The sequence below is a fragment of the Desertibacillus haloalkaliphilus genome, assembly GCF_019039105.1.
GTDB lineage: Bacteria > Bacillota > Bacilli > Bacillales > KJ1-10-99 > Desertibacillus > Desertibacillus haloalkaliphilus.
In genome coordinates, this window is the sequence record NZ_JAHPIV010000001.1 from 236,287 (window position 1) to 279,381 (window position 43,095).

A 43,095-nucleotide genomic window follows, 5' to 3' on the forward strand; every position below is an offset into this window, starting at 1 on the left:
AAGACAAAATCGAGATATTCACTACCATTCGCAGCCACTTTTAGGACTCGATCTTTTATAATAAAAAATCCGACGACCCGCTCTCCCTCTTTCTTTTCATTGAGTGTAGTCAATCGAAACTCCCCCATTATCGGTTAATCTAATTAAATTGTATGCGAACGTCTAATGAAAAGCAAAAAACACCGCTTAAGGGTAAGCGATGTTTCCTGCGTGGTTATTTCGATAAACGAACGGTATCCCTTGCAATCATAACCTCTTCATTCGTTGGGATGATTAACACTTTTACTGGCGAATGCGGGTAATTAATAAAGGCTTCTTGACCACGGACTTTGTTTAATGCAGGATCCCAATACACGCCCATGAACTCTAATCCACGTAAGACACGCTCACGAATGACATCACTGTTTTCTCCAATTCCAGCAGTGAAGACAATAGCATCGACACCAGACATGCGAGCAGCATATGAACCAATGTACTTATGGATTCGAGACGTAAATACTTCTAATGCTAGTTCCGCACGCTCATTCCCATCGTTTGCTTCTTGTTCAATGTCACGTAAATCACTTGAAAATCCAGATACACCTAGTAGGCCACTTTTCTTATTTAGGGTGTCTAACACTTCGTTGGCATCTTGTCCCGTTTTCTCCATAATATAAGGAATTAACGCTGGGTCAATGTTCCCAGAGCGAGTCCCCATCGTGACACCAGCTAGTGGCGTAAAGCCCATTGACGTATCAATCGATTTTCCACCATCAATCGCCGCAATACTTGCGCCATTTCCTAAGTGACAAGATAAAATGCGAAGTTGCTCAATTGGGCGGCCTAATAGCTCAGCTGCGCGTTCTGATACATATTTATGTGATGTTCCATGGAAACCATATTTTCGAATACCAAACTTTTTATAGTAATCATAAGGAAGACTATATAAGTACGATTGTTCTGGCATTGTTTGATGGAAAGCAGTATCAAAGACAGCTACAGCTGGCACCGATGGTAGCACTTCTTTAAATGCCTTAATTCCGGTGATATTTGCTGGATTATGTAATGGTGCTAGCTCCGATACTTCTTCAATCCCTTTTAAGACTTCATCTGTAATTAAAACAGAGTCGTTAAACTTTTCGCCACCATGAACAACGCGGTGTCCAATCCCTTCAATTTCATCAAGTGATGAAATGATTCCAAAGTCAGTTAATTTATCTAGTAAATGCTTAACAGCAACAGAATGATCTGGGATATCGAAGGTTTCTGTTTTCTTTTCGCCGTCCACTTCAATTGTAAAAACCCCATCATTTAAACCGATTCTTTCAACGAGACCTTTTGTTACGACTGTCTCTTCTGGCATGTTTAATAATTGGAACTTTAACGAGGAACTACCTGCATTAATCGCGATAATTTTTGCCATTGTTTTACATCTCCTTTTAGCGAATGTATTGCTAATTAACATAGAAATAAACAAATAGATTGCTTTTTCTCATATCATTTTCCTAATATACCTTTTCATTTAAGCACCAAAATCTTCATTTTTCAAGAATTACACCCAATTTACTCTCAGATACTCCCAAATTCTTTATATTCAGACATGAATGCGCTTTATACTTATACTACCTTTACTTTGTCCGTTATTGTGTTCTTTTAATCACATCAACTTGGCGAGTACATCACCTTATCTTGGTGTCCTCTATCTTCCTTTTCGTATAAAAAGTAAGTCAAGGTATAAAAAAAGAACCAACATTTGTTGGTTCATTCACCTTTATTGACGTCAATGTGTAATTCTTGTTCAAACCAATCATCGATTCGTTTAATCATATCCGCTAAGGCTTGTTTATTAGAAAAAGAAGGGAGCTCAGCCATTAATGCTTGACGTGGTGTGATGACATTCTCACCTTTCTTTTGTAGCATGAAAATACTTTTTGCTTGCTGTTCAGATTTAAACATCGAAGGCGGTAACTGTAGAAGTCCGTGAATAACCGCATGCTCTTTAATAAAGTCATTAAGGGCAGGAGCTTCTTCACTTGAAAATAAAAAGTTAGGAATGATAAAGATAAGAAAGCCACCTTCTTTGACGCTATTTATCGATTGTTCAATGAGAAGATGATGACTGTAAGAATGACCTTGTTTTGCTTTGAGTTGATAGCCTTCAGCAATATCGTCATTCGGATAATAGCCAACTGGTAAATCTGAAACGACGAGATCCACTGGTGAAAGATGAATCGGGCGAATACTATCTTGATGGAAAAATCCAACTTCACGTGCTTGCAAGTTTGTGCTTACAAAAGCTAACTTCAATAATGTCTCATCAACCTCAAAGCCATAGCTTCGCACCTGACTTGGTGATTGATTAATGATCGCAGACAGCAAATTGGCTGTTCCAACAGCAGGATCTAAAAGCGAAATCCTCTCTTGACCGCTCATGACCTTATTAACGAGATAGCTTACAAATAAGGCAACGCCATCAGGAGTCATCGCGTGATGCGGTTGGGTTGCTTCTTTCATCCCTTTTAAAACTGCCAACTGGAACACTTTACGAACTGTTTCTGCTTCAAGCTCCACATCCTGCAATGGCGACAACAGTGATTTTACACGCTCATTAACGCCTTCGGATGTCTCAACGACGACCTCCCCCTGGAATAGACTCTCGCCGGCTTCTGCTAGAGCTTCTAAATAAGTAACTTGTAAATCCTCCTGAATGAGTGATGCCATATCATCGATGGCGGTAAATAACTTCTCAACATCTATCGCTGCTTCCACTAAAACCCTCTCCTTTTATGATTGAACTGTTCTAAATTGTAACAAAAAAATGTAATAAGTAAAGAAAAGCCCCCGGTGTCTTACACCGAAGGCTTTTCGTATCATCATTGCTTAGTTTGCTGCTTTTGCCGCCTCAACTGCTGCTTCGTAGTTTGGGTGGTCTGTTGCTTCAGGAACATACTCAACATATGTTACTTTATCATTGCTATCTACAACAAACACGGCACGAGTGAGCAGACGTAATTCCTCAATCGCTACACCATATGCTTTTCCGAATGAAAGCTCACGGTGATCAGAAAGTGTTTCAACGTTTTCAACGCCAGCTGCTCCACACCAACGCTTCTGTGCAAATGGTAAGTCTACACTTACCGTTAACACTTTTACGTTATCTAACTTCGCAGCCTCTTCATTAAAACGACGTGTCTGTGCATCACAAACACCAGTATCGACTGAAGGAACAACACTGATTAAACGAACTTGCCCTTTTGAATCAGCTAATGTTACCGGAGAAAGATCATTTGCTAACACAGTAAAATCAGGTGCTTGATTCCCTACGCTAACTTCATTCCCTAATAATGTGACCTGATTGCCTTTAAACGTTACATTTGCCATCGTGAATCCTCCCTGAATTTAATAATATATGTACAGTGTTAATACTAGACCTCTTTTCAGACTTTTTCAACAAAAATGCTTGGAAAAAGAAGAAAATGGGTTAATAGTTTTTACTTAACCCATTTTATAACCCTTCAAACCTTCTTTTTCCTTTTTAAGAAATTTTGTTAAACGGGAGGATTATCATCATCTTGCGTTGGATTTTGATTCATCGTTGATGTTGTCGTTGTTTGGGTGCTTGTTTGCTGATTTGATTGATTGTTTCCTACCATTTGTTGGATTTTCTCAATCACTTGTGGCGCAAAGTCTAATAACTTCTCATACAGGTGCGTATTGCCATCGATATGAATCATTTTAACACCTGATCCATTAACAACTAGAAATGCAATTGGTGTAATTGATACACCACCACCACTACCACCACCAAAAGGCGCTTCCGGTGGGTTTTGATTATCTTCTACCGTAAACTGACTTCCACCTGCTGCAAACCCGAATCCAACTTTCGATACAGGTAAGATTACACTACCGTCAGGTGTCTCAACAGGATCACCGACGATCGTATTTACGTCTACCATTTCCTTTAGGTTTTCCATGGCCGTCATCATTAGACCTTGAATTGGATGTTCAGACATCGTTATTCCTCCTTCTATACATTCGCATTTTTCTCAGCTGATTGGAATAGGGGTGGCCGCCTTCTCCAATGCCTAACGATCATAATCGTTGCGACAATAGCATGCCCGATTCGAAAAGAAATCATACATGTCATGTTCGTATAAGAAGCTTGTTGATTGTAGGTCGGATCAATACTAACCTTTGGGTTTTGCTTTAACCTCATATAATGTGAGAGAATCCCAACAATTGCCCCCTTCAAACTCCAGCCCATACCTACGATCATTCCTGTTTGCGCCGCATCCCCTAGCCCAAGTTGACTTCGCCATTCAAACTTATGAATAGAAATATGCCGCATAAACCGTTTGACGATTTGATGAAATCCAATTACATGCTGCAAAAAATTTTTTAAGTCTGATATGACATCAAGAATTTTTTGAGGCGTGATTTTTACATCCTTTTTCTGTTTCGTCGTCGCGATCTTTTGCTCTTCCTTGACGACGATCGAGGCTGAATCTTCATCGATTTTAATTAACGGTGCCTTAAAGGTATAAGAGATAAATTTCCATACCCTCACCGTAATTTTAAATTCGTCGTCATCTTTATTATGGAAGTATGAGATTGATATATGTAATTTTGTAACGAAAACGAGAAAAAACAAAATCAAAATAATGACTATTGTCCACATAATCCAATTCATTTTCCAAGCCCTTCCTTTCGATTACCATTATCACCACCTTCGCAAAAAAATAAACCTGTTAGCAAAAGCTAACAGGTTTATCGTTCATGAATCACATACGTATCAGCGATCATGTCATGAATGCCTTGTTTTTTCGTTGAAAAGGCTACTGTAAGGTAAAGAAGTGACATGAAGAAAAACACTTGATGAATAAATCGACCAATGACCTCCCGGAAAATGACCGCTGACCATGTCAACGTTTCGTTTTTAGCGACTACTCTCATTCCAAACACTGTTTTTCCTAATGTTTGCCCCCTAAGCTTTGTTAAAAGCACAAAATAAGCGAAGCCAACAATCGCTGTTAAGATCGCTTCAAGAGTAAAAAACCGTAAAACAGTCGTAGTCGTCAACTCTTGCCAGCGGATGAGCGGTGTCACAAGGATGCTATTCAAACTAAAAACAACGACCGCGTCAAATAGAAATGCCCATAAGCGCATCCAAAACCCAGCAAATTGATAACCTTCTTGTTTTTCTGCTTCCTCAATAATCTTTGTTTCGAGCTGTTCATCATTCATCGTATGGTCCATTGATAGCCTCCCCTCCCTAATTTGTATAGAGATACATGAGTGTTGGTGAATTTGATTCTTTTACTAATTGTTTTAATCCAAACAGCTCTTGGTTTGGTAAAAATTGTGCTGCTGACATCGTAAAGAGCTGCCCAAACCCAAGTGCACTTTCATATCGAACAACATCTAATTGGCCTAACCCAATATCTTCTCGTAACAATTCAATTGTGTCCTCTAAACTTCCTAATTCATCAATTAAACCTAACTCTTTCGCTTGAGAACCACTATAGATGCGCCCATCTGCAAGCTCACGAACCCGTTCTTCAGATAAATTGTCTCGACCATCTGCAATGACTTGAACAAACTGGTCTTGCATTTCATCAACCATCGCCTGGAGAAGTTGACGCTCTTCATCTCTCACTTCCCGTGTTGGTGACATAATATCTTTATAGGGACCACTTTTTATCGTTTCGATCTTAATTCCAAACTCCTCTGCCAGTTCCGCTACATTGACCGATTGCATAATCACACCTAAAGACCCGGTAATCGTTGCTGAGTTAGCAACAATTCTATCTGCCGGTGCAGAGATGTAATAGCCGCCAGAAGCTGCTTGGCTTCCCATGGAAACGTAAATCGGTTTATCATATTCTTCTTTTATTTCAACAATTTTGTTATGGATTTCATCACTCTCTACGACTCCACCACCAGGCGAGTTGATTCGAATAATCATGCCTTCCACACTCGAATCCTCTGCAGCATGATCAAGCTTTGCTAGAAAGGAACGGTGCCGATACGAAACAGGGTCTAGAATTGACGTACCAACCCCTTCTTGTATTATCCCGTTTACATCAAGCACAGCAATTTTCCCGCGGCCATTACCGCGATCAATCGTTGATTCAACAAATGTTTCACCTTCATCAACCGGATCAAAAATCCCTTCTAGGTTACCAAACGCAACCATTGTCACAGCATTAAAAGCCACTGATCCTACAAATAACACAAGTGCAATGAACAGTGCTATCCAACGTTTTCTACTCATCTGTTCCACTCCTTTTTATGAACATGCGATCTTCCTCTGCTTACCTACTGTTTTAATGTCATGCCTACCATTGAAACCAAGACCTTTAAAAATAAGCTACCTTCATAAATCATACACCATAACCAGTGGACTTCTAGAGGATGGCACTCAAATTGTTCGGAAAATCTTACATTTTCTTTAAATAATTGTATGATACCATAACAAATGATATCCATTCATCTGTTTTCTGAGCACAAGAATGAAATCGTTACCAACTAGGGAAACATAATCGTTAAGTACACAACAAAGGAGTTACATACTATGCAAAATCGAAAACAACTATACTTCTCTCACAAACAAACACCTGAACTAGCCAAAGTCGTCGAACCGTTAAAAGAACGCGCAGAAAAGGAAGGCTTTACGATTGTCTCTAACTATCGTCAAGCTGATATTATTGCAAGCATCGGTGGGGATAATGCGTTTTTGCAAGCCATCCAGAAAACAGAATTTAAAGAGGATAGTCTCTATGTTGGTATCAGCCTTGATAACCTTGGCTTTTATACCGATTTCCATATTAACGATACTGACCATTTAATGTCCTCAATTGCTAATGATGAAGTTGAAGTCCGTCGCTATCATACTCTCGAAGTAACCCTTGATAACGAATCACCATTTTATTGCTTAAATGAATGCTCATTGCGATCAAATGTGATCAAAACGTTCGTCATCGATGTCTATATTGATGATACATACTTCGAGACGTTTCGCGGTGACGGGATGATTGTTTCCACACCTAGTGGTAGCACGGGGTACAATAAATCGGTTCGTGGTGCAATAGTTGACCCTCGAATCCCTTCGATGCAAGTGAGTGAAATTGCATCTATCAACAACAATGACTATCGGACGCTAGGAACGTCATTTATCCTAAGTGAGGATCGTCAGTTAAAATTAAAAATTGTCCAAGATGGGAATGATCATCCGATTATTGGAACTGATAATGAAGCATTAAGTATTCGACACGCACACGAACTACGTATTCGTCTAGCTGATAAAAACATTAAAGTGCTTAAGTTAAAAAACAATTCATTTTGGGATAGCATTCAACGTAAATTTTTATAAAATCATAAAGAGGCTGGAACAAAAGGTTGGTTTACCTTTTGTCCCAGCCCTTTAATACTTAGGACAGAGTCATTTAGTTACGTTCATACATGATTGTATCATCAACAACTGTCATCTCTACCGTCGCATTTAAAATATCATCTTCTTGTACCGCAAATAAATCACGGTCTAAGGCTGTAAAATCAGCTACAAAGCCGGTCGCTATACACCCTCTCGTTTGCTCTTTTCCTATTGCGTACGCACTCCCTTGAGTGAAAAGCTTAACAGCTTCATACCGTGATAGCTTTTGTTCTGGCAAGTAGCCTTGATGGTGTTGACCAGGCTTTTTGCGCGTAATCGACGCATGGATGCCTAGAAGCGGGTCAACAGGTTCGATCGGTGCATCAGACCCACCCGCACAATGTAGACCTTGATCAAGTAACGTTTTCCATGCAAATGAAGACTGAAGCCGTTCCTCGCCAAGACGTTCCTCAACCCAAGGAAAATCTGAAACAACAAAACGCGGCTGAATATCTAAAATAACTGGTAAATCTCTCATCCGTTTGACTAGATCTTCACGGATCACTTGGGTATGTATGAGGCGATCGCGTTGATGATCAACCTTTAACGGATGCGCTTCAATCGCAGTTAATGCGTACTCAAGAGCCAAATCACCAATCGTATGGATGGCAACAGGCATATTGTAGTGTCGGGCTTTTTTCACAAGTTGTTTGAGTTCAGTGAGCGGATGAATGGCGACTCCTTGTGTCGTTGGATCGTCATCATATGGCTCACTTAATAATGCCGTACGTCCGCCGAGCGCCCCATCAGCAAAAATTTTCATCGCTCCTAACTCAATATAGTCGTTTACGTCCCGGTTATCCGGGTAGGCAGCAGCCATATCGTCGACAACCTCATGATGAACGAGTAAATGGGCTCGGAACTTTGTTCTTGTCCCATCAATGACTTTTTTAAAAGCAGCTAACGTCCTCTCAAAGCCGCCATAATAATGTAAATCTTCGGTATGACCACCGACAAGCCCTTTACGAACCATATCCTTGACTGCCGTTGATAGCGCTTTTTCTATGTATGCTTCACTGACGGTTGGCACAACGGCTTTGACTAACTCTTGAGCATGGTCTAATAAATAACCCGTTGGTTCCTGGTTTTCATTACGAACAATCACACCACCAGTTGGCTCATTTGTATGTTTATCGATTCCAGCAAGTGTTAGGGCAGCTGAATTAGCAAGAATCGCATGACGACAAACCCTTGTAAGCATCATCGGATTGTTTGGTGCAATTTCATCAAGTTCATACCGATTAAAAATTTTCTGATCAGCAAAATTATTTTCATTCCACCCCTCACCAATGATCCAATCATCACTGCTAGCCTCACTCACCTTTTTACAGAGCAACTCCTTCATTTCATCTGCGGAATGAACGTTCGATAGATCCAATTGAATCAATTTTTCCCCGTGCATGATCATATGGAGATGGCTATCAACAAAGCCTGGATAGATATAAGCCCCCTTTACATCAATTTGTTTATCTATATGATCTGCATACGTGCTTATAAGCTCGTCTCTCGAACCAATGGCTTCAATTATACCGTTATCAACAAAAACAGCATCAACTGTTTCTCTCTCATCTCGTAGTGTATAAAAAGTCCCACCGTACCATAACGTACCCATAACGATCACCCTTTGCCTGTCTAATTATGTACTTCTTTATCGTGACAAAATCCATTTTGTTTTGCAAGCGCTTCGGCCACAAGGGTTATGATCTACCACTCTCATCCTTCATTAAAGCTAGAAAAAAAACAGGCTTGTCCCATTGACAAACCTGTTCGAACGTTCTTTTTTAATTTGTTTAATTACGCACGCGCTTTTTCTTGCTGACGTAATTCAATACGACGAATCTTACCTGAAGATGTTTTCGGTAGATCACTAACAAATTCAATCTTACGCGGATATTTATATGGCGCCGTTAAGGTTTTTACATGATCCTGTAGATCCTGAATGATGTTTTCTTTGTTGACATCATCAGGGTTACGTAAGACGATAAATGCTTTGACAACATTCCCACGGACTTCATCTGGACTTGCAACGACGGCACACTCTTTTACATCCGCATGCTTCGTTAACGCATCCTCTACTTCAAATGGTCCAATCGTATAACCTGAGCTAATGATAATGTCATCACTTCGACCCTCAAACCAGAAGTAACCATCCTCATCCATGCTCGCTTGGTCACCTGTCACATAGTAATCACCACGATACGCTGCTGCTGTACGTTCTGGGTCTTTGTAGTATTCTTTAAATAATGCTGGCGCGTCCTTATGAATAGCGATATCACCAACTTCACCTGGTTTCACAGGTTGGCCATCCTCATTAATAATTTCAACTTGGTTTCCTGGGGTTGGTTTACCCATTGATCCAGGTTTGATGTCCATCCCAAGCAAAGTTCCAACAATTAGTGTATTTTCCGTTTGACCATAGCCATCACGGACATCAACACCAAATGCCTCCTTAAACGTCTCAATCACTTGACGGTTTAGTGGCTCACCCGCTGATACCGTACTTCTTAAGTTTGGTACTGAAAACTCCTTAATTTCTTCAACCTTTGACATTAAACGATACTCCGTTGGTGTACAACAAAGTACATCAATTTCTTGATCTTGAAGGAGCTGCAAATACGTCTTAGGTTCGAATTTGCCATGATAAACAAAAGCTGTTGCCCCAACTCCAATCGTTGATAAAAACGGACTCCAAATCCACTTTTGCCAGCCAGGTGCTGCCGTTGCCCAAACTTTATCTCCTTCTTTCACATCTAACCACATTTTTGAAGCAACTTGCAAGTGAGCATACGCCCAACCATGAGTGTGCACAACTGCTTTAGGGTTCCCTGTTGTCCCTGACGTATATGGAAGGAACGCTGTTTCATCACGTTTTGTTTTTGCACCTTCATAGTAACCGCTTTCATTTCTAGCCAGTTCATCTAATGCGACCCAGCCTTCTGCTGAATTGCCGATAATAAATTTATGTGTAAGTGAAGGTGTCTCTTCATTAATCGCATCAACCTCTCCAATAAATTGGTGAAACGATACGACCGCCTTAGCTTCAGAGTGATTAATACGATAGCTTAAATCTTTGGCACGTAGCATCTCTGAACAAGGAATAATAACAAGTCCAGCTTTCAAACAAGCCAAATACGTAAAATACGCTTCGGGCAAACGTGGAAGTGTTAATAATATACGATCTCCTTTTTTTAAGCCCTGACTTAATAAAGCATTTGCTATTTTATTGGTCTGTTCGACCAGTTCAGAGTATGTAACCTCAATGTTCTCACCTTCATCATTGAGCCACTTAATCGCTAGCTTGTCCTCTTGGTTTGCATACTTTTCAACTTCTTGTGATAAGTTGTAAAACTCTGGTGCAATTAAATCTTCGCGCTTCATACATTTTCCCCCTCAGCAATTGTAGTCTCCCTATATTATACAGAAAAAAATAATTTTTTTGAATAATTAATTATAAAAAAATAAAAAATTATTAAAAAATATTAACCAAGTGGGAAAATGAAAAAATACAGAAAATGCGCAAGGCGCCCGATTGTCGGCGACGAGACCGAAGTGACCTCGAGCCGATGGCGCCTGAAGCTAGACAAAAAGGGAGCGGTACATACCGCTCCCTTACAGCCATATATTAAGGTTTTAATTATTGTTGTTGGAAACCATTCATTTGCTGTTGTGCAGTTCGTACAAGACGCTTCGTAATTTCTCCACCAACTGAACCGTTTGCACGAGATGTAGAGTCTGCACCTAGTTGTACACCAAACTCTTGAGCGATCTCAACTTTCATTTGGTCTAGTGCTTGCTCAACACCAGGAACTAATAATTGGTTGCTGTTGCTGCTGTTGTTGTTTGCCATTTGTAATCACCTCCTTTGTTACCTATATAGTGTGTACTTCAGCGAAAAGACATACTGATTTTTGATTGGTAATTGTTTCATTTTAAACTGAAACGAGAAAAGCCTTGGACTAAAGACGGTTACCGTTGGTCCAAGGCTTTCTTAAGACGATATTTTATTAAAATAACTCTTCAAAACTTTTGTCCACCGTTTGATTCGCACTGATTTCAATGACTTCCGTTCCTGCTACGGCTTCATCAATGTATGAATCATAGTCAACATATTGCTCAAACTTATTTGCATGCTCGCGCTTTGGCTTTGTTTTTGAATCCGGCGGCAAAAAGATCGTACAACAGTCCTCAAAAGGAAGAATAGACGTCTCATAGGTCCCTATTTTATGAGCAATATCTATAACCTCAACCTTGTCCATTGTAATCAGTGGTCGTAAAATCGGCAAGGTGGTTACTTCATTGATCGTATGCATACTTTCGAGTGTCTGACTGGCAACTTGTCCTAGGCTTTCTCCATTAACAATCGCTAGCGCCTGTTCTTTCGTCGCAATCGCTTCACTAATACGATACATCATTCGACGCATAATCGTCATTTCAAAATTACTAGGTACTTTTTCGTGAATATGCTTTTGCAAGTTCGTAAATGGAACAACATGTAAACGAATTGTTCCACCAAACGTTGCTAAAATTTTTGTGAGATCTTCCACTTTTTGCTTCGCACGTTCATTTGTGTATGGAGGGCTATGAAAATGAATCGCTTCAAGCGCAGCTCCACGCTTCATGGCTAAATAGCCAGCGACAGGGCTATCGATCCCACCTGAAAGCATGAGCATGACTTTTCCACTTGTGCCAACCGGCAGACCGCCCGCTCCAGCAATCGTTCCACAACTGATATATGTGGCACCTTCGCGAACCTCAACCTTTACTTCTACATCTGGGTGATGTACATCAACTGATAAATGATTAAGGTTCTTTAAAATATGGCCACCAATAAGCGGATTCAATTCTTGTGAATTAATTGGGAACGGTTTGTAAGCACGACGCGCATTGACTTTAAATGTCTTTGCATCAGCACCAGATGCTTGGAGTGCCCAAAGCGCCCCTTCTTGAATTTGTTCAATTTCATTTTCTACTTTTAATGCAAGACTTAACGATTGAACACCAAAAACATCTTTGACACGATCAATAATTGGTTCATGTGGTTCATCATTTAATTCAATGAACATTCGTCCAAATGTTCGTCTTACTTTGCAATTTGGAAATGGCTTAATTACAGCTTTAATATTCTTTTGTAGCTTTCGTTCGAACTCCGACCGATTTTTCCCTTTTAAAGCAATTTCTCCATAACGGATTAAAATATGATCATACTTCATGCTATCTACCTCATTACGTCCAATAATTCTGGTGTTATTTTTTTCATAACATTTACAAATTCTACCAATTCAACTTCTTCGTTCTCAAAAGAAAAACTAACACGTATGGCACTACTCGCTCGCTCATGACCTAGACCAGCAGCGACTAATACACGACTCGGTTCAGCCAATTTTGATGAACAAGCGGACTTTGTCGAAACGTAAATCTGCTTTTTTGTTAAGGCTTGGATAACGACCTCTGGCTTCACCCCAACGATCGAAAAATTAACGATATGTGGAGCTGAATGTTCCTTTGATGTATTGACGACAATCCCATCAAGTGTCTCTAACTCATCGATTAGCATTCTTTTTAAGCCTTCTATTTTTTTTATTTCTTTCTGAGACTGCTCTACACTTAATCGCAATGCCTTAGCCAGTGCAATAATTCCAGCGGTATTTTCTGTTCCTGCACGGAATTGCAACTCTTGAACGCCACCATGCATCAATGGAAATAGTGTAACCCCTTCTCTTATATATAAAACACCTGTCCCTTTTAAGCCATGAAACTTATGTCCAGAGATCGTACATAAATCAATTCCCTTCATACTCAAGTTCAATGGTACTTTTGTTACCCCTTGAACATGATCAACATGGAAATGGATCTTTGGATGATCAGCTACAACCTTAGCAATCTCTTCAATTGGTTGTACCGATCCTAATTCATTATTGACATGAATCATCGAGATCAGAATGGTTTCTTTACGGATGGCTTTTTTTACATCCTCTACTGACACTAATCCGTGCTTATCAACAGGTACATACGTGATATCAAATCCCAGCTTCTCCAACTGTTGGAAAATCTCATAACTAGAAGCGTGCTCTACCTCAGTTGTGATCAAATGCTTTCCCCTGTTTTGATGCTGAAGGGCAATCCCTTTAATCGCTAAGTTATTTCCTTCAGTACCTCCTGATGTAAAGATCACTTCGCGCGGACGAACACTAAGGATGGAAGAGATCACTTCCCTGGCTTGTGTTAACAGCCGTTCAGCCTCTGCCCCTAAGCTGTGTAATGACGACGGATTACCAAAATAACGCTCTGAGACGCTCGTAAAGGTCTTTAACACTTCGGGGTAAGGTTTTGTCGTTGCACTATTATCAAAATAGATCATCACCTTATGACTCCTTTGTTACCTTTTCTGAAACGATTTGCATCACTATATGTTATCACAATTCGACTCATTAACAAACGATAATCACAAACTAATAACCAAACAACTTTATATGTTAGCGCTTCCATTATTGTGAATATTACGAAAAGGGGTGAAAATGGTGAATATCGTCGAAAATTAGTAGATAAAAAGACCTGTTCGAACAATCAAAACTCGCTAAATATTCCATCTTTTATTATTTCAATATATTTTCAAAAAAATTATGATAAGATACGTTTAGTTCAATATTCATCTATTCTTAACAATCAATAATGGAGGAAAAGATATGAAAACAAACATGTCTAATAAGGAAGTACTCGCGATTGGATTAATGATGTTTGCGCTATTTCTCGGCGCAGGAAACATGATTTTTCCACCAGCAATGGGACAAGAGTCTGGTACAAATGTCTGGATGGCTACCCTCGGATTTCTCATTACCGGTGTAGGCCTACCCGTTTTAGCTGTAATTGCGATTGCACGTACAGGTGGTAACCTGCAAAGCCTAGCAAACAGAATTAATCCGCTATTCGGAGTCATCTTTACGTTAACAATGTATTTAGCGATCGGTCCATTTTTCGGGATCCCACGTACAGCTACAGTTGCCTTTGAAATCGGTGGCATCCCATTTTTACCAGAATCGTTAAATCCAAATGGATTGCCACTTTTCATTTATTCAATCGTCTTTTTCGGGATTACGTTTTGGTTAGCGTTAAATCCATCAAAATTAGTCGGACGAATTGGGAAAGTGTTAACACCAATCCTATTATTACTAATTACGATTTTAACGATTCGTGGTATTGCATCACCTATGGGTTCATTTACTGAGCCAGGTGAAGCCTATCAAACCGCTTCGCTGGCAACAGGATTTCTTGAAGGCTACCTAACGATGGATACCATTGCAGCACTAGTCTTTGGAATTGTCGTCATTTCTCGGATTAAAGAACAAGGAATCACAGATCAAAAGATGATTGCTTCGACAACGATTAAAGCAGGCGTAATTGCAGGTATCGGTTTATCACTCGTTTATTTATCCCTCGCCTACCTTGGTGCATCTAGTGTTGAAACGATTGGCTCATTAGATAATGGCGGTGCGATTCTATCTGGTGTTGCAACAGCTTTGTTCGGAACAATTGGTACGATCATTTTAGCCCTTGTTATCACGTTTGCCTGCCTAACGACATCAGTAGGGTTAGTATCAGCTTGCGGTGAGTATTTTGTGAAAATTATGCCAAAAATACCTTATGCTGTCACTGTTGGTATCCTTTGCCTATTTAGCTTGACAATGGCTAATATGGGATTATCTCAGTTAATCAGTGTGTCATTGCCAGTTCTAGTAGCAATCTATCCAATCGCGATTGTTCTCATCGTACTATCTTTCCTTCATAAATCCTTTAACGGATATAGTCAAGTGTACACCGGCGGAGTTATTGGCGCCGCGATCGTCAGCATTACAGATGGTCTAAAAGCAACGGAACTAAACATCGAAGCGATTATATCTATCTATAACTTCATTCCACTCTATGCTGAAGGCATTGGCTGGTTAGTTCCTGCCATCCTCGGTTCAATTATTGGGTACTTTATTGGTAGAGGGAATAAAAATGACCCATCAGCCGAAATATCGGCTTCAAAAGCTTCATAGCAAAAAACAAAAGGGAGATTCGTCCAGCCTTTTCACTGGTACGACTCCCTTTTCTCATGCCGTTAAAAAGGTTGTGCCATTCCAAAGAATAGTCACACGACACGTTTTATTTACAACTGTACTCATCACGTATTTGTAACTGTACATCAACTAGAATGATCCGATTAAGCAAATACAGAGACGACTATAAAAAAGTCACTGAAAAAGGTAAAATCCATACCTTTTTCAGTGACTTTTATTGGACAGCCTCTTTTTTCTGCTCAGTATCAAGAGCTTCAATCACATTCGGATCAAAAGGCTCAATCGCCTGAAGGACAATATCAATGGCATCTTCATAGTAAAAATTACGAAAACACTCTTCTGCTTCAAGCAACTGTTCATGAATCGCCCTCGAACGACTACGATAACGATTTCCATATTGAATTAATCGCTCAGCATCTGCTGCTTGTTTCAGCGTCTCCATAATATATTCATTGGTCCCATTCACATGCACGAGCGCCTCATCAATCTTTTGGTTCACCTCAGTCATCTGTAACGGCACTTCCTCAAGCTTCTCGGCAGCTTCGATTAACTTCCGTTCACCACTTTCAATTTCATCAATCACGCCACTCGGCAAACCTGGAATGTTACTCTTTTGAACGAGACGTTTCCCATCTAGCATCTTTCTACGAAGTTCTCTTAATGTATCTCTTGCCCTTAACTCATCCTGACGTAATGTCGCTAGCATCTGCTTAGAATTGCTAATTTCCTCTTGAACCTGCTCTAGCGTTTCTTTAAATGTTGCGACCATCTCTTCAATCGTTGTATACGATTGACGCTTATTTGCCGTCACGTCATCAATCACGCCTAGTTGCTTTTGCAATTCCTTTAAGTGTTCACCAATGGTTTCATGCATTTTCAATTCTTCTTCTGCAATGAGATAGCTTCGCTGTACCGTTTCAGTTTCTACTCTCAATTCACTGAGCATGACCTTCAAATCATCGAGCTGGTTACCTAGGCCGTTCAATTCGGTTTCAACGACATGCTTTGCTTTGACCTCATGTTCTAGTGCATCATACATGTGTTCAAGAGAATGATTGACCTCTTCGATTCGCTCTTCAATGCCATCAAGTTCCAACGCCTCTACATCATTTAAAATTTCCTTGATACTTGTATTAGCTTTTTCAATTTCCTCATCAAATGAAAAATGATCTAGCACGTAGCCTTGATGTTCCATATCTTTTATCCCTTGTTTAAGATTCTCAACATCAAGAGGGAGATTTGATTGCAATTGAACAAATAGCTTAGGAACCTCCTCCATCTGCTTTTGTTCAACGACTAGCTGCTCTTGTATGGCTAACAATACTTCTCTAGCTTCAAAATAATTTCCCTCTTCTGTCGCTTCTTCAAACGTTTCAAAACCATTCTCAAGCTCCTCCAACCGCTCATTAAACAATCTAGCGGTTGACCCTAGTGAGCCACGATGAAGTGAGAAATAATCGTTCACTTCACTATAAAACTTTCGGACGCTCACAATGTCCTCACGGTTTTGCTCTTCGCTATGGATTAAATTATGTATATCAGCCAACATTGCATTAAGGTCAACTTCCACCTCATTTAACTGCTGTTCGACAATCGCTAGGATTTTCTTCGCTTTCGAAAACCGGTATTTATTGGCAACCTCTTCAACATCAAATAGTAGTTCTTCTAAATCAGGAAGCTTTTCACCAATAATGTCATCCCAGGCACTTCGCCAGCTTTCAAATTTTTCTTCAGTCTCACCAGACATCGTAAGCCCTTTTACTTTTGATATTTCATCTGTAATTGGGCGATTCATAATTTCTATTTTCCAATCCTCGAGACGATCAACCTGCGAGTATATTTTCTTCCTTGTTAATGCCCCGTAGATGATCACTAGTAAAAAGATTGCAATTAACACATACAAGTACATTTGAGGCCCCCTTCCACCGTTGTATACCACTAGAAGCTACACCAATTCGCCTCACGTCATTTCGGCGTTCGTCATTGCTCCTACATAAGTTGTTCGACAATAAATCTTACGTCGGCATCGTGTCGTATTACTCACTTCTCCATTTATCTCAAATATCCTGTCATTTTCTACATATTCTTTTATGATCTGCTAGATTTTTCTACACTATATGATACCATGTAAAATAGATTTTTAAATGATTTTTTTAAAGGAAGTGCAAAGAATGATTCTATATGACGGTCACGTCCATACCCCCTTTTGCCCACATGGCACAAAAGATACGATTGAAAGTTATATTGAACAAGCATTAGCACACGGTATCAAAGGGCTTACCTTTGCCGAACATGCCCCTTTACCTGAAGGGTTTATCGACCCGACGCCTCTCAGAGATAGCGCGATGAAAAAAGAGCATCTCTATGAGTATATCGAGCTTATTCAGCAGTATAAGAAGGACTATAAAGATAAGATTGATATTCGCGTTGGGTTGGAAGTAGACTATATTGTTGGCTTTGAGAAGGAGACAACCGCACTATTAAATGACGTTGGTCCACAACTCGATGATAGCCTTCTGTCTGTTCACTTTTTACGAAACGACGACCGCTATTACTGCCTTGACTACAGCCCAGAAGCATTTGCAGAGATGATCGATGTCTTTGGTTCTATTGATGGCGTGTATAAAAACTATTTTGATACCGTCAAACAATCAATCACGGCAAACCTCGGTTCATATAAACCGAAACGAATCGGGCATATCACGTTAGTCCGTAAATTCCAAAACAAATACCCGGCAACCCACGACTTCCGAGCGAATATTACGGATATTTTGGATACGATCTCTACACGACAACTTCAACTAGATTATAATGGCGCAGGCACTGCTAAGCCACTATGTCGCGAACCATACCCACCAGCATCTGTTGTTGAAGAGGCGATCCAACGAAAAATACCCCTCATCTATGGTTCCGACGCCCATAGCCATAAGGGGTTACTTCAGGGGAAAGATCAACTTGTCCAACATGCTCCGCTCGTAACGCCCGATTCCTAAACGGCGGCTTTTGATTACGGACGTATAAGTAGCATTTTTCGAGATGAATACAAGGATGAAGACTGCTCATTACAGATGTAGTCTTCTACCCACCTTGTTAAATAGTCCATATATTTTTCTAAAAAAAATCGTTCATGCGGTATTAAATGATATACTTCACGAATGTATTGCGGGTGGAGGTAAGGCATAATTAACATTCCTCGTAGCTGCATCACAATAAAATCGATCGGTTGACGATTGAACTCTTCTTCTGCCATTCCTTTTTCAATGATAACATGAAAAAGGTGCTTTTCTTTCATGAGATAGGTTGTCATTAGTTCACGAACCAACACCGTATCTAACGTAATTTCCCGATGGATAAACCTGGCTAAATTGTGGTTTTCTTGTTGATAGATGAGGATGTTCTCTATCGCATGTAGTAAACATTCTTTTGAAGAAAGTTGGTCGTGTTTGCTTCGCTCGATTGCTTGCTCAATCACATGAACATAGCCTTCTAAGAATTTTGTCATCAGTTGCTCTAACAACCCTTTTTTACTCCCAAAATAATAAGATACCAATGCCGCATTTACGTTTGCACGCTTTGCGATCTCACGTACAGATGTCCCAGTAAATCCTTGTACATTAAAAAGTGAAATCGCCGCTTCGATTACCTTTTGTTTTGTTTTTATCCGATCATCCACTATGTCCAACACCCCTTTTCCTCGTTAATCATGCATCATTGATTGTACAATCCGCCGGTTCACTGCATAAAATTGTAAGCTAAAACCGTTGCGAATAGGCTCGTTTCTTGGAAATCAATTGAAGTACTTTTCCGACCATCATCAGCTACTTCAATTTTTAGAAAAGTATATAGAATTGGGTTGATTTAACCATTCGTAACATAACCAATACATCCTTCAAAAAACGATCGACAATAACCAAAAATATTTCTACACCATCTGCCTACATGTGATATGATATACTATCGTACATTAGAAGAAAGGAGAATTTTCATGTTTAACGTCGAATCTTATACAGACAACCTCGAGAAAAACTATCAATTAGTCATTAAACAGCTGCAAGCACTGATTGAAGATGAAGACGACCAGATCGCAAATCTTGCAAACGCAAGTGCATTGCTCAATCAGTTTTTAGATGATACCAACTGGGTCGGTTTTTACTTATATAAAAATGATCAACTGATCCTTGGGCCATTTCAAGGATTACCAGCTTGTGTAACGATCGCGATTGGAAAAGGTGTATGCGGAACAGCAGCAAAGCAACGCAAAACCGTTCGTGTTGCTGACGTACATCAATTCCCTGGACATATTGCCTGTGACGCAGCATCACAATCAGAGATCGTCGTCCCCATGATCAAAGATGGACAGCTTATTGGTGTCCTCGATATCGATAGTCCTAATAAAGATCGTTTTACTGATGTTGATGAAACGTACCTCGAGCAATTTGTTGAGACCTTAGTGAACTACATCTAAAAAAATTGATTCGATCATTTTAAAAAAAGGACAGAGACCACGTAACAGTGCCTCTGTCCTTACCTATTATCTTCTTATGACTCTACTTGTTCTTCACTTTCTCCCATGATCACTTTATTCTTGCCTGTTTCTTTTGCCTCATATAAACATTGGTCCGCGATGTTAAAGAGTCGTTTCACTGATTTTTGTGTGTCTTGTTGGGTCCAGTTTGAAACACCGCATGAAACGGTTACTCGTGGGCTCGTTTCTTTACCGACATGTCGAACAATTCGTTCCGCCACCTGGTAACCAATTGTCGGTTCAACTCTCGGCAAATAAAGCGCAAGTTCTTCACCACCCCACCTCGCTGCGATATCTGTTTCCCTACTATTTCGTTTCATAATGTTTGCAACTTGAATGATGATATCATCACCAACTTGATGACCATAAGAATCATTAATCGATTTGAAATTATCAATATCAAACAAAATAAAGCAACCGTACGCATCCTGTTCCATCGATTCTTGTATGCGTTGGTCAAGATAATCTCTCGCATAAAGCCGGGTCAAACGGTCAGTAATGACTAGTTTTTCAAGCTCCTCATGTAACATTGAATTAGTGAATGCTAACGTTGAATGGTGGATTAGTGATTGTAATAACTTAAAATTGTCAAAGGTAAAGTGATACGGATTTTCGTGCATGACAACGACCATACCTTTTAGATCACCGGTTTGAATCATCGGTACTACTAACACAGAGCGATATGAACCCAGCACATACGGTTCATCCAATGATAAATCTCCAATAAATAACGAATCTTTTTCAATTTTTATTTTCTCACTTAATCGTTGAATCGCAGTTGTTGGCACATCTGTGAAGAAAAAACGTGTACTTCCTTCAAGGGTTGTCATTGATCCATTACTTTCAAACATGATAAAGCCAACCTCTTGTGCATGAAACGAAGCTGAAATTTGCTGAACCATAAAACCTACCGTATCAGATAAACATAAATTTGAGTTTAGCTTTTGTGACGTCTGATTAATGAGTTGTAAGTCATGAATTAGCTCTCGAGATTGCTGATAAAGCTCAGCATTCTCTAGTGCATTTCCACCAGTGTCAGCCAAAACTTTAATAAATTCGATTTCATGCCTTGGAAAAACCATTGAATGTGGTGAAGTAATCTTTAGCACCCCATAAATTCCTTGTTTTCCACGCAGCGGGGCATAGACAAGGGAGTGTTTACTAGTGATGACATCTTCAATCTGCATCTCGCCTGTCAAATAAGCTTTCTCAACAGCCCCTCCTGAAACGGCACCATAATGAAGTTGACTGACAGGAAGATCGGCTTGAACCTTCCACTCATGTGACAACAAGAGATCAATGCTAAATTGTGGATAGACCCCTTCCAATACATTAACAATTTCCCCTAAGACCTCTCCGACATCCATTGAAGCGTGAAATTTCTTTGTCACTTGTAACAACAATTGGTGCCGCTTCCTCTCTAAGTCTTTTTTCTCGTTGTAATATGCGCGGAAAAGTAACGGACGTATCTTATCAATGATCGTAAAAAGACGTTCGGTGACAGTTGCTTGAAATCGCCCGCCCTTATTCGTTAGTAAGAGGAGACTTTTCATATCCTGTTCATCCGTGATTGGGACCATCATAAAATCACTGTATATGTCTTGTGCTTCAAAGAGAGGCTTTCTCCCTTGTAGCTGTTCTTTCAATACAACTTCCCGTTGCAACAAGTCATCTTTCCTTATGACAAAACGGCGCTGCTCATCAATGACTTCGCTAGCCGTCGATTGCTGTGGTATATACAGTTCGCGACGTTCTTCAAGCACGAGTAACGTCAACTCAACCTCGAGATCCTCCCCCCCAATTGATCGAATCAACGCATGCTGAAGTGACGAAAAATTAATTTCATAGTCTGTATCTTCTAGGAGGTTAACAATCATATGGCTTGGTTGTTGCGTTTCACTATTCTTGTCATCTCTCATACATGTGTCTAAATAATTGGCTGTCATTTCAACCGAGGCCTTAAACCCTAGCAAAAACGAGCGAACCCCGTTCAAGGAATGATTCGTTTTCCCTTCAACAACTAAACCTAAATACCCGCACCAATTGTAAGTCTTTAGTTCGATTTCAATAAGGTCAATAATACAACCGTTATATTCATTAGGAAAACGATCGTCTAATAAACCATTTTGAACATGAGAGATTGTTTCAAGCATCGAGGCGCGTACCCCACCAACTTCTCGTAATGTTAAACACTCTCCCTCCATAGAAGCCATAAAAAAAAGCGCTGATGTGAATGTTTCTTTGATCACTTTTGTGTCTGACAAAACGGTCTGAAAAAGATCTGAAATGTCATGTGTATCCCTGTTCTTATCAGTATACATAGCAAAGCACCACCATACATTGTTACGTCTATTAAAAACTGTAATCGTTTTATATCCTTATATTTACATTATATAGGAATCAGGAACATTTGACTATCTAATCTGCTCGCCAGCATATGACAGATTTGTTTCATTTATTAAGAGCAATGACTTAGACGCCTTGACTTAGCCCCTACAAAAATATATAATAGCTTTTGTGTAAAATAAGACAGCCAAGGTAAACTTGATATGTCCACTATCTTCATTTTGTTTCTCAAACAGCGGCTGCATATCGTTTGAGGTACATCATGTAACTTCTAGCTGTCGAAGCGAAGGTGTATGAAAACAAAATGAGCATATCTCGGGATTACCAAAACTGTTGTTATTTTATTCAAATTTTAAAATAACAAAGGAGGAGCTATATTATGGCTCGTTATACAGGTCCATCTTGGAAATTATCTCGCCGTCTAGGCATCTCATTAAGTGGAACAGGAAAAGAATTAGAAAAGCGTCCTTACGCACCAGGACAACACGGTCCTAACCAACGTAAGAAGCTTTCTGAATACGGCTTACAATTACAAGAAAAACAAAAGCTTCGTCATATGTACGGTATGAACGAACGTCAATTCCGTCGCACATTCGATGACGCTGCAAAAATGCCTGGCGTTCACGGTGAAAACTTCATGATTTTACTAGAATCTCGTCTAGATAACATTGTTTATCGTATGGGATTAGCACGTACTCGTCGTGCAGCACGTCAATTAGTTAACCATGGACACATCACTGTTGATGGTGGTCGCGTTGACATTCCATCTTACCGTGTAAAAGTTGGACAAACAATCGGTGTTCGTGAAAAGTCTCAAAACAATTCTGCTATCAAGGAAGCATTAGAAGTTAACAACTTCGTACCTGCTTACGTAACTTTTGATACAGAGAAGCTAGAAGGAACATACTCACGTCTTCCAGAACGTTCTGAGCTTCCTGCAGAAATTACAGAAGCACTAATCGTTGAGTTCTACTCTCGTTAAGCTTCTACGAAACGAAAGCAATTGCCATTTCGATGGCAATTGCTTTTTTTATTTGTAGACATAAAAAAAAGCTGTCCTATAAGTCGAGTTGCTATTCTCCTTTAGGACAGCCAATTGCAGTCTATTTATTTGTTACTTTTTAATCTTAGCAAACTTTCGTTTCCCAACTTGAACGATAAGGCCGTCTTCGATCGCCACCTGTTGTTGTACTTCTGTTACTTTTTCCTCGTTCAGTTTTACACCGCCATTTTGGATCATTCTACGAGCTTCGCCTTTAGAATTCATCATCGTTAACTGAACTAAAAGGTCAACAATCCACACTTCATCTTCCCCATCCCATTCTACTTCAGGAATGTCTGTTGGTAAGGCGCGTTTCTGAAAGACCGTTTGGAAATATTTCTTCGCTTCCACCGCCTCTGCTTCGCCGTGGTACATACGTACGAACGTTTCCCCTAACTGCATTTTTGCATCACGTGGGTGAACAGAACCAGCTTCAAGGTCTTGAGCAAGCGTTTCGATCTCAGTCATTGGGATGTCAGTCGCTAACTTGTAGTATTTTACCATTAGCTCATCAGGAATCGACATTGCCTTCCCAAAAATTTCATTCGGACTTTCATCAATACCAATATAGTTGTTTAACGACTTAGACATTTTTCGTTCTCCGTCTAAGCCTTCAATTAGTGGCATCATCATGGCAATTTGACGATCTTGCCCGTATTCATGCTGCAAATGACGTCCCATTAATAAGTTAAACATTTGGTCTGTACCACCGACTTCAATATCGCTTTCTAGCGCAACTGAATCATACCCTTGCATTAATGGATAGAAAAATTCGTGAACAGAAATCGATTGCCCGGACTTATAACGCTTTTCAAAATCATCACGTTCAAGCATGCGCGCGACGGTCATTTTACCTGAAAGCTGGATCACATCCTCAAACGTTAACTTGGCAAGCCACTCTGAATTATAGTAAATATCGACTTTATCCATATCTAACACTTTTCCATATTGCTCAACGTAGGTTTTCGCATTAGCCTTCACTTGCTCATCTGTCAGTTGCTTTCTCGTTTCTGATTTACCGGTCGGATCACCAATTCGTCCTGTGAAATCGCCAATGATTAATTGAATTTGGTGCCCCAACTCTTGGAACTGACGCAGTTTATGCAAGACAACCGTATGACCAATATGGACATCTGGTGCAGACGGATCCATGCCTAGCTTAATTTTTAACGGTGTCTTAGTTGCTACCGAATGTTCGATCTTTTCTTTTAATCCATCACTTGGGACTATTTCAACTACCCCACGATTTAACACTTCAAGCTGTCGTTCTACTTGTTGCTTCTGCTCAGCAGACAATGTAACCTCTTCCACTATTCATTCCTCCTATAATATAAAGCTAAATTAGTTGTAGCTTTCCTCATTTGTTGCAATAAAAAAACAACTCACCCTCAATCAAGGGACGAGTTGTTCGCGGTACCACCCTAATTGAAGACAGTTGTCTCCCACTTCCATTGATAACGGCAAAACCGTCCTTTACAAACCATTGCAAAGGAAGCTCCAGGGTGTATTTCGCAGTCAATCTATGTACTGGCTTGCACCGACCGCCAGCTCTCTATAACAGGGAGATGTCTACTACTATTATCCTCTCAACACTTTTACTTATTTGTTTAATTCCGACTGTCTATTTTTTACCATAAAACCAACCATTATGTCAATGAACTGACCGCTAAATTTGCCGAAAACAATATAAAGATTCGACATCCTATGCTATAATATTGTCGGAACTTATAGGAGGTTTTTATGAGTAAACAACAAAATCGTTGGAATCAATTTATATCAACGTTAAAGGAAAAAAAGATCACCAAAGGAATTGGCATTACATATCAAGTCGTATGGAACTTAACATTAATTTTTATCGTCTTTGGGTTAATGGCCATATTCTTCGTTGGTGGCGCAGGTGCTGGCTTTTTTGCTTCGTTAGTTAAAGATGAGCCTCTACGAAGTTATGAAGAGATGGAAGCAGACATCTATAACTATGAAGAAATTAGCGAAGTCTATTTTACTGATGATGTCTTTTTAGGCGAACTTCCGACCGAGCTTGAGCGGAGAGAAATCGCACTAGAGGATGTCTCTAATTACCTTAAAGATGCGATTATCGCAACAGAAGATGAATATTTCTATGAACATGATGGAATCGTTCCAAAGGCGCTTATGCGTGCAACCTTTCAAGAATTAGCGAATTCTTCTGTCCAAACAGGCGGTAGTACGCTCACACAGCAATTAGTTAAAAACCAAATTCTCTCGAGTGAGGTTTCCTTTGACCGGAAAGCGCGTGAGATCGTCCTTGCCATGCGGTTAGAGCAATTCTTTGACAAAGATGAAATTCTTGAAGCTTATTTAAATGTTGTTCCATTTGGCCGCAACGCTTCAGGACGTCAAATTGCTGGGGCACAAGCAGCAGCAATCGGAATCTTCGGTGTGGATGTCAAAGACTTAAACTTACCACAAGCAGCCTATATTGCAGGGTTACCACAAAGTCCATTCGGATATACCCCTTTTAGAGGAAATGGTGAAGTCAAAGACAACATCCAAGCGGGTATAAACCGTATGAACACTGTGCTTAACCGAATGTTAGAAGCTGGCTATATTGATGAAGAGCAGTACAATGACGCACTCAACTATGATATCAAAGAAAATTTTGCGACGCGAACACCTAGCTTAATAGAAGAATATCCGTATTTAACGTATGAAGTTGAACGTCGAGCGACTGACATTCTTGTAGATCAAATGATTGATGAAGGTGACATTGACTTGTCTGACTTATCAAGAGAAGAACGTCTCGAAACACTAACTTCGTTACGAACCGATGCAAGACAGGCACTTAGACGCAACGGTTATAAAATCCACACAACTGTTAACAAAGATATTTATGAAGCCTTACAAGCAGCTGTTGAAGACCCACAATATTTTGGTCCTGACAAAGAAGGCGAACCAGAAGAAGTCGGTTCAATCTTAATCAACAACCAGACAGGGGCAATTCTCGGTTTCGTTGGTGGTCGTGACTTTGATCGCGAAAACTTAAATCATGCAACACAGGCGCCGCGTCCAAACGGATCAACGATGAAGCCTCTACTCGCATTTGCACCAGCTTTAGATATTGGTGCGATTCAGCCAGGATCAATCGTTCCAGATACAGAAATGACGTATAGTGATGGGACGCCGTTACGAAACTTTGATCGCCGACACCGCGGACTCATTACCGTTCGTGAATCGCTTCAAGCGTCTCGTAACATACCTGCAGTTCGAAGTTTTCAAATGACACCGCACGATAAATTACGATCGTCACTCATCAATATGGGGATCCGTAATTTACAAGATGGCGAACCTTATGAAGCAAGTTCAATCGGTGGATTAACATATGGAACCACTGTTGAGCGGAATACAAATGCATTTACAACGTTAGCCAACAATGGGGATTTTATTGAATCCTACTTAATTGAACGAATTGAGACAAATGATGGTGAAGTCGTTTATGAACACGAGCCTGAACCTGTTGATGTGTTTTCACCTCAAACAGCCTATTTAACCATCGATATGATGCGAGATGTATTACGACCAGGCGGTACAGCTAGCTCACTACCAGGCCGTTTAAACTTCCAAGCCGATTGGGCTGGGAAGTCAGGGACAACTAGTGATTTCCACGACTCTTGGTTTGTTGGAACGAATCCAAATGTTACATTAGGGGTTTGGATCGGCTATGACACCCCTAAACCGATTGAACGTACGGTAAATGGTCTATCATATGGTGCTAGAACACAGCAAATTTGGGCCAACATCGCAAACGCCGCCTATAGCGCACGACCAGATGTCATGGCACCAGATCACAATTTCGAAAGGCCAGAAGGAATCGTTCGTCAATCGATTTGCGGTATTTCTGGATTGTTACCGTCTGATTTATGTCGCGAGGCTGGACTCGTTAGAACAGACCTTTTCAATGCGGCATTCATTCCAAATGAAGTGGACGACAGCTTACAACGTGTAAGATATGTGACCGCTAATGGAGAGCGTTATGTCTCGTCTGACAATACACCAGCTGAATTTACTAATCAAGGTGTTATGGTTAAAGATGAGTACCTAGAAAATGAACAATTACTAGGAAATCTCCGTGATAGTGGAGGGCAAATTATACCAGATCGAACGCTTTCGGAGAACGGCCAAGTACCAGGTACAGTTGCCAACGTTCGCATTAATGATGGACAACTTTCTTGGCAACAGCACAGTGATAACGACATTGTCGGCTACCGTATCTACCGGGCACCAATCGGGAGTGATTCCTTTGAACTCTTGACAAGTGTAAAAGGAAACGACACAACAACGTCTGGAACGTTGCGCCGTGGTTACGATTATGTCGTTACAGCTGTTGATATCGAAGGACAAGAATCATCTCAATCATTAACCGTCAGTAGCGGGTCTCGACCTGATTCAGATAACGATGACGATCAAGAAAACAACAGAGATGATGATGAACCTTCAGATAACAATGAGGAAGACAACGAAGAACGTAATAACGATGATGATAGAGATGAACGTCGTGACAATGATGATGAGAACCAAAATGAAGAAGACCGATAACAATAAAGTAAAGAAAAGCTCGGGCGAGTGCCCGAGCTTTTCTTATATCTTATATTAGTCTTCCATTGTTGATAAATCACCTGTTGGTAAATCAAGTTCCCAAGCTTTTAAGACACGTCTCATAATCTTACCGCTTCGAGTTTTTGGAAGCTTATCACGGAACTCCATTTCACGTGGAGCGGCATGAGCAGCTAAGCCTTTTTTAACAAAGTTTCTAATGTCTTCTTTTAATTCATCTGTTACTTCGTAGCCTTCACGAAGGGCAACGAACGCTTTAATAATTTCACCACGAACTGGGTCTGGCTTACCGATAACCCCTGCTTCTGCTACGGCTGGGTGTTCAACAAGCTTACTTTCGACTTCAAACGGCCCAACTCGTTCCCCAGAAGTCATGATTACATCATCAATTCGACCTTGGAACCAGAAATATCCGTCTTCATCCATATACGCAGAATCACCTGAGACGTACCAGCCATCAATTTCAAAATAGCTGTTATATTTCTCTTCATTGTTCCAAATCGTTCTCATCATTGAAGGCCAGCCTTTTTTAATTGCAAGGTTGCCCATCCGATTAGGTGGTAACTCATTGCCTTGATCATCAATGATCGCCGCTTCAACACCAGGAATTGGTTTACCCATTGATCCTGGCTTAATGTCCATACAAGGATAGTTACAAATCAATTGAGCACCTGTTTCAGTCATCCACCACGTATCATGAATACGCAGGTCAAATACTTTCTTACCCCAGCGAACGACTTCTGGGTTTAACGGTTCACCAACACTTAACATATGACGTAGTGCTGATAGATCATATTCCTTAACGAGTTCATCGCCAGCACTCATAAGCATACGGAATGCCGTCGGAGCACTATACCAAACAGACACCTTATATTTTTGTAATGTTTCATACCAATCATTAGGACTAAATCGCCCACCACGAACAACATTTGTTACCCCAGCTAGCCAAGGGCCAAAAATCCCATAGGATGTACCTGTTACCCAACCTGGATCAGCTGTGCACCAATACACATCATCTTCTTGAAGGTCTAACACCCATTTTGCAGTTTGGTAGTGTTGAACCATGGCATTATGAACATGAAGGACACCCTTTGGTCTTCCAGTTGAACCAGACGTGTAATGTAAGATTAAGCCATCTTCGCGATCAACCCACTCGATTTCAAGCTCCGTGCTTGCTTCATTCATTTTCTTATTGAAGTCAATAAAAGTATCAGTCTCTTCAACATTATCGCCAATAATGAGGACTTGTTTTAAGTTTGGTAAGTCATCAACTGGTACACGTTCAACTAATTCAGGAGTCGTAATTAATACTTTTGCACCACTATCTTCTAAACGATCACGCACGGCTCCTTCCATAAATGCTTCAAATAATGGACCAACGATCGCCCCTACCTTGATCGTCCCTAGAACAGAGAAGTATAACTCTGGTGAACGTGGCATAAAAATAAAGACACGATCTCCTTTTTCTACCCCTAAATCACGTAAAACGTTACCTGCACGATTGGAATTCTCCATCATTTGCTTGTACGTATAATTTTCTTCTCTCGTTGCGTCGCTATATGCTAGCGCCACCTTATCTTTGTTTGCCGATTCGGCATGGCGATCAATCGCCTCATAAGCCATGTTGACCTTCCCTGTTTGGCTCCATGAGAATTGCTTTTCTGCCTCTTCCCATTTAAATGTTTTTACAGCCTCGTCATAGCTTTTTAGGTTATTATTTCCTGTTACAGTTGGAAGCGTTTCCATTTTCATTTCACATCTTCCTCTCTTATGTATTGGTTTCATATTTATTATAGTATATTTGGAATTTTTATTCAATTTAAAATTCAAAGATAACAAGTTTGTGTCTAAAATGAATTCCTATAACAATCGACTATCCAATCATGTATAATGAAGTTGGTAACAGTTTTATGCACAAAGGTGGTAAATGAATGGACCATATAAAAACCTACTATTCATCGGAATTATCTTTCGGTGATCGAACTCTTATCCTTGAAGGCCCCTTAAGTGGCCAACAAATTAATGACTTAGATTTTCATGAAGGTCTTATTGCCTTTCGCAGCCCTGAAAGACAAAAAGAAGCGTTAATCTCAATTGCTGACCTCCCCGAAGGTCGAATTAATGTCGCACGTGACGGTAATATGATTATCGGTTACGTTACCTTTGTCTATCCCGACCCGATGGAACGATGGTCAGAGGGAAACATGGAAAATTTAATTGAACTTGGTGCTGTTGAAGTAGCTGCCGAGTACCGTGGTGCTCAAGTTGGTAAAAACTTATTACGTCTCTCGATGAGGGATGATGCGATGGAAGATTACATCATTATAACGACTGAATATTACTGGCACTGGGATTTAAAAGGGAGTGAACTATCCGTTTGGGATTATCGTAAAGTGATGGAAAAGATGATGAATGCTGGCGGACTTGTTTGGTATGCTACCGATGACCCAGAAATCTGCTCACACCCTGCCAATTGTTTAATGGTACGAATCGGGAAACGTGTGGATATGGAGTCCATTGAGAGGTTTGATCGCCTTCGCTTTAATAACCGTTTTATGTACTAAATGTTACACAAACAGCTTCATACTTAAATCATTGCAACCTAAAAAGGTTTCAAAACAACCTCTATTTTTCTAAGGAGTGTGACTTAACGTGATTATTGAAGAAATCATGCACACGGATGTTGTAACCCTTACTGAAGATGCAACGATCAAAACAGCAATTAAAATGCTTGAAGAAAACCGCATTCGTCACATTCCAGTGATTGACGAAAACAATCATCTCATTGGAATTGTCACAGACCGTGACATTCGCGATGCGAAGCCTTCTATTTTTCATTCAGATGAACATAAGGAAGATTTATTAAAGCCGATCTCCACGATTATGGAGCGAGACGTATTCACAGCACACCCTCTAGACTTTGTTGAGGAAGTCTCTGCCATCTTCTATGAGCATAATATTGGCTGTCTACCGATCGTTGAGGATGACAAATTGATTGGAATTATAACTGAAACAGATATCTTTCATACGTTAGTCAAGCTGATGGGAGCTCATCAACCAAGCTCACATATTGAAGTTCAAGTCGAAAACATTACAGGTAAACTTTCAGAAATTGCGGCGATTTTCAAAAAGAGAAAGGTTAATATTACGAGTGTCCTTGTCTATCCTTGTAAAGATATCCAATATAAAACACTTGTCTTCCGTGTTCAAACGATGGATCCTCGTGCAATTATTGCTGATATCGAAAAAGAGGGCTACAAAGTACTTTGGCCAAATATGCCGGGAGTGATTGAATGAAAGAAGCTATTTTTGTCTATTCCCAAGACCAACTATCCTATAAATTTAATGATGATCACCCGTTCAATCATCTGCGTCTGAACTTAACCTATGATTTACTCCAGGACCTTCACGCCCTTCAGGAGTCACAAATTGTGGCTCCCCGTATCGCAAGTGATAATGAAATCGCTTTAATTCATGATAAACAGTTTATTGAAGCTGTAAAAGCCGCTGGGAAAGGGCGCTTAAGTCCTGGGATTGCCGCTAATTATGGATTAGGGACAGAAGATACACCCATGTTTGCAAATATGCATGAAGCAGCAGCCCTACTCGTCGGTGGAACATTAACAGCGGTTGATCAAGTGATGGAAAAGAAAGCTCAACATGCAATCAACCTCGGAGGTGGACTACATCACGGCTTTCGCGGTAGAGCAAGTGGCTTTTGTATTTATAATGACAGTTCGATTGCGATTGAATATATGAGAAAAAAATACGATGCAAGAGTCTTATATATTGATACTGATGCACATCATGGAGATGGCGTGCAATGGGCGTTCTATGATGATCCAAACGTCTGTACATTATCAATTCATGAAACGGGACGATACTTATTTCCGGGAACTGGACATGTTAATGAAAAAGGATCTGGTAAAGGTTTCGGATTTTCAATTAATATACCGGTTGATGCGTTTACAGAAGATGAGTCCTTTCTAGAAGTCTATAAAACATCAGTTCGTGAAGTGATTGAGTTTTTTAAACCAGATGTCCTGCTCACGCAAAATGGTGTTGACTCACATTACTATGATCCGCTTACACATTTGTCAGCAACGATCGATATTTATAAAGAAATACCAAAGCTCGCTCATGAACTTGCCCACGAATATTGTGATGGCCGTTGGATCGCTGTTGGTGGTGGCGGTTATGATATGTGGCGAGTCGTACCAAGGGCATGGGCAATGATTTGGCTAGAAATGATTAATAAACGTGAACTTGTCACTGGAGACTTACCCCTCTCTTGGGTTGATTATTGGCAAAAAGAGGCGCCTGTTCAATTACCAACAACATGGTCAGACCCTGACAACCTCTATCCACCTATTCCAAGAAAGCAAGAAATCACTGAAAAAAATTACAAAACACTTGAAAAGGCATTATTTCATATCCGTAATGAAATGAAGATGAAATAAAACTTAGAGCTAGCAGAGTTCACTGCTAGCTCTAAGTTTCTGAATCTTACTAACGTTTCTAATTCTAGATATGTTCAATCATTTGCTTCACAATTGAAAATGACTGTTTAGCCGCATGTGTCGTAAATGTTGAAAAGTTTACTGTTGCTTCACCATTTGCTTTATCGGACATTGATCGGATGATGACAAACGGGATATGATTCATCATTGCTACATGAGCTACAGCTGCCCCTTCCATTTCAACACACTTTGCATCAAATTCCTTGCGCAACTGTTCTACATGTTTGCGATCAGCAATAAATTGATCCCCGCTCACCATTCGCCCTTTTACCACAGCTCCCTCTAATGCTTCAGCAGCTCGATATGCAGCATCTACTAGATTTTGATCAGCTTGAAAATCAGAGGAATAAGCAAACATCGGCACTTCCCCTCGTTTAAACCCAAGCGGACTTGCATCTAAATCATGCTGAATCGCGGAGGTGGAAATTACAATATCACCAATCTCTAATTGTGGATCAAGTGCCCCAGCTACACCAGTAAAAATCAAACAATCCACAGCAAACACATCATGTAGGACTTGTGTTGTTACTGAAGCATTGACTTTTCCGACACCAGATTTACATAGCACCACTTGTCGTCCAGCAAACTGTCCTTCATAAAAGGTAATTGTGGCATGTACACGTTCACTTTCAACTGTCATCTCTCTTTGAATGAAATCAATTTCCTCATCCATTGCCCCGATGATTCCTATCTTCATTTCTAACACCTCATCTCTTAACGCATCACTATATGTCATGCTCGTCGGGTCATTGCCGCTTCTTGAATGCTTTTAGTAGGCCCTAAGCCCGTGTTACCTACTTCTCCCTCCTCATCACAAAACCCCGAGGGCACTCCTCAGGGTTAGTACAAATCAGCATCATCATAGGTGGGGTCGGAGATCACAATGACGACACGACGATTTAATTGTAAGTTTTCTACCGTAGTATTTGGTACAACTGGTCTTGTATCCCCATAACCAGTCGCAATAAAGCGCTGTGGGTTAAGTGCATGGTTATCGATCAAATAACGAATCACACTACTTGCCCGAGCACCAGATAGCTCCCAATTGGAAGGATAACGATACGTAGCAATCGGACGACTATCTGTATGTCCTTCAACCTTTACCATATTTGGGATCGCTGTAAGCAACACACCAACCTTATCTAAAAACGGCTCTGCCGTTGCTAGAACCTCTGCTTCAGCAGTTTCAAATAACGTTTGCTCTTGTAGGACAAGAACAACACCGCGGTCATCTCTCGTTGCGGAAATATGGTCTGTGAGATCGTTGGCATCAATGAATTGTTGAACCTCTTCATGTAGCTCATCCATGATCATGTCATCTCTGTCGTCGATGTAATCATCCTCAAAAGGGTCAACCATTCCACTGCTTTCGTCTGGATGATCAAACTCAATCGCTGACGGAAAATAATCAAAAATTTGTCGTTGCTGAAACGACTCTGAAATCGCCCTAAACCGTTCTGCATCAACGACTGACATTGAAAATAACAAAATAAAGAAAACGAGAATTAATGTCATTAAGTCCGAGAACGTCACCATCCATTTCGGTGCACCTTGATCAACCTTGCGACGTCTACGCTTCATCTGAAACAGCCTCTGCTTCATCTTTGTTCGCTTGTTTCGTTCTCGGGTTAAAAGCACTCAACTTTTCTTGAAGAATTTTTGGGTTTTGACCTGATTGCACACCAATGACGCCTTCAATAACTACTTGCTTCATAAACACTTCGTCTTCGGTTTTATTTTCTAATTTACTTGCCATCGGTAAAAAGACAAGATTAGCAATCACCGTTCCGTATAACGTTGTTAATAACGCTAATGCCATATTAGGCCCGAGTGTAGATGGGTCATTTAAATTCTGAAGCATCAAGACTAACCCAATTAACGTACCTATCATTCCCCATGCTGGTGCATATTCACCAGCTTTTTGGATGATGAGTCTCCCTTTATTATGACGCTCTTCCATCGCTACCACTTCAGCCATCATAATATCCTTAATGACATCTGGTTCAATTCCATCAACTGCTAAGAGTACACCTTTTTTTATGAATGGATCCTCAACATCTTCTAATCCAGCCTCTAAGGCTAATAACCCTTCACGCCGAGCTTTTCCTGACAGTTCAACAAACGTATTGATGAGCTCATCTAAGTCATACTCTTCGTGTTGGAATCCTTCGCGAATCACTTTAGGAACGAGTTTTAGTTCTACCATTGAAAAATTAATTAATAACGCTGCAGCTAAACCACCTAGCACAATCATAATTGATGACACCTGAATAAAAGCAGCGAGGCCACCGTCTTCACTGCTTGAAAAATAGACAGCAAAAAGGATTACCGTGACCCCAACAAAAATCCCAACCGGTGTTAATATATCAAATTTCTTCATATTCCTCTCCCTAACTACTGACGCCGTCTCTTCTGCTTGCGACGTTTTCTATCGAGCGATTGCGATTATGTAGATGTCGAATTACGGAACTCAATACGATGTGGCAAGACAACGATGTGCTCGCTAACCTCTTCTTTGTTCATATACTTCGTTAATAATCTCATCGAAACTGCTCCAATGTCGTACATAGGTTGTACAACGGTTGTTAGTGTCGGGCGAACCATCGTTGCCAAACGTGTATTATCAAACCCTATCACTTCAATATCTTTTGGAACATTGTATTTAAGGTCTTGGGCACCATGAATGACGCCTAAAGCCATTTCATCGGTGGCTGCAAAAATTGCCGTTGGTTTGTCTTCAATCTCCAAGAATGACTGGAACGCTTCTCTTCCTGAATCATACGTATAATCGCCAATCACAATGTTTTCTTCTTTAAATGTCAACCCATTTTCTTCCAGCGCTTCGCGATAACCAATGAATTTTTGATAGCCGTTCACAGGATCTTCTAATGATCCAGACACCATTCCAATGTTTTTATGACCTTCCTTAATTAAATGAGAAATTGCATCATAGACTGCTTGTCTATAATCAATATTGACCGACGGAAACTCACGATCTTCATCTAGGGTAGCTGCAAGCACCACAGGAACAGGAGAGCGTTTAAACTGTTCTGCATGTTCAGGAGTAATCTCTCCACCCATAAATACAATTCCATCCACTTGCTTTTCTAACAGTGTATTAATGAGATGGATTTCTTTTTCTTTGTTTTGATCGGAGTTACAAAGAATAATATTATATTTATACATCGTTGCGATATCTTCAATCCCTCGTGCTAATTCAGCAAAGAAAATACTCGATATATCAGGGATAATTACTCCGACAGTTGTCGTACGCTTACTAGCTAATCCGCGTGCAACCGCATTAGGACGGTACCCTAGCCGTTCAATCGCTTCTAGTACCTTTTTTCTCGTCGCTGGTTTAACATTTGGGTTACCATTCACGACACGAGAAACCGTCGCCATTGATACGCCAGCCTCTCTTGCTACATCATAAATTGTTGTATTCAACTCTGATCCTCCTCTATTTTACCTATCACTAGTCAGACTTAGTTAATGTATAGTTATCATATTATACATTCAGGAGGTCCGCAATCTCTTTCCATTGGTTATATCGACTAGTCGTCGATTTTTTTTAATCAGTAATAGGTATTTTCAGCAAAACATTTTTGTCATTTACGCATTTTATTGGAGACTGAGGGTTATTATTGTTATATTAGTTTATTTTTTCCCCCATCGACAGAAAACTATACCGCCCCTTTTCCACTTCACCAAACTCACTTCTCCACCTCAGTGTATTTACCCTCATATTTCAATCTAAGGCGGTGCGAGTAAGCGCACTTCTCTGATTTTTCTTCCATGTTCGCGCACTCCGCCCCTTGACGCTCCTCCGAACAAACTTCTCCTACTTCAGTGAATTCTCCCTAATACTTAATCCTAAGGCGGTGCGAGTAAGTGCACTTCTCTGATTTTTCTTCCATGTTGGCGCACTCCGCCCCTTTACCACAAGAAAAACCTCCTGTCATAGCAACAGAAGGTTGATTTCATGTCATTACCCTTTATATAACCCTGAGTCTCTTAACGAACCAAGGAATGTTTCGAATTGATCAAGGTCCATTTGCTGCGCTGAATCTGAAAGAGCAACCGCAGGATCTGGATGAACTTCAGCCATAACAGCATCGGCGCCGATCGCTAGGGCAGCTTTTGCAGCTGGTAATAATAAATCTCTTCTTCCTGTAGAGTGTGTAACATCAACAAGAACTGGAAGATGTGTTTCTTGCTTTAAGATCGGTACAGCAGAAATATCTAATGTATTTCGTGTCGCTTTTTCATACGTACGAATACCACGCTCACATAACATAATTTGTCCGTTACCTTTAGAGATGATATATTCAGCTGCATTAATGAATTCTTCAATTGTCGCAGATAAACCACGCTTCAATAATACTGGCTTATTAACTGATCCCGCAGCTTTTAACAATTCAAAGTTTTGCATGTTACGTGCGCCAATTTGGATGACATCGATGTAATCAACGGCTGTTTCAATGTCTTGTGGGCTAACAATCTCACTGATAACCGCCATATCATATTCTTCAGCAACACGCTTTAAAATTTGTAAACCTTCAACCCCTAGGCCTTGGAAGTCATATGGTGATGTACGCGGCTTAAATGCACCACCACGTAAAAACTTCAAGCCTTGTTTTTTCATTGCCTCAGCGACAGCAGCAACTTGTTCATAGCTTTCAACTGAACATGGTCCAGTAATCAAACGTTGCTGTCCATCACCGATCGTTTCGCCTTTAAGGTTAATAACTGTATCTTCTGGATGTTTTTTACGAGATACGAGTAAAGCTTTACGGTTATCATCCTCTTGTAGTTCAAGACTTGCTTTGAAAATTTGTTTAAACAAATGCTGTAATGTTGATGTTTCGAACGGGCCTTCGTTCTTTGCTGCGATTAAATCGAGCATTTTTCGTTCACGAACAGGATCAAAACGATTCACACCTTGCTTGCTTTTCACTTGGCCAATTTCTTGAACTAAGCTTGCACGTTCATTGATTAGCTCTAATAATTTTAAGTTCACATCATCTAATTGGTTTCTTAACGCATCTAATTGCTCGTTACTCATTCTCTCCCACTCCTCTTCTGTGTTTCAAAGATTCGAAATTTATGGTACATTTCTAATGATTAGGGATAATTATAAACGAAATCTTCTAAAATGTCACGAATTATTTCTTTATTAATTAAACGCTTTTAAGCACTAAAGTATTTTAGGCGTTTTATTCGTGACTGTAATCGAACTATTTATGGAAAAGAAGGTGTCAAACCATGACCACAGATTCACCCTCACCGGTGTTTGCCTTAGATATTGGAACACGCTCCGTTGTTGGGTTACTGCTTCACCAACATAAACAAAAATATGAAGTCATTGATATTGAAATGATGGAACATGAAGAACGCTCAATGATGGATGGACAAATCCATCATGTTCTGGCTGTCTCAAAAGTGATATCCGAAGTAAAGGAGCGGTTAGAAAACAAACACGGTCCTTTAAAGAGCGTATGCGTCGCTGCTGCCGGTCGTTCCTTGAAAACGAAGCGGGCACACGTCGAAATAGATATATCTCGTAAAGGGAACGTTGACGAACAAGATATTCTTCACCTAGAGTTAAGCGCCGTACAGCAAGCACAATATGATCTTGCACAAGAGTTTCAAGACGAAAAAAGCATCAATTATTATTGTGTCGGTTATTCGGTGTTAACTTATCAACTAGATGGTGAAACGATTGGCAGTCTCATTGATCAAGCCGGAAAAACAGCTGCGGTTGAAGTTATTGCGACCTTTCTTCCTAAGGTTGTTGTCGAATCACTCTTAGCCGCTCTCACCCGTGCGAACCTTGAACTTGAGGCACTAACCCTTGAGCCCATCGCAGCGATCAATGTATTAATCCCACCATCGATGCGCAGACTGAATGTTGCTCTAGTTGATATCGGTGCCGGAACGTCAGATATAGCCATAACAGATGAGAACACAGTGACTGCCTATGGCATGGTTCCTATTGCTGGTGATGAAGTAACAGAGGCAATCAGTGACGAGTTCTTACTCGATTTCCCTGATGCTGAACAAGTTAAAAGGCAGCTGGCGACAAAGGAGGAAGTTGTATTAACCGATATTTTAGGGTTTGAAACGACATACAAGCGTGACGATGTCCTTCGTCCGATCAATGAAACGATCGAGAAGTTAGCAAAGGCAATTACAGATGAAATTCTTTCTTTAAACAAACGAACACCAAAAGCCGTTATGCTTGTTGGCGGCGGTAGTATGACACCAAATCTAGCGAAGTCGATTGCTAGACTATTACAGCTACCAGATAACCGTGTCGCCATCCGTGGCATTGATGCAATCAAATCATTAACATTGTCCGATTCCATTCACCCTGGGCCTGAACTCGTGACACCCATTGGAATCGCGATTGCTTCAAAAGAACACCCGATTGAATATATTAGTGTCGACGTAAACGAAAACCCATTACGTTTATTTGATGTCAAACAACTAACAATTGGAGATGCCTTGCTTGCAGCTGGTATTGAAGTGTCTAAGCTTTATGGGAAGCCTGGGATGGCGATGGTTGTGACTATTGATGAGCGTCTGATTACGGTACCAGGTGAGCACGGAAAGCCTCCTCAGCTTGAAAAAAATGGCTCTCCTGCACGTTTAGATGAGCCAATTGAAGCTAATGATCAGATTCGTGTATACAAAGGTGAAGATGGACGCGACGCCGAGGCAACAATTGCAGACCTGATCGGTGAATGTCCGCAAATGTCGTTCTCATTAAATGGCGAGCCCGTACAAATCGCAGCAGAAATTCGTAAAAACGGCCAAACCGTATCTAGTGAGACATCACTATCGGACCGCGATGAAGTGACCATACACATGCCAAAGACCATCGCTGACCTATTTACTTATCAAAAAAGAACAAGCGAGCTTGAGCGTTTACAGCCACTCTCGATTGTTCTCAATAACAAAACAGTTCACTTTTCAAACCATACAGCAGAGATTATACGAAATGGGGCAACAGCAAGTCTCGAATCTCTAATTAGAAATGGAGACACCCTCGAGGTTCGACCTAGTCAACAATCCGCACTAACCGTCAAAGACTTGTGTGAACGCGAGAACATTGAGTTACACTCATCCATAACGGTATTTTTTAACGGTAACCCGATTACGCTCACAAAAGAAACAGTTGAAATGAAACGGGGGGAAACCGTGCTTGAAGAACAGTCAACATTAGTAAATGGCGACGTCCTGACACTTAGCTCTATTGAGCATGAGCCATTTATCTTTCAAGATGTGTTTCGCGAGATAGAGATCGATCTCACACATCAGCCTCATCAGAAAGTGGTGATCACAAAAAACGGTGACGACACAGATTTTTCTGCACCAATACAAACCGGTGATAAATTAGAAGTTAGATTCGTTTCAACAGTACGTGAAGATGGGTAAAAAAGGATCCGTTTACTACACGAATTCGAACTTAACGCCTTATTTACTATTTTTGTAGCTTATAACGGAACTAGGGCTTACACCCCCATCCTTCAACATAATAAGAGGCCAAATCATCCACGATTTGGCCTCTTACTCGTATGTGCTACTATACAAAACAGCTCTATACTTGGCTATTTACTCCACAGCTCTTGTAAAGTCGCATACGTAACATCCCAATGAGATTTGTCATAAGCGACGTTCTGATCAACAAATAGCAATGCTTGCGGTGATTCATGTTTGATTTCAAACTCATCAGCAATTTGATTTGATAATGGTCGAGCCTCTTGAACATTTAAATAATAAAAGTCGGTGTCTTGATTGTCTTCAGCAAAATTTTGAAACTCCTCAAATGCGTTCTCACTAATCGGACAAGTCGTACTGTTTTTTAATAAAAATACCTTTTGCTGACTTTTAAGTACTTCTGAAAATGCATCATATGTGTCTACTTTTTTTAATGCCATCGTCTCTCTCCCTTTCTTTAAATCATTTATTGACGCTTATCGTTTTCTTCAGTGATCGATTGATGTAATTGTTCCACTTCTTTTCTTACGTTGTCAGCAATGTCCTCATTCGTATCTTTTATATCATCAGTAAGATCGCCAACAAGCTCATCTGCTGACTGCCTCATGTCTTCAACATCTCTTTTTACATTTGCAGATACTTCTTTCACTTTATCAACCATTTCATTTGATTGATCAGTAACCGTCTGTACTAGTTCAGACGATTTGTCCTTTGCGGATGATGCAAATGTATTCCCTTTTTCATATACAAGTTGAGCACCTTCATTAAGATCTTCACGTAACTCTTTTCCTGACTTAGGTGCAAGTAAAAGTGCTGCTGATGCTCCAGCAATGCCTCCAATTAACGTTCCAATCATAAAATCTTTCGTATTGATTTGACCCATTACTTTTCCTCCTTGTTCGTATTTTCATATTGTTGTTTCGTAACTTTCCACTTTCGATATAAATCAATCGCTACATTTCCCCATTGGACCGCTTGACCAATCTGCTCAGATTGTCGTTCAGCCTGCTTGGAAACATTTTCTGAAACATTCCGAACGGAGCGATTGACTCCTTGTAATGAATCCCCTAAATCCTTCACAGATACAAAGACCGAATTTAACGATTCTGATTTATGTTGGATGTCTTCAGCTAGGCGATTCGATTTATGTAATAGCTGTTCCGTTTCTTTCGTCACTCCATTTAATTGCTTTTCTAAACTACTCATCGTGTTCGCCACGTTATCAAGCGTTCTTGTCGCAGCTCGTAGGGTTCGTGTCAAATAAATCACAAGAACTGCAAACGCGATGGCGATAATCAAAACACTGATGTAAATAAACTCCACCTTTCGTTCCACCTCCTTTTTTGTGAACGCTCTCTTCTATTTCATTCACTCAATTTCTCATTATTAAACATAAACATGTTCAAGCGAGGAAGAAATGACTGAAGCTTTCACGTTACCCTTTATTTTACAACAAGCTACCTAATCTTCCAATAATTATGTATGTAACTATGACAATAGCTTCTGATCAGGTAGAATAGAGAGAAAATGAAGGAGGCTATTCTTATGAGAGATCCAAGAATTGAAACATTAGCAAAAAATTTAATCCAATATTCTGTTAAACTTCAGCCTGGTGAGAATGTTTTAATTGAAAATTTTGGCCTACAAAAAGAACTTGTTACCGCCCTTGTCAATGAAGCGTATGCATCAGGTGGTTTCCCATTCACATTGTTGAAAGACCATCAGGTCGACCGTTCTATTTTACGAGGGGCAAGCGAACAGCAACTCGAAAAAATGGCCACATTTGAAGCCAATGTGATGCGTGAAATGGATGCCTATATCGGTTTACGTGCAGGCGATAACATTGCTGAACTATCCGATGTGCCAAATGACAAAATGGCCTTGCATGGGAAAACGATAGGCACAAAGGTCCATCGTGAAATCCGTGTCCCCCATACAAAATGGTGCGTTCTCCGCTATCCAAGTTCTTCAATGGCACAACTAGCGAGCATGAGCACTGAAGGTTTTGAAGACTTTTACTTTGATGTCTGTAACCTTGATTACGATAAAATGTCAAAGGCGATGGAACCGCTTGTTGAATTGATGGATAAGACTGAACGCGTTCGTATTAAAGGTGAAGGTACGGATTTGGAGTTTTCGATTAAAGATATTCCAGCGATTAAATGTGCTGGTGAAATGAATATTCCAGATGGTGAGGTTTATACAGCTCCAGTCAAAGATTCCGTCAATGGGACGATTACATACAATACACCGTCTCCTTACCAAGGATTTACGTTTGAGAAGATTTCATTTACGTTTAAGGATGGAAAGATCATTGAGGCAAGTGCGAATGACAGTGAACGACTCAATGCAATTTTAGATAGTGATGAGGGAGCACGGTTCATTGGTGAATTTGCCATTGGAGTTAACCCCCACATTCAAACACCAATGCAAGACATTCTCTTTGATGAGAAGATCGACGGCAGCTTCCACTTCACTCCGGGTCAAGCGTACGAGGATGCTTGGAACGGGAATCAATCCTCCATTCATTGGGATATCGTCATGATTCAACGTCCAGAATACGGTGGAGGTGAAATTTACTTTGATGACGTGTTAATTCGCAAAGACGGACGTTTTGTTATCCCTGAGCTTGAAGGGTTAAATCCTGAGAATTTAAAATAACCGTTTCAGTTCGTCATCAGTATCCCCCCATTCTACGATCCAAGGCGGTGCGAGTAAGCCTACTTCTCCGATTATCCTTCTTTGTTGGCGCACTCCGCTTCTTCCCTTCACTGAATACACTTCTCCTCACCAGTGTATTCACCCTCATATTTTAATCCAAGGCGGTGCGAGTAAGCCTACTTCTCTGATTACCCACCATTTGCTGGCGCACTCCGCCCCTTTACAACTTCTCTGAATACACTTCTCCTCACCAGTGTATTCACCCTCATATTTTAATCCAAGGCGGTGTGAGTAAGCCTACTTCTCTGATTACCCACCATTTGCTGGCGCACTCCGCCCCTTCCCTTCTCTGAATACACTTCTCCTCACCAGTGTATTCTCCCTCACCATTCAATCCAAGGCGGTGCGAGTAAGCCTACTTCTCTGATTACCCACCATTG

37 protein-coding genes and 1 other annotated feature (1 of these 38 only partly in view) are annotated in these 43,095 nt (G+C 40.4%); of the genes, 11 read left to right on the forward strand and 26 right to left on the reverse strand.

Annotated features, from left to right (window positions below):
* The 8 genes from KH400_RS01110 to sppA all read right to left on the reverse strand — a co-directional run.
* A protein-coding gene (locus tag KH400_RS01110) for a 3'-5' exoribonuclease YhaM family protein (protein WP_246589114.1) crosses the window boundary here: on the reverse strand, positions 1-113 show its 5' portion. The gene continues 826 nt to the left of window position 1, outside the view; 113 of the gene's 939 nt are visible here — the first part of the coding sequence; the start codon lies at positions 111-113; the stop codon falls past the left edge of the window.
* Positions 114-214: 101 nt separating this feature from the next.
* Positions 215-1,402 carry an acetate kinase gene (locus KH400_RS01115; protein WP_217221333.1) on the reverse strand — a complete coding sequence of 396 codons (1,188 nt, stop codon included), beginning with the start codon at positions 1,400-1,402 and terminating at the stop codon, positions 215-217.
* Positions 1,403-1,740: 338 nt separating this feature from the next.
* Entirely contained in the window at positions 1,741-2,748 is a 1,008-nt protein-coding gene (locus tag KH400_RS01120; RefSeq protein WP_312888997.1) for a class I SAM-dependent methyltransferase, read from the reverse strand.
* A gap of 111 nt (positions 2,749-2,859) precedes the next feature.
* A complete protein-coding gene (gene tpx, locus KH400_RS01125; protein WP_217221334.1) occupies positions 2,860-3,360 on the reverse strand; it encodes a thiol peroxidase in 501 nt (166 codons plus the stop codon).
* 167 nt (positions 3,361-3,527) lie between these two features.
* Positions 3,528-3,992, reverse strand: a complete 465-nt coding sequence (gene ytfJ, locus KH400_RS01130) for a GerW family sporulation protein (RefSeq protein WP_217221335.1) — start codon at positions 3,990-3,992, stop codon at positions 3,528-3,530.
* 14 nt (positions 3,993-4,006) lie between these two features.
* On the reverse strand, positions 4,007-4,669 hold the full coding sequence (locus KH400_RS01135) for a DUF2953 domain-containing protein (RefSeq protein ID WP_217221336.1): 663 nt from the start codon (positions 4,667-4,669) through the stop codon (positions 4,007-4,009).
* A gap of 77 nt (positions 4,670-4,746) precedes the next feature.
* Entirely contained in the window at positions 4,747-5,235 is a 489-nt protein-coding gene (locus tag KH400_RS01140) for an RDD family protein (protein WP_217221337.1), read from the reverse strand.
* Positions 5,236-5,251: 16 nt separating this feature from the next.
* Positions 5,252-6,253: a signal peptide peptidase SppA gene (sppA, locus tag KH400_RS01145; protein ID WP_217221338.1), complete on the reverse strand. Its 1,002-nt coding sequence runs from the start codon at positions 6,251-6,253 to the stop codon at positions 5,252-5,254.
* A gap of 300 nt (positions 6,254-6,553) precedes the next feature.
* On the opposite strand from sppA, the gene KH400_RS01150 reads away from it, so the two are divergent.
* Positions 6,554-7,351 carry an NAD kinase gene (locus tag KH400_RS01150; protein WP_217221339.1) on the forward strand — a complete coding sequence of 266 codons (798 nt, stop codon included), beginning with the start codon at positions 6,554-6,556 and terminating at the stop codon, positions 7,349-7,351.
* Between the two features lie 73 nt (positions 7,352-7,424).
* Here the strand turns inward: KH400_RS01150 and KH400_RS01155 are convergent, their stop codons facing one another.
* The 5 genes from KH400_RS01155 to KH400_RS01175 form a co-directional block, all read right to left on the reverse strand.
* Positions 7,425-9,023 (reverse strand): amidohydrolase, encoded by a 1,599-nt coding sequence (locus KH400_RS01155; protein ID WP_217221340.1) that lies wholly within the window; start codon positions 9,021-9,023, stop codon positions 7,425-7,427.
* Between the two features lie 182 nt (positions 9,024-9,205).
* Entirely contained in the window at positions 9,206-10,789 is a 1,584-nt protein-coding gene (gene mbcS, locus KH400_RS01160) for an acyl-CoA synthetase MbcS (RefSeq protein ID WP_217221341.1), read from the reverse strand.
* Between the two features lie 256 nt (positions 10,790-11,045).
* Entirely contained in the window at positions 11,046-11,258 is a 213-nt protein-coding gene (locus tag KH400_RS01165; protein ID WP_217221342.1) for an alpha/beta-type small acid-soluble spore protein, read from the reverse strand.
* Between the two features lie 157 nt (positions 11,259-11,415).
* Positions 11,416-12,621 (reverse strand): tRNA uracil 4-sulfurtransferase ThiI, encoded by a 1,206-nt coding sequence (thiI, locus tag KH400_RS01170; RefSeq protein WP_217221343.1) that lies wholly within the window; start codon positions 12,619-12,621, stop codon positions 11,416-11,418.
* Between the two features lie 5 nt (positions 12,622-12,626).
* On the reverse strand, positions 12,627-13,769 hold the full coding sequence (locus KH400_RS01175; RefSeq protein ID WP_217221553.1) for a cysteine desulfurase family protein: 1,143 nt from the start codon (positions 13,767-13,769) through the stop codon (positions 12,627-12,629).
* A 325-nt stretch (positions 13,770-14,094) separates the two neighbouring features.
* Here KH400_RS01175 and brnQ point away from each other — a divergent pair, with 325 nt between their 5' ends.
* Positions 14,095-15,447, forward strand: a complete 1,353-nt coding sequence (brnQ, locus tag KH400_RS01180) for a branched-chain amino acid transport system II carrier protein (protein WP_217221344.1) — start codon at positions 14,095-14,097, stop codon at positions 15,445-15,447.
* Positions 15,448-15,682: 235 nt separating this feature from the next.
* On the opposite strand, the gene ezrA is transcribed toward brnQ, so the two are convergent.
* The gene (gene ezrA, locus KH400_RS01185) at positions 15,683-17,377 is read right to left on the reverse strand and encodes a septation ring formation regulator EzrA (RefSeq protein ID WP_217221345.1); all 1,695 of its coding nucleotides are present in this window, start codon (positions 17,375-17,377) and stop codon (positions 15,683-15,685) included.
* 262 nt (positions 17,378-17,639) lie between these two features.
* Between ezrA and hisJ the strand changes: the two genes are divergently transcribed.
* Positions 17,640-18,461, forward strand: coding sequence for a histidinol-phosphatase HisJ (gene hisJ / locus KH400_RS01190; RefSeq protein WP_217221346.1), 822 nt, complete (start codon positions 17,640-17,642; stop codon positions 18,459-18,461).
* 14 nt (positions 18,462-18,475) lie between these two features.
* Here the strand turns inward: hisJ and refZ are convergent, their stop codons facing one another.
* A complete protein-coding gene (refZ, locus tag KH400_RS01195; protein WP_217221347.1) occupies positions 18,476-19,141 on the reverse strand; it encodes a forespore capture DNA-binding protein RefZ in 666 nt (221 codons plus the stop codon).
* A gap of 312 nt (positions 19,142-19,453) precedes the next feature.
* Here refZ and KH400_RS01200 point away from each other — a divergent pair, with 312 nt between their 5' ends.
* Complete coding sequence (locus KH400_RS01200; protein ID WP_217221348.1) at positions 19,454-19,933, forward strand: free L-methionine (R)-S-oxide reductase MsrC; 480 nt, start codon at positions 19,454-19,456, stop codon at positions 19,931-19,933.
* 74 nt (positions 19,934-20,007) lie between these two features.
* Here KH400_RS01200 and KH400_RS01205 read toward each other — a convergent pair whose 3' ends face one another.
* The gene (locus KH400_RS01205; protein WP_246589115.1) at positions 20,008-22,314 is read right to left on the reverse strand and encodes a sensor domain-containing diguanylate cyclase; all 2,307 of its coding nucleotides are present in this window, start codon (positions 22,312-22,314) and stop codon (positions 20,008-20,010) included.
* A 404-nt stretch (positions 22,315-22,718) separates the two neighbouring features.
* On the opposite strand from KH400_RS01205, the gene rpsD reads away from it, so the two are divergent.
* Complete coding sequence (rpsD, locus tag KH400_RS01210) at positions 22,719-23,321, forward strand: 30S ribosomal protein S4 (RefSeq protein WP_217221349.1); 603 nt, start codon at positions 22,719-22,721, stop codon at positions 23,319-23,321.
* A gap of 132 nt (positions 23,322-23,453) precedes the next feature.
* On the opposite strand, the gene tyrS is transcribed toward rpsD, so the two are convergent.
* The gene (tyrS, locus tag KH400_RS01215; protein WP_217221555.1) at positions 23,454-24,695 is read right to left on the reverse strand and encodes a tyrosine--tRNA ligase; all 1,242 of its coding nucleotides are present in this window, start codon (positions 24,693-24,695) and stop codon (positions 23,454-23,456) included.
* Positions 24,696-24,773: 78 nt separating this feature from the next.
* Positions 24,774-24,980, reverse strand: a binding site (T-box leader).
* Between the two features lie 141 nt (positions 24,981-25,121).
* Between tyrS and KH400_RS01220 the strand changes: the two genes are divergently transcribed.
* Complete coding sequence (locus tag KH400_RS01220) at positions 25,122-27,953, forward strand: transglycosylase domain-containing protein (RefSeq protein ID WP_217221350.1); 2,832 nt, start codon at positions 25,122-25,124, stop codon at positions 27,951-27,953.
* A 54-nt stretch (positions 27,954-28,007) separates the two neighbouring features.
* On the opposite strand, the gene acsA is transcribed toward KH400_RS01220, so the two are convergent.
* Positions 28,008-29,723: an acetate--CoA ligase gene (gene acsA, locus KH400_RS01225; protein ID WP_217221351.1), complete on the reverse strand. Its 1,716-nt coding sequence runs from the start codon at positions 29,721-29,723 to the stop codon at positions 28,008-28,010.
* Between the two features lie 179 nt (positions 29,724-29,902).
* Between acsA and KH400_RS01230 the strand changes: the two genes are divergently transcribed.
* The 3 genes from KH400_RS01230 to KH400_RS01240 all read left to right on the forward strand — a co-directional run bounded on the left by KH400_RS01230 (position 29,903) and on the right by KH400_RS01240 (position 32,431).
* Positions 29,903-30,535, forward strand: a complete 633-nt coding sequence (locus KH400_RS01230; protein ID WP_217221352.1) for a GNAT family N-acetyltransferase — start codon at positions 29,903-29,905, stop codon at positions 30,533-30,535.
* Between the two features lie 88 nt (positions 30,536-30,623).
* Positions 30,624-31,268, forward strand: coding sequence for an acetoin utilization AcuB family protein (locus KH400_RS01235; protein WP_217221353.1), 645 nt, complete (start codon positions 30,624-30,626; stop codon positions 31,266-31,268).
* Positions 31,265-32,431 (forward strand): acetoin utilization protein AcuC, encoded by a 1,167-nt coding sequence (locus KH400_RS01240; RefSeq protein ID WP_217221354.1) that lies wholly within the window; start codon positions 31,265-31,267, stop codon positions 32,429-32,431. Before KH400_RS01235 ends, KH400_RS01240 begins: the two co-directional genes overlap by 4 nt.
* A gap of 64 nt (positions 32,432-32,495) precedes the next feature.
* Here the strand turns inward: KH400_RS01240 and KH400_RS01245 are convergent, their stop codons facing one another.
* The 5 genes from KH400_RS01245 to KH400_RS01265 all read right to left on the reverse strand — a co-directional run bounded on the left by KH400_RS01245 (position 32,496) and on the right by KH400_RS01265 (position 37,556).
* Positions 32,496-33,188 carry a 5'-methylthioadenosine/adenosylhomocysteine nucleosidase gene (locus KH400_RS01245; protein WP_217221355.1) on the reverse strand — a complete coding sequence of 231 codons (693 nt, stop codon included), beginning with the start codon at positions 33,186-33,188 and terminating at the stop codon, positions 32,496-32,498.
* A 143-nt stretch (positions 33,189-33,331) separates the two neighbouring features.
* Positions 33,332-34,072 carry a flagellar motor protein MotS gene (gene motS / locus KH400_RS01250; protein WP_217221356.1) on the reverse strand — a complete coding sequence of 247 codons (741 nt, stop codon included), beginning with the start codon at positions 34,070-34,072 and terminating at the stop codon, positions 33,332-33,334.
* Positions 34,062-34,871, reverse strand: coding sequence for a flagellar motor protein MotP (gene motP / locus KH400_RS01255; RefSeq protein WP_217221357.1), 810 nt, complete (start codon positions 34,869-34,871; stop codon positions 34,062-34,064). The genes motS and motP overlap by 11 nt, the downstream gene beginning before the upstream one ends.
* A 65-nt stretch (positions 34,872-34,936) precedes the next feature.
* On the reverse strand, positions 34,937-35,938 hold the full coding sequence (gene ccpA / locus KH400_RS01260) for a catabolite control protein A (protein ID WP_217221358.1): 1,002 nt from the start codon (positions 35,936-35,938) through the stop codon (positions 34,937-34,939).
* A 541-nt stretch (positions 35,939-36,479) separates the two neighbouring features.
* Complete coding sequence (locus tag KH400_RS01265; protein ID WP_217221359.1) at positions 36,480-37,556, reverse strand: bifunctional 3-deoxy-7-phosphoheptulonate synthase/chorismate mutase; 1,077 nt, start codon at positions 37,554-37,556, stop codon at positions 36,480-36,482.
* A gap of 200 nt (positions 37,557-37,756) precedes the next feature.
* Between KH400_RS01265 and KH400_RS01270 the strand changes: the two genes are divergently transcribed.
* The gene (locus tag KH400_RS01270) at positions 37,757-39,931 is read left to right on the forward strand and encodes a cell division protein FtsA (protein ID WP_217221360.1); all 2,175 of its coding nucleotides are present in this window, start codon (positions 37,757-37,759) and stop codon (positions 39,929-39,931) included.
* Between the two features lie 173 nt (positions 39,932-40,104).
* Here the strand turns inward: KH400_RS01270 and ytxJ are convergent, their stop codons facing one another.
* From ytxJ to KH400_RS01285, 3 genes are read right to left on the reverse strand one after another with little or no spacing between them, the layout of a single operon-like run.
* On the reverse strand, positions 40,105-40,434 hold the full coding sequence (gene ytxJ / locus KH400_RS01275; RefSeq protein ID WP_217221361.1) for a bacillithiol system redox-active protein YtxJ: 330 nt from the start codon (positions 40,432-40,434) through the stop codon (positions 40,105-40,107).
* Between the two features lie 26 nt (positions 40,435-40,460).
* Entirely contained in the window at positions 40,461-40,877 is a 417-nt protein-coding gene (locus tag KH400_RS01280; protein ID WP_217221362.1) for a YtxH domain-containing protein, read from the reverse strand.
* Positions 40,877-41,317 carry a DUF948 domain-containing protein gene (locus KH400_RS01285; protein WP_217221363.1) on the reverse strand — a complete coding sequence of 147 codons (441 nt, stop codon included), beginning with the start codon at positions 41,315-41,317 and terminating at the stop codon, positions 40,877-40,879. Before KH400_RS01285 ends, KH400_RS01280 begins: the two co-directional genes overlap by 1 nt.
* Positions 41,318-41,539: 222 nt before the next feature.
* Here KH400_RS01285 and KH400_RS01290 point away from each other — a divergent pair, with 222 nt between their 5' ends.
* Positions 41,540-42,655, forward strand: a complete 1,116-nt coding sequence (locus KH400_RS01290) for an aminopeptidase (protein WP_217221364.1) — start codon at positions 41,540-41,542, stop codon at positions 42,653-42,655.
* The last annotated feature ends 440 nt before the right edge of the window (positions 42,656-43,095 follow it).

Bases quoted from the DNA above. Each gene is read 5' to 3' on its own strand.
- KH400_RS01115 (WP_217221333.1), bottom strand. From the start codon at position 1,402: ATGGCAAAAATTATCGCGATTAATGCAGGTAGTTCCTCGTTAAAGTTC.
- tpx (WP_217221334.1), bottom strand. From the start codon at position 3,360: ATGGCAAATGTAACGTTTAAAGGCAATCAGGTCACATTATTAGGGAAT.
- ytfJ (WP_217221335.1), bottom strand. From the start codon at position 3,992: ATGTCTGAACATCCAATTCAAGGTCTAATGATGACGGCCATGGAAAAC.
- KH400_RS01135 (WP_217221336.1), bottom strand. From the start codon at position 4,669: ATGAATTGGATTATGTGGACAATAGTCATTATTTTGATTTTGTTTTTT.
- KH400_RS01140 (WP_217221337.1), bottom strand. From the start codon at position 5,235: ATGGACCATACGATGAATGATGAACAGCTCGAAACAAAGATTATTGAG.
- sppA (WP_217221338.1), bottom strand. From the start codon at position 6,253: ATGAGTAGAAAACGTTGGATAGCACTGTTCATTGCACTTGTGTTATTT.
- KH400_RS01150 (WP_217221339.1), top strand. From the start codon at position 6,554: ATGCAAAATCGAAAACAACTATACTTCTCTCACAAACAAACACCTGAA.
- KH400_RS01155 (WP_217221340.1), bottom strand. From the start codon at position 9,023: ATGGGTACGTTATGGTACGGTGGGACTTTTTATACACTACGAGATGAG.
- mbcS (WP_217221341.1), bottom strand. From the start codon at position 10,789: ATGAAGCGCGAAGATTTAATTGCACCAGAGTTTTACAACTTATCACAA.
- KH400_RS01165 (WP_217221342.1), bottom strand. From the start codon at position 11,258: ATGGCAAACAACAACAGCAGCAACAGCAACCAATTATTAGTTCCTGGT.
- thiI (WP_217221343.1), bottom strand. From the start codon at position 12,621: ATGAAGTATGATCATATTTTAATCCGTTATGGAGAAATTGCTTTAAAA.
- KH400_RS01175 (WP_217221553.1), bottom strand. From the start codon at position 13,769: ATGATCTATTTTGATAATAGTGCAACGACAAAACCTTACCCCGAAGTG.
- brnQ (WP_217221344.1), top strand. From the start codon at position 14,095: ATGAAAACAAACATGTCTAATAAGGAAGTACTCGCGATTGGATTAATG.
- ezrA (WP_217221345.1), bottom strand. From the start codon at position 17,377: ATGTACTTGTATGTGTTAATTGCAATCTTTTTACTAGTGATCATCTAC.
- hisJ (WP_217221346.1), top strand. From the start codon at position 17,640: ATGATTCTATATGACGGTCACGTCCATACCCCCTTTTGCCCACATGGC.
- KH400_RS01200 (WP_217221348.1), top strand. From the start codon at position 19,454: ATGTTTAACGTCGAATCTTATACAGACAACCTCGAGAAAAACTATCAA.
- KH400_RS01205 (WP_246589115.1), bottom strand. From the start codon at position 22,314: ATGTATACTGATAAGAACAGGGATACACATGACATTTCAGATCTTTTT.
- rpsD (WP_217221349.1), top strand. From the start codon at position 22,719: ATGGCTCGTTATACAGGTCCATCTTGGAAATTATCTCGCCGTCTAGGC.
- KH400_RS01220 (WP_217221350.1), top strand. From the start codon at position 25,122: ATGAGTAAACAACAAAATCGTTGGAATCAATTTATATCAACGTTAAAG.
- acsA (WP_217221351.1), bottom strand. From the start codon at position 29,723: ATGAAAATGGAAACGCTTCCAACTGTAACAGGAAATAATAACCTAAAA.
- KH400_RS01230 (WP_217221352.1), top strand. From the start codon at position 29,903: ATGGACCATATAAAAACCTACTATTCATCGGAATTATCTTTCGGTGAT.
- KH400_RS01240 (WP_217221354.1), top strand. From the start codon at position 31,265: ATGAAAGAAGCTATTTTTGTCTATTCCCAAGACCAACTATCCTATAAA.
- KH400_RS01245 (WP_217221355.1), bottom strand. From the start codon at position 33,188: ATGAAGATAGGAATCATCGGGGCAATGGATGAGGAAATTGATTTCATT.
- motS (WP_217221356.1), bottom strand. From the start codon at position 34,072: ATGAAGCGTAGACGTCGCAAGGTTGATCAAGGTGCACCGAAATGGATG.
- motP (WP_217221357.1), bottom strand. From the start codon at position 34,871: ATGAAGAAATTTGATATATTAACACCGGTTGGGATTTTTGTTGGGGTC.
- KH400_RS01265 (WP_217221359.1), bottom strand. From the start codon at position 37,556: ATGAGTAACGAGCAATTAGATGCGTTAAGAAACCAATTAGATGATGTG.
- KH400_RS01270 (WP_217221360.1), top strand. From the start codon at position 37,757: ATGACCACAGATTCACCCTCACCGGTGTTTGCCTTAGATATTGGAACA.
- ytxJ (WP_217221361.1), bottom strand. From the start codon at position 40,434: ATGGCATTAAAAAAAGTAGACACATATGATGCATTTTCAGAAGTACTT.
- KH400_RS01280 (WP_217221362.1), bottom strand. From the start codon at position 40,877: ATGGGTCAAATCAATACGAAAGATTTTATGATTGGAACGTTAATTGGA.
- KH400_RS01290 (WP_217221364.1), top strand. From the start codon at position 41,540: ATGAGAGATCCAAGAATTGAAACATTAGCAAAAAATTTAATCCAATAT.